Origin of the sequence: Hyphomonas oceanitis SCH89, assembly GCF_000685295.1 — a bacterium.
GTDB classification, from domain to species: Bacteria; Pseudomonadota; Alphaproteobacteria; order Caulobacterales; family Hyphomonadaceae; genus Hyphomonas; species Hyphomonas oceanitis.
Genome location: NZ_ARYL01000007.1, coordinates 1 through 57289 on the forward strand (window position 1 = coordinate 1; position 57289 = coordinate 57289).

General features: G+C 61.4%; 51 protein-coding genes (1 of these 51 cut by a window edge). 28 read left to right on the forward strand and 23 right to left on the reverse strand.

From position 1 onward, the window contains the following. Positions 1–74: 74 nt before the first annotated feature. On the reverse strand, positions 75–620 hold the full coding sequence (locus HOC_RS06085) for a hypothetical protein (protein ID WP_156950399.1): 546 nt from the start codon (positions 618–620) through the stop codon (positions 75–77). A 709-nt stretch (positions 621–1329) separates the two neighbouring features. On the opposite strand from HOC_RS06085, the gene HOC_RS06090 reads away from it, so the two are divergent. Next, positions 1330–2415 carry an alpha/beta fold hydrolase gene (locus HOC_RS06090; protein WP_035536759.1) on the forward strand — a complete coding sequence of 362 codons (1086 nt, stop codon included), beginning with the start codon at positions 1330–1332 and terminating at the stop codon, positions 2413–2415. A 95-nt stretch (positions 2416–2510) separates the two neighbouring features. After that, complete coding sequence (locus HOC_RS06095) at positions 2511–4385, forward strand: winged helix-turn-helix domain-containing tetratricopeptide repeat protein (RefSeq protein WP_035536761.1); 1875 nt, start codon at positions 2511–2513, stop codon at positions 4383–4385. On the opposite strand, the gene HOC_RS06100 is transcribed toward HOC_RS06095, so the two are convergent. Beyond that, positions 4364–5332, reverse strand: a complete 969-nt coding sequence (locus tag HOC_RS06100; RefSeq protein WP_035536763.1) for a lipase family protein — start codon at positions 5330–5332, stop codon at positions 4364–4366. The two genes, HOC_RS06095 and HOC_RS06100, sit on opposite strands and share 22 nt — an antisense overlap. A gap of 226 nt (positions 5333–5558) precedes the next feature. On the opposite strand from HOC_RS06100, the gene HOC_RS06105 reads away from it, so the two are divergent. Together HOC_RS06105 and HOC_RS06110 are read left to right on the forward strand one after the other, a co-directional pair. Continuing rightward, on the forward strand, positions 5559–5897 hold the full coding sequence (locus tag HOC_RS06105) for a hypothetical protein (protein WP_035536765.1): 339 nt from the start codon (positions 5559–5561) through the stop codon (positions 5895–5897). A 147-nt stretch (positions 5898–6044) separates the two neighbouring features. After that, on the forward strand, positions 6045–6446 hold the full coding sequence (locus HOC_RS06110; RefSeq protein ID WP_035536767.1) for a globin: 402 nt from the start codon (positions 6045–6047) through the stop codon (positions 6444–6446). Positions 6447–6450: 4 nt separating this feature from the next. On the opposite strand, the gene HOC_RS06115 is transcribed toward HOC_RS06110, so the two are convergent. The 8 genes from HOC_RS06115 to HOC_RS06145 all read right to left on the reverse strand — a co-directional run bounded on the left by HOC_RS06115 (position 6451) and on the right by HOC_RS06145 (position 16633). Further along, positions 6451–7230: a Stf0 family sulfotransferase gene (locus HOC_RS06115; protein ID WP_051624573.1), complete on the reverse strand. Its 780-nt coding sequence runs from the start codon at positions 7228–7230 to the stop codon at positions 6451–6453. A 6-nt stretch (positions 7231–7236) separates the two neighbouring features. Then, the gene (locus tag HOC_RS06120) at positions 7237–7824 is read right to left on the reverse strand and encodes a glutathione peroxidase (RefSeq protein WP_035536770.1); all 588 of its coding nucleotides are present in this window, start codon (positions 7822–7824) and stop codon (positions 7237–7239) included. A 106-nt stretch (positions 7825–7930) separates the two neighbouring features. Beyond that, positions 7931–8257 carry a hypothetical protein gene (locus HOC_RS06125; protein WP_035536773.1) on the reverse strand — a complete coding sequence of 109 codons (327 nt, stop codon included), beginning with the start codon at positions 8255–8257 and terminating at the stop codon, positions 7931–7933. A gap of 147 nt (positions 8258–8404) precedes the next feature. Then, entirely contained in the window at positions 8405–10588 is a 2184-nt protein-coding gene (locus tag HOC_RS06130) for a M13 family metallopeptidase (protein WP_035536775.1), read from the reverse strand. A gap of 89 nt (positions 10589–10677) precedes the next feature. After that, on the reverse strand, positions 10678–11874 hold the full coding sequence (locus HOC_RS22650) for an efflux RND transporter permease subunit (RefSeq protein WP_241766920.1): 1197 nt from the start codon (positions 11872–11874) through the stop codon (positions 10678–10680). After that, positions 11814–13892, reverse strand: a complete 2079-nt coding sequence (locus tag HOC_RS22655) for an efflux RND transporter permease subunit (protein ID WP_241766921.1) — start codon at positions 13890–13892, stop codon at positions 11814–11816. The genes HOC_RS22650 and HOC_RS22655 overlap by 61 nt, the downstream gene beginning before the upstream one ends. Further along, positions 13889–15154 (reverse strand): efflux RND transporter periplasmic adaptor subunit, encoded by a 1266-nt coding sequence (locus HOC_RS06140; protein ID WP_035536778.1) that lies wholly within the window; start codon positions 15152–15154, stop codon positions 13889–13891. The genes HOC_RS22655 and HOC_RS06140 overlap by 4 nt, the downstream gene beginning before the upstream one ends. A gap of 6 nt (positions 15155–15160) precedes the next feature. Beyond that, entirely contained in the window at positions 15161–16633 is a 1473-nt protein-coding gene (locus tag HOC_RS06145; RefSeq protein ID WP_035536780.1) for an efflux transporter outer membrane subunit, read from the reverse strand. Positions 16634–16869: 236 nt separating this feature from the next. On the opposite strand from HOC_RS06145, the gene HOC_RS06150 reads away from it, so the two are divergent. The 3 genes from HOC_RS06150 to HOC_RS06160 all read left to right on the forward strand — a co-directional run bounded on the left by HOC_RS06150 (position 16870) and on the right by HOC_RS06160 (position 20817). Continuing rightward, entirely contained in the window at positions 16870–18240 is a 1371-nt protein-coding gene (locus HOC_RS06150) for a sensor histidine kinase (protein WP_084146161.1), read from the forward strand. 90 nt (positions 18241–18330) lie between these two features. Next, a complete protein-coding gene (locus HOC_RS06155; protein ID WP_035536782.1) occupies positions 18331–19347 on the forward strand; it encodes a zinc transporter ZntB in 1017 nt (338 codons plus the stop codon). 9 nt (positions 19348–19356) lie between these two features. Continuing rightward, positions 19357–20817, forward strand: coding sequence for a mechanosensitive ion channel family protein (locus HOC_RS06160; RefSeq protein WP_051624574.1), 1461 nt, complete (start codon positions 19357–19359; stop codon positions 20815–20817). 41 nt (positions 20818–20858) lie between these two features. Here the strand turns inward: HOC_RS06160 and HOC_RS06165 are convergent, their stop codons facing one another. Next, positions 20859–21392: a GcrA family cell cycle regulator gene (locus HOC_RS06165; RefSeq protein WP_035536784.1), complete on the reverse strand. Its 534-nt coding sequence runs from the start codon at positions 21390–21392 to the stop codon at positions 20859–20861. A gap of 276 nt (positions 21393–21668) precedes the next feature. On the opposite strand from HOC_RS06165, the gene HOC_RS06170 reads away from it, so the two are divergent. The 3 genes from HOC_RS06170 (at position 21669) to HOC_RS22525 (ending at position 23811) form a co-directional block, all read left to right on the forward strand. After that, the gene (locus HOC_RS06170; protein ID WP_084146162.1) at positions 21669–22544 is read left to right on the forward strand and encodes an ABC transporter permease; all 876 of its coding nucleotides are present in this window, start codon (positions 21669–21671) and stop codon (positions 22542–22544) included. Positions 22545–22623: 79 nt separating this feature from the next. Continuing rightward, a complete protein-coding gene (locus HOC_RS06175) occupies positions 22624–23220 on the forward strand; it encodes an alanine-zipper protein (RefSeq protein WP_051624575.1) in 597 nt (198 codons plus the stop codon). A gap of 234 nt (positions 23221–23454) precedes the next feature. Then, positions 23455–23811: an EF-hand domain-containing protein gene (locus tag HOC_RS22525; RefSeq protein WP_051624576.1), complete on the forward strand. Its 357-nt coding sequence runs from the start codon at positions 23455–23457 to the stop codon at positions 23809–23811. A gap of 124 nt (positions 23812–23935) precedes the next feature. Here HOC_RS22525 and HOC_RS06185 read toward each other — a convergent pair whose 3' ends face one another. Continuing rightward, positions 23936–24673: a GGDEF domain-containing protein gene (locus HOC_RS06185; protein WP_051624577.1), complete on the reverse strand. Its 738-nt coding sequence runs from the start codon at positions 24671–24673 to the stop codon at positions 23936–23938. 103 nt (positions 24674–24776) lie between these two features. Beyond that, positions 24777–25508 (reverse strand): GGDEF domain-containing protein, encoded by a 732-nt coding sequence (locus HOC_RS06190; protein ID WP_051624578.1) that lies wholly within the window; start codon positions 25506–25508, stop codon positions 24777–24779. Positions 25509–25678: 170 nt separating this feature from the next. Here HOC_RS06190 and HOC_RS06195 point away from each other — a divergent pair, with 170 nt between their 5' ends. Then, complete coding sequence (locus HOC_RS06195; protein ID WP_156950400.1) at positions 25679–27073, forward strand: Na+/H+ antiporter NhaC family protein; 1395 nt, start codon at positions 25679–25681, stop codon at positions 27071–27073. Between the two features lie 29 nt (positions 27074–27102). Here HOC_RS06195 and HOC_RS22385 read toward each other — a convergent pair whose 3' ends face one another. From HOC_RS22385 to HOC_RS06210, 3 genes are all read right to left on the reverse strand, one after another. Then, positions 27103–28773, reverse strand: coding sequence for a hypothetical protein (locus HOC_RS22385; RefSeq protein WP_162174808.1), 1671 nt, complete (start codon positions 28771–28773; stop codon positions 27103–27105). A gap of 154 nt (positions 28774–28927) precedes the next feature. Continuing rightward, positions 28928–29368 carry a PaaI family thioesterase gene (locus HOC_RS06205; RefSeq protein WP_051624579.1) on the reverse strand — a complete coding sequence of 147 codons (441 nt, stop codon included), beginning with the start codon at positions 29366–29368 and terminating at the stop codon, positions 28928–28930. 81 nt (positions 29369–29449) lie between these two features. Then, positions 29450–30424 carry an endonuclease/exonuclease/phosphatase family protein gene (locus HOC_RS06210; RefSeq protein WP_035536789.1) on the reverse strand — a complete coding sequence of 325 codons (975 nt, stop codon included), beginning with the start codon at positions 30422–30424 and terminating at the stop codon, positions 29450–29452. A 284-nt stretch (positions 30425–30708) separates the two neighbouring features. On the opposite strand from HOC_RS06210, the gene HOC_RS06215 reads away from it, so the two are divergent. Beyond that, positions 30709–31566 carry a hypothetical protein gene (locus tag HOC_RS06215; protein WP_035536792.1) on the forward strand — a complete coding sequence of 286 codons (858 nt, stop codon included), beginning with the start codon at positions 30709–30711 and terminating at the stop codon, positions 31564–31566. A gap of 3 nt (positions 31567–31569) precedes the next feature. Here the strand turns inward: HOC_RS06215 and HOC_RS06220 are convergent, their stop codons facing one another. The 4 genes from HOC_RS06220 to uvrB form a co-directional block, all read right to left on the reverse strand. Next, the gene (locus HOC_RS06220) at positions 31570–31791 is read right to left on the reverse strand and encodes a hypothetical protein (protein WP_035536794.1); all 222 of its coding nucleotides are present in this window, start codon (positions 31789–31791) and stop codon (positions 31570–31572) included. 184 nt (positions 31792–31975) lie between these two features. Beyond that, positions 31976–32842 carry an SIR2 family protein gene (locus HOC_RS06225; protein WP_084146166.1) on the reverse strand — a complete coding sequence of 289 codons (867 nt, stop codon included), beginning with the start codon at positions 32840–32842 and terminating at the stop codon, positions 31976–31978. Next, positions 32835–33821, reverse strand: a complete 987-nt coding sequence (locus tag HOC_RS06230) for a ParA family protein (RefSeq protein ID WP_035536911.1) — start codon at positions 33819–33821, stop codon at positions 32835–32837. Before HOC_RS06230 ends, HOC_RS06225 begins: the two co-directional genes overlap by 8 nt. 47 nt (positions 33822–33868) lie before the next feature. Continuing rightward, a complete protein-coding gene (gene uvrB, locus HOC_RS06235; RefSeq protein WP_035536797.1) occupies positions 33869–36079 on the reverse strand; it encodes an excinuclease ABC subunit UvrB in 2211 nt (736 codons plus the stop codon). A gap of 142 nt (positions 36080–36221) precedes the next feature. On the opposite strand from uvrB, the gene HOC_RS06240 reads away from it, so the two are divergent. After that, positions 36222–38585: a tetratricopeptide repeat protein gene (locus tag HOC_RS06240; RefSeq protein ID WP_035536799.1), complete on the forward strand. Its 2364-nt coding sequence runs from the start codon at positions 36222–36224 to the stop codon at positions 38583–38585. A gap of 114 nt (positions 38586–38699) precedes the next feature. Here HOC_RS06240 and HOC_RS06245 read toward each other — a convergent pair whose 3' ends face one another. Further along, complete coding sequence (locus HOC_RS06245) at positions 38700–39155, reverse strand: PEGA domain-containing protein (RefSeq protein ID WP_035536800.1); 456 nt, start codon at positions 39153–39155, stop codon at positions 38700–38702. Between the two features lie 424 nt (positions 39156–39579). Here HOC_RS06245 and HOC_RS06250 point away from each other — a divergent pair, with 424 nt between their 5' ends. Further along, positions 39580–41712 (forward strand): EAL domain-containing protein, encoded by a 2133-nt coding sequence (locus HOC_RS06250; protein WP_035536802.1) that lies wholly within the window; start codon positions 39580–39582, stop codon positions 41710–41712. 62 nt (positions 41713–41774) lie between these two features. Continuing rightward, positions 41775–42686, forward strand: coding sequence for a DMT family transporter (locus tag HOC_RS06255; RefSeq protein WP_051624581.1), 912 nt, complete (start codon positions 41775–41777; stop codon positions 42684–42686). 88 nt (positions 42687–42774) lie between these two features. Here HOC_RS06255 and HOC_RS06260 read toward each other — a convergent pair whose 3' ends face one another. Further along, positions 42775–42984, reverse strand: coding sequence for a cold-shock protein (locus HOC_RS06260; RefSeq protein WP_034741341.1), 210 nt, complete (start codon positions 42982–42984; stop codon positions 42775–42777). Between the two features lie 291 nt (positions 42985–43275). Between HOC_RS06260 and HOC_RS06265 the strand changes: the two genes are divergently transcribed. Together HOC_RS06265 and HOC_RS06270 are read left to right on the forward strand one after the other, a co-directional pair. Then, positions 43276–43647 (forward strand): PilZ domain-containing protein, encoded by a 372-nt coding sequence (locus HOC_RS06265; protein ID WP_034741343.1) that lies wholly within the window; start codon positions 43276–43278, stop codon positions 43645–43647. A 175-nt stretch (positions 43648–43822) separates the two neighbouring features. Beyond that, positions 43823–45301 (forward strand): sigma-54-dependent transcriptional regulator, encoded by a 1479-nt coding sequence (locus HOC_RS06270; RefSeq protein ID WP_035536913.1) that lies wholly within the window; start codon positions 43823–43825, stop codon positions 45299–45301. Between the two features lie 72 nt (positions 45302–45373). Here HOC_RS06270 and HOC_RS06275 read toward each other — a convergent pair whose 3' ends face one another. Continuing rightward, positions 45374–46273, reverse strand: a complete 900-nt coding sequence (locus HOC_RS06275) for a hydrogen peroxide-inducible genes activator (RefSeq protein ID WP_035536803.1) — start codon at positions 46271–46273, stop codon at positions 45374–45376. A 125-nt stretch (positions 46274–46398) separates the two neighbouring features. On the opposite strand from HOC_RS06275, the gene HOC_RS06280 reads away from it, so the two are divergent. From HOC_RS06280 to HOC_RS06330, 11 genes are all read left to right on the forward strand, one after another. Continuing rightward, the gene (locus HOC_RS06280; protein ID WP_035536806.1) at positions 46399–46947 is read left to right on the forward strand and encodes a peroxiredoxin; all 549 of its coding nucleotides are present in this window, start codon (positions 46399–46401) and stop codon (positions 46945–46947) included. 241 nt (positions 46948–47188) lie between these two features. Then, a complete protein-coding gene (ahpD, locus tag HOC_RS06285; RefSeq protein ID WP_035536808.1) occupies positions 47189–47731 on the forward strand; it encodes an alkylhydroperoxidase, AhpD family in 543 nt (180 codons plus the stop codon). 452 nt (positions 47732–48183) lie between these two features. Beyond that, complete coding sequence (locus HOC_RS06290; RefSeq protein ID WP_051624582.1) at positions 48184–48699, forward strand: division/cell wall cluster transcriptional repressor MraZ; 516 nt, start codon at positions 48184–48186, stop codon at positions 48697–48699. Then, entirely contained in the window at positions 48699–49727 is a 1029-nt protein-coding gene (gene rsmH, locus HOC_RS06295; protein WP_035536809.1) for a 16S rRNA (cytosine(1402)-N(4))-methyltransferase RsmH, read from the forward strand. Before HOC_RS06290 ends, rsmH begins: the two co-directional genes overlap by 1 nt. Beyond that, positions 49724–50059 (forward strand): cell division protein FtsL, encoded by a 336-nt coding sequence (gene ftsL, locus HOC_RS06300; protein ID WP_051624583.1) that lies wholly within the window; start codon positions 49724–49726, stop codon positions 50057–50059. The genes rsmH and ftsL overlap by 4 nt, the downstream gene beginning before the upstream one ends. Beyond that, positions 50056–51684, forward strand: coding sequence for a peptidoglycan D,D-transpeptidase FtsI family protein (locus HOC_RS06305; protein WP_035536810.1), 1629 nt, complete (start codon positions 50056–50058; stop codon positions 51682–51684). Before ftsL ends, HOC_RS06305 begins: the two co-directional genes overlap by 4 nt. Next, a complete protein-coding gene (locus HOC_RS06310) occupies positions 51681–53117 on the forward strand; it encodes a UDP-N-acetylmuramoyl-L-alanyl-D-glutamate--2,6-diaminopimelate ligase (RefSeq protein WP_035536811.1) in 1437 nt (478 codons plus the stop codon). The genes HOC_RS06305 and HOC_RS06310 overlap by 4 nt, the downstream gene beginning before the upstream one ends. Further along, positions 53114–54550, forward strand: coding sequence for a UDP-N-acetylmuramoyl-tripeptide--D-alanyl-D-alanine ligase (locus HOC_RS06315; protein WP_035536812.1), 1437 nt, complete (start codon positions 53114–53116; stop codon positions 54548–54550). The genes HOC_RS06310 and HOC_RS06315 overlap by 4 nt, the downstream gene beginning before the upstream one ends. Next, a complete protein-coding gene (gene mraY / locus HOC_RS06320; RefSeq protein WP_035536813.1) occupies positions 54550–55743 on the forward strand; it encodes a phospho-N-acetylmuramoyl-pentapeptide-transferase in 1194 nt (397 codons plus the stop codon). The genes HOC_RS06315 and mraY overlap by 1 nt, the downstream gene beginning before the upstream one ends. 10 nt (positions 55744–55753) lie before the next feature. Further along, complete coding sequence (murD, locus tag HOC_RS06325) at positions 55754–57169, forward strand: UDP-N-acetylmuramoyl-L-alanine--D-glutamate ligase (protein WP_035536815.1); 1416 nt, start codon at positions 55754–55756, stop codon at positions 57167–57169. Next, on the forward strand, positions 57166–57289 hold the 5' end (the start) of the coding sequence (locus tag HOC_RS06330; RefSeq protein WP_241766923.1) for an FtsW/RodA/SpoVE family cell cycle protein. Its footprint extends 1028 nt past the window's final position; 124 of the gene's 1152 nt are visible here — the first part of the coding sequence; the start codon lies at positions 57166–57168; its stop codon lies beyond the right edge, outside the window. Before murD ends, HOC_RS06330 begins: the two co-directional genes overlap by 4 nt.

Genomic DNA, 57289 nt, shown 5'->3' on the forward strand with positions numbered 1-57289 from the left:
TGCAATGACGGGGCGGACCATACATTTTTATGAGGGGCTGACAAGCGTTGCACCACTCAAGACAAATCAGAATTTTATCCTTCCGGGTTGCCTGAATGCTTCTGAGTATTGGATTTCTTGCGACCTTTCGGATGGCCTTGCATCTCACGTCTGGAGGGACCTTGGCGTAATTCTTGGACCTGAAGACCGGTCTCAAAAAATTGAATGTAAGCGTCCATTTGTGAGGCCCACCCCAGTATGCTTGAGATTGGCCAACCTCTTGCGCGAGCCACTACTGCCTCGCCCTCAGTTCGCTCTATTTCCGGAGATTCAAAGTACAGATCACCTCCTTCAGTCACACCAAGGAGCGTTCCGTGAGCCAACGCATTTCTTAAGTCTATGATATCACTGAAAGGTTGTTCAAATACCTTGGTAAAAATTTCCGATACGTCAGGATCGTGCATCTTTGCCAGCATCCGGGCTACGGCAATTTTTCGACTTATCTGCATTCGACCCAAGAGCACTGCGGTCTTGCTTTCCGAAACAGTAATCAATTGCGAAATTGCCAGAGTTAGGATGTCATCGATTTCTGCGACCGCGCGTACGATCTTGCCGATCGCTAAATATAAATCGTCAGTCATCTCATATGACTGCAAAGTGGCTGGTTCCGCATTATAACTTCTAGGCATAATCCCATTTCACCACAGATGAAGAATTGAACCAAACTCAAGGTGCCTCAAATAGAAACCTGAAGCCCTACAAATGGTTGGAAAAAGGGCGCGAGCCAAAGCCCGCGCCCGCTCAGAAAGAAGTGCAAGTTTCGCTACTTGTCTCCGAGTCCAAAACCCGGAAGTGGCAGGCGCTCGACTACTGAGCCCCCTTTGTCCTTGCGTGCCTTATCGACAGGAACGAACTGCCCAGTTCCGGCATCGCGCCCTGCAAGGCGAGATTTACGTGGTGGAGTTTTGGCCATGGTTAGGCCCTTTCACTTTAAAGCGAGGGGCCGTTGACTGCGGAGCGCATTTACGATTCAAAAGAATCGCGTGATTGATAGCGCAGATCGGCACGGCCCCTCAGGTTTTGCCGATTGCTGATTCGGGTTCACCACAAACCCGAATCAGCACAATCACGACGAATACTGAGGATATTCGCTTTCAGAGTCGAGTCCTCAAGCCTGTCTCTTTTTGACACCTATGAACGCCTGCGGGTCTAGGCAGCACATAGCGGCGCATTCATGACAATCTCGCGATTTATGGTGCCATCAAGATGGCCCGCCCGCCCCCTGTTGCCATCCCTCGCGAGCGGGTTACCTTTGGCTGCATATCGCAGCAGATAAAAGGGAAACCCGTCATGCGGATTTTGGGCGCGCTTACGCTGATTGCAGCCTTGTTCGGCGCGGGGCAGGCGGGGGCTGAGGATTGGCAGGCGCGGGCGGAGAAGCATTCGGTGGAGCTGGCCGATTTCAGCTTCGGCGCGGGCGAGACGCTGCCGTCGGTCACCATGAGCTATTATACGCTGGGCACGCCGCAGCGGGACGCGGACGGGCATATCACCAATGCCGTGATGCTGCTGCACGGGACGGGTGGCAGCGGGCTGTCGCTGCTGCGGCCCTCGTTCGGGGATGAATTGTTCGGGCCGGGCCAGCCGCTGGACCTTGCGCGCTATTACGTGATCTCGCCCGACAATCTGGGCCATGGCGACAGTTCCAAGCCGAGCGACGGGCTGCGCGCGGCGTTCCCGCGCTATGACTATGACGACATGGTTGAGGCCGAGTACCGGATGCTGACCGAGGGCATGGATGTGCAGGGGCTGGAGATGATTGTCGGCACGTCGATGGGCTGCATGCAGGGCTTTGTGTGGGGCGAGGAGCACCCCGGCTTTGCACGGCGGCTGGTGCCGCTGGCCTGCAATGTGATCGAGATTGCCGGGCGCAACCGCATGTTCCGCCAGATGATCATTGATGGCTTCGAGCAGGACCCGGCCTATGCGGGCGGGAACTATGCCGAGGCGGGCGACCTGAAGCGGGGCGTAGCCATCTGGGCCAATGCGCTGATCCTTGCCGGATCGAACCCCTACCGGATGCAGGCCGAGGCGCCGACGCGGGAGGCGGCGGTGGACCAGCTGCACGCCGCGCTGGAGCGGTTTACGGCCCACCCGGCAGACCCGAACGATACGATCTACCAGTTCGACGCGTCGCGGAATTACAATCCGGCGCCGCGCCTTTCCGAGATCACTGTGCCGGTGCTGTGGATCAATTCGGCGGATGATTTCATCAACCCGCCGGGCCTTGGCGACCCGGAAGCGAAGGCGGCGGAGATGCCCAATGCGCGCTTCGTGCTGGTGCCGGCGAGCGAGGAGACACGCGGCCACGGCACGCATACCTGGCCGATGTTCTGGAAGGATGAGCTGGAGACATTCCTGGCCGATAATCCGTAAGGGTGATCAGGCGGGGCGGTCGGGGGGCTATCGCTGCGCAGGGAGTGGCCGCATAAAGGACGGGAGCGACCGGAATAGGGGGGAGGCGAAGCGAAATGGCAGGCGTGTTCGACTCTTTCCTTACGCTCAATGATTTCCAGTTGCATGACGCGAAGGTCGAGCCGCGCGCGTTGCGGCTGACGTCCCCGCGCGGGCAGACGGTGCTTGAGCCCAAGGTGATGGCCGTGCTGTTGGCGCTGGCCGAGCGGCCGGGCGGGCTGTGGCGGCGCGATGAACTGTTCGAGCGAGTCTGGCCGGGCAGCCCAAGCGGCGAGGAAGTGCTGACGCGTGCTGTGTCGCTGCTGCGCAAGGCCCTGCTGGCTGTCTGCGAAAAGGACGTCGCTGTGGTGACTGTTCCAACGCTGGGCTACCGCCTTGAAGGGCGTGTCGTGCCCGACGGGCCTGCACCCGGAAAGGATGCGCCAGCGGCGGCGCCGTCGGTTGCGGTCCTGGCCTTTGCCGATCTGAGCGATACGGGCGACCAGGCCTATTTCGCCGACGGGGTCGGCGAGGAAATCATCAATGCGCTGGTGCATGTCGAGGGCCTGAAAGTGGCCGGGCGAACGTCCTCGTTCGCTTTCAGGGAACAGACGCGGGACATACGCGCCATCGGGGCGGCGCTGAATGTCGAATTCGTGCTTGAAGGCTCTGTGCGCAAACACGGCACGCGGGTTCGGGTAACGACGCAGCTGATACGTTCAGCAGACGGGTTTCATCAATGGTCGGAAACCTTTGACGCGCAGCTGACGGATATTTTCGATCTTCAGGACCGGATTGCCCAAGTCGTGGCGCGCGAGTTCAACATGCTGCTGCATCCGTCTGATCAGGGCCGTCTGGCGCCGCGCCTGACAATCAGTTTCGAGGCTTATGACCTGCTGTTGCGGGCCCGGGCGAGCTATCGCCTCAATCAGGATGAAGCGACATTCGCTCGCGCCGAAGCGATGCTGAGAGAGGCGGTCGAGATTGACCCTGACTTCGTGGGGGCCTGGATCGAGATTGCCACCCTGAACAATTTTGCCTCGGCCTATCACCGGGACCGAACGCTGAAATCCATGTTTGAAGCCTCCAGGGCGGCGGTTGAGCGGGCGATGGACATTGCCCCCTCCGCGCCCGAAACAATCATCTGGTCAGCAAATATCCGCTATTTCGAGGGCGAAGCGCTGACGGCGTTCCGGATGGCCAAGACGGCCCTGCAGCTTGCGCCGCAGAATTCCGGCATCATGTTCAGCGTCGGCCATTATGCCGCCTGCTTCGGCTATCATGAAGAGGCGGCACGGCTGCTCGAGGGCGCGCTTGAGCTTGATCCTCTGGACGCGTTCGCGTGGCATACGCTGGCGCTGGTGCGCCAGAACATGCGGCAATACGAGGTGGCGGAACGCCATGCCCGGCATGCCATCAAGCTGGGTGATCGACTGGCGCGGGAAGTGCTTGCCTGGAACGCCTTTGCGCAAGGTGACCGCGACGAGGCCGAGCGCCAGCACCTGACGCTGTTCGACGAGATCGGCGCGCAAATGGAGGGCGGTACGCAGGGCCGTCCGATCTGGGAAATGTTCGCCCGCGCCGTTTTTCATGACAGCCGGCCTGATGGCGACATGATGCGGCAGGTGCTGTCGATGCAGATGGGCGCAAAGGATTATGAGCCCTCGGCCTCGACTTTCACCGCGGTTGCCAATCTCGGCATGGTGGAGGAACTGATGGCCCAGTGGGGCGATGCCTATGCCATCAAGAGCGTCGCGTCTGTTGCCATGTGGGGGGATTACAGCTGGGCGCGCGCGTTCCGCAGCCATACAGGCTTTCCGGCCTTTGCAGAATCGCGCGGGCTGGCAGCGGTGTGGCGCGAGTTCGGCTGGCCGGCGGGCTGCGCACCATTGCCTGGCACTGACGGAACCGACGGGCGGTTTACATGCGGTCAGCCGGTCGGCGAGCCGTAGGCCGGCAGCAAAGAGGCAGGACCGATATCGGTTTGCGGCGCACCCATGAGATAAAGATATGAATTGTGTGTGTGCTGATTTTTGGCCTGATCGACAAAGCCAATGGTTGGCGGAAGCTGGACTGATCCAAGGCGCACGAGCGTTTCGGCCTGTTGCCACGCGCCGGCGGCCCGGGCCTGGTCAGCCCAGAGCCGTGTCCCATCGCGGATAAGAGCGCCTTCGATCGTGTCGGGCAGCGCCTCGGGGACCTTGTCGGGGATCAACTGGTCTATCCGGCCATACCAATAGGGAATGGTATCGAGCGGATTGATGATCTGGAATGACGCGCCGGTTGCTGCGATCCAGGCGGCAAAGGCAGGGTCACCTGGCGAGGGCGGCGCTGACGCATAGGCGATTATGCTGGTCCCGCCGGAATTGGACCATGTCGGCGCCTGCTGCAGGGCCCAGGCATAGAGAATCTGAACGAGGGCCGCGCCCTGGCTGTGCCCGGTGACGAACAGGTTGAAGCCGTGTGCCGCGCTGGCTGCAGCGCTCAGAAAGGCTGGCAGGGTGAGGCCGGAAATATCGTCGGCAACGCCCAGCATTCCGTTGACCGCTTCGAGGAAGTCGGACGACACGGCCGTCTCGGCTCCTTGGGTGTAGGGGCAGGGCGACTGGCTCTTGGGAACATCCTCCCAGAAACTGTCGACCGTATAGATCGTGCCGCGCAGGACGACAGACAGAAAACCGGTAGCCTTTTGGCGCGCCACGTAGAGCATGTTCTGGTCGACGGTGCCGACCACCGGCCCCCAGACAAGCGACCATTCGCCCCGCGTGGCATAGGCTGTCTTGGCAAGCTCGGCCTCGATGGCGGGTTTCACCACGCTCATCTTTTGTCCGACAGCGGCATTCGCAATCGCTGCGAGGGTCAACTGGGTCTGTGCCGTTTCCAGATTATAGACGGCCATGGCCTGCCTCCGCTGCGTTCTGTGACGGGATCATCGGCGTCGCCCGTCCGGATGGCAAGTCAAACCTGATCAGCGGACGGATACATCCTGCTCGAAACAGGCTCCCTCAGAAATTCCTCAGATCGAAATCGGGCGTCCATCGGGATCACGCGGCCCATGCCGTGATGAATGATGAGGCAGCCGGAGCGCTGCATCAGAGACATGCAGATCCCGAAGGAGAAACCCAATGTCCACCACGTTCAAAGCAATCCTCGCCGCAGCTGCGCTTGGCTTCGTCACGGCTGGCGCCGCCAGCGCCGACCCAAGTTTCGAAGCCGCATTCACCTACAATCCGGACCTCTCTCCGGAAGCGACCTACACTTCTTTTGAGCGCCAGGCCCGCAAGGCCTGCCGGGTGGGCAAGCGCAGTGTGGTCGACCTGGGTGTAAAGGCGAAATATGAGCGCGCCTGCCAGGCTGAACTCCTGTCCAATGCGGTGGCCGCCACGAAGAATCCGCGCCTGATAAGCCTGCACAGCGTCCGCACCGACCCGCAGGCCGGGAGCGTCATGGCAAGCCTGAAATAGGCGTCAGGCCTATATGCCTGCCCTCATATTAGAGGTGGGGCGTCCGCATGGACGCCCTCGTTTCTGCTTGTTCTGTTGTGAAGACACAGGCACGCGCCTAGTTTAAGCTGCCTGTGGCTGCGGCGACGACCGCGCAGGAGATGCTGCATGATCAACGCCGCCATTATCACGTCCACGCTTGAGACGGTTTCGGAGCGGTGCGCGGATCCGAAAGGGCGGATTTTTGCGCGGCTCTATGCGCTGGACGCGAGATTCGAGCCGCTGTTCGTGATGGATACGGATGGGGGCGTGCGCGGCAGCATGCTGGAGACGAGCCTCAATTGCATGATCGGTGTGGCCGAGGGGCAGAGCGAGACGCCGCGCCTGCTGATCGAGGCGGCGCGGATGATCCATGACGGGTACGGATTGACGCCCGCCGAGGTGGACCTGATGTTCGTGGCAATGCGCGACGTTTTCCGCGAGATCATGGCGGATGACTGGACGGGGCAAGTGGATGCGGAATGGACCGCGCTGCTGGCTGAGCTGGCGGCGATTGGCGCGGAGGCCTGAGGGCCTAGCCGGTGCGCGCGGCGGCGTCGGAATGGAAGCGGGCGACCCATTCGCGGTTGAGCGCATCGGCCTGACGGAGTGTGGGGGACTCGAGGCTCTGGCCGGGCGGCAGGGTTATGCCGAGGGCGGCGAGGAGATCGGCCGCTGTGCCCGCCGGATCTTCGTCGAGCGTTTCGTAGATGACACGGAGCGGTGTGATGCCAGCCTTGGCGAACCAGGCGTCCCACGCGGCATTGTGGGCATCAATGGTGCGGACGAAATCCTTCAGCTTGCCGAAATGATAGCGCGGCGTGGCACGCAGCGGCACGGGTTCGCCGCGCCGGTAATGCCAGAGCTGCGTCTGTTCGGCGCGCATCCAGGAGACGGCCTGGGCCACGACATCCTCGCGCTGGAGATGGATGAAACGGACCGGGCCGAAGCTGCGGTCGAGCAAGGCGGCGGTATGGTCGGCGTATTCGGGATAGACCTCGGCGAGATTCGCCGTGAGTTCGTCCATCGTGCCCCACATGATGCGGGCGGCGAAGACGCGATTGGCAGTGCGCCCTGCACGGTTGGCCGCTTCGAGATAGGCGGCGAAGGGCACTTGCGCGTCAGGAGACGGCGTGACGCCCCATTCATGTGCCATGCGGCCCATGTCTTGCCTGCGGAACCAGGATTGCGGATGGCCGGCGACGCCCGTGGACTCGAGCAGGCTGCACAGGAGCGTGCTGCCTGTACGGGGCGTGGCGCAGAGGATCCAGGAAGGCGGGGATGCGGACGGAGTCGGGGAGGGCGTATCCGTCATACCTCGCTACCCCTTGAGGGCGGCTTCAATATCGGCGACGAGTTCGGCGTCGGCGGGCTTGGTGGCGGAGGGGTAGGCCTTGATCGGCGTGCCGGAGGCATTGGTCAGCACTTTGTGGAAGTTCCACTTGGGCTGAGCCGCGTCACCGAGCGTTTCGACCGCGTGGACATAGAAGGGGTGTTCCTCGGCGCCGGTGACCTTGTATTTCCTGGTCAGCGGGAAGGTGACGCCGTAATTGATCTGGCAGAAGGTTTTCACCTCGGCTTCGGTGCCGGGCTCCTGGCCGCCGAAATCGTTCGAGGGCACGCCGACGATGACGAGGCCCTTGTCCTTGTAGGCCTCATAAAGCTCTTCGAGACCGGCATATTGGGGTGTGTAGCCACACTTCGAGGCCGTGTTGACGACGAGGACGGCCTTGGCGCCGAGGGTGGCGAGGTCGAGCGGCTTGCCGTCGATGGAGGTGAATTCGGTGGCGGTCATGGCGGGCTCCATCTGGTGGGTGGAATGGTCTTGTGCGGCCATGGGCTCGGCCGAGGCGGCTGAGACGAGCAGGGCGGCAAGGGCGAGCGGTAGGGCAGGGCGCAGGACGGACATGGGCGGCTCCTTGAATCTGTTCGCATACAAGTAGACGGACTGGGGGCGGCGTCACCCCCGCGAGCGAACATTTTTTCGTGTGAGGGCGGAAATGGCGCCGATCAGGTCAGATCAGTTCGAGGCCGACTTCGGAATTGTGCTGCCAGATGACACGCGCCGGGCCGGAGACACCCACGGCGGCCGCTTTGACGATGAGGCGCGGCGGCAGGACTTCGTTCGTGGGGAAGCGGAGGCGCACGCCGGTCTTGCTGTAGTCCAGCACGATGCAGCGGAGCGAATAGCCCGATTCGAAGACGACTGAGGCTTCCCGGTAGGCCGTGCCGCGCAAGGGGCGCGGGGTGGCGTGCTGGGTCGACACCGCCTGCGCAATCCGGCTGCTGGGGGCAGCGGCTGCGGATTTCTTTTGACCGAATTTGCGGGTCATCAGGGCCATGGCGTATACTCACTCGTCTATTTCTGGGTCAAACGGACCCGTAGGTCTGTTTCATCAGCAATTATCGCGCCAAGCTCTTAACAGAGCGCAAAGAAAGCGGCGCCCTAGGGCACCGCTTTCTGTAGTTTGGACTGCAGGAGACGAAGGTTACCAGATGTGGATGCGCTGTTCAGGCGGCAAATAGAGCGCGTCACCTGGCTGAACATCAAACGCATCGTACCATGCGTCGAAATTGCGGACGATACCGTTGACCCGGTATTCCGGCGGGGAGTGCGGATCGGTCAGCATCTGGCGGCGCAGGGCCTCTTCGCGGTTCTTGGAACGCCAGACCTGGGCATAGGCCATGAAGAAGCGCTGGTCGCCGGTGAGACCGTCGATCACCTTGTCTTCCTTGCCATTCAGGCTGAGATGATAGGCCTTGTAGGCCATTGAGAGGCCGCCAAGGTCGCCGATGTTCTCGCCGAGCGTCAGGGCACCGTTGACGCAGGTCTCGCCGTCATCATAAGGGCAGAACGCATTGTACTGGGCGACGAGGGCCTGGGTCTTGGCCTTGAAATTGGCTTCGTCCTCGGCCGTCCACCAGTCGCGCAGCAGGCCGGTACCGTCCGACTTGGCACCCTGGTCGTCAAAGCCGTGACCCATTTCGTGGCCGATCACGGCGCCGATGGCACCATAGTTTACGGCCGGGTCAGCGGCGAGATTAAAGAAAGGCGGCTGCAGGATGGCGGCCGGAAAGACGATCTCGTTGCGGTTCGGCGAATAATAGGCGTTCACCGTCTGGGGCAGCATGCCCCATTCCGTCTTGTCGATCGGCTTGCCGAGATCGGAGATCATGTCGTGGTACTGCCATGCTCCGACGGCCATGTGGTTGGCGAAAGCGTCGTCGCTGACGACAAGGCTGTCATAGGTCTCGAATTTTTCCGGATAGCCGATCTTGGGCGTGAACTGGGTCAGCTTGGTTTCGGCCTCGGCCTTTGTCTCGGCGCCCATCCAGTCGATGCCTTCGAGATTCTGGGAGAGGGCAGCGCGCAGGTTGGAGACGAGCTTGTCCATCGCGGCCTTGTTCTCGGCCGGGAAGTAGCGCTCGGCATAGACCTTGCCGACGGCTTCACCGACAGAGTTCTCGACCGTATCGACGGCGCGCTTCCAGCGCTCGCGCTGTTCTTCGAGACCGTTCAGCGTCTTGCCGTAGAAATCGAACACGGTGTTGTCGATATCGGCTGGCAGGACATCCGATGTGTCGATCAGGAGGTGGGCGGCGAGATAGGCCTTCCACTGATCAAGCGGCGCATCTTCCATGACCTTGAACAGGCCGGCAATGCCGCCGCCGGAAACCTTGGCAAGCTCGTCGCCCTCAAGGCCGTTGTCCTTGATCTCTTCGGCTGTCGGCGTGACCTGGCGGACGACGAACTCTGTCTGGTCGCCAAGGCCGAGCCCATCAATCATCGTGGCGGCGGGGAACTTGCCGGCCAGCTTGATGAGGTCTTCTTTCGACATCTTGTTGTAGGTGAGGTTGCGGTTGCGGCCCGCAGCGCGGTCCCAATGGGCTTTTGCCAGCTCGGTTTCGAGCGCGATCACCTTGTCGGCGGCCGCATCCGGATCGTCATAGCCTGCGCGCGCCAGAAGGGTGGAGAGCATGGTCTTGTAGGCGGTGAGCAGTTCCTTGTTGCGATCATTATCGACGAGGTAATAGTCGCGGTCGCCCATGCCGAGACCGGCCTGCGTGACATAGAAGATGTACTGGTCGGTCTGTTTGGAATCGACATCGACCCAGCCTGCGACCGGTGTGGTGAAGCCATTGGCGGCAAAGGTCCTGGCCAGGTCTTCACGGGTTGTGATGGCCTTGATGCGTTCGAGGTAGGGCTCTGCGGTGACGAGGCCTTTTGCTTCGATGGCGTCGGTGTCCATGTAGGCGTTATAGATGGTCGCGACCTTGCCTTCGAGCGTCGACGGGTCCGGCTGCGCAGCGGCGAGTTCCTCAATGATCTTGCGCACGCGCTGTTCGGATTTCTCGCCGAGCAGGGTGAAGGAGCCGTAGCGCGTCTTGTCGGCGGGGATGACGAAACTGTCGAGCCACTTGCCGTTGACGTAGGCGAAGAAGTCATTGCCCGGCTTCACGTCGGATTTCACATTGTCGAGATTGACGCCCCATTTGCCCCACGTGTCGGGCACGGTCAGCTCAAGGCCTTCGGCGGTTTCATACTTGCCGTCGGCATTGGCGACGGGGGCAGGCGTTTCGGCGGCGACGGGGTCGGCGGGCGCGGTGTCCTTGGCCTGGCCACAGGCGGTAAGGAGCGCGATCGCGGCGGCGCCCAGCATCAGATGTTTCATGAAGGTCTCTCCAGATTGATCGGATGCGTCCACAGCCCGTGCCAAAAAAAAGCGGGAGGGGAGGGGCGCATCCGGGTTAAATCACGCCATTATTCGGCGGGGGCAAGGGGGCCGACTGCATCATCCCTGCTGGTGCCGATGAGTTCGTCTTCGTCGATGGTTACTTCGCCGGAATAGGTTTCGCCGATCTGGCGGAAGGGTTTGCCGCCCCATGTCCAGCGGAAGATGCGGCCGATTTCGACACCCACGGCATACATGGCGGGCACCATCAGCAGCGAGACAAAGAGGGCGAAGGCCACAGCGCAGGCGAGCGATACGATCATCGGCTTGAGGAATTGGGCCTGTGTCGAGCGCACCGCCAGCAGCGGCAGGATGCCGACAAAGGTGGTGACGGATGTGAGCAGGATCGGACGGAAGCGGGAGACGCCTGCGTCGACGAGCGACTGGATGGCGCCCGCGCCTTCGTCGCGCCGCCGGTTCACGTAATCAATCAGCACAAGGTTGTCGTTGATGACGACCCCCGCGGCCGCCGCAATGCCGAAGAAAGCGAACATGGCCATGGGCGTATTGAAGATCGCGAGGCCGAAAATGGCGCCGCAATAGGCAAAGGGCAGGGCCATCATCAGGAGGATGGGCTGGGAATAGGACCGGAAGGCCACCGCGAGCAGGATATACATGGCGCCGATGGCCATGACGACGAGACGACCAATCTCGCTGAAGAATTTCTGCTCTTCCTCGAAGCCGCCAGCCTCGCCGCGCTGGACTTCGGGGAAGCGTTGCTGGAATTCAGGCCAGAAATTCTTTTCCATGTCGGCCATGATGCGGCTGCGTTCGCCTTCGCCTTTGACCTCGGCATAGACGGCGACCGAGCGGGTGCGGTTGCGCCGCACGATGCGGTTGATGCCGGGGGCATATTCGAAATCGGCGACCTGGGTGACAGGGATCTCCCGGCCATCGGCTGTGCGCACCTTGAGATTGTTGAGGCTGTCGAGATCAGAGCGCGCGCTTATCGGCAGGCGGACCATGACACGCACGTCTTCCCCGTCACGCGGGAGGCGCTGGACCTCTTCGCCGAAATAGGCCTGGCGCAATTGCTGGGATACGCTGGCGAGGGTGACACCGAGTGTTTCGGCGCCGGGCTTCATCGTGATGCGGATCTCCTCGGCGGAGGAGGAGAGGTTGTCACCGATATCATAGGCGCTGGAATAGGTGGCGAGGTGGGCCTTCACGTCAGCAGACGCGGCGCGCAGGCGGGCAAGATCCGGATGGTTGAGGGCGAAACGCACCCCGCTGTCATCATCGTTGAAGGTAAATTCGAAACCGACTTCCTGGGCATCCTGGACCGGGCCGACAGCGTCACGCAAGCGCTATCGCGCGAGCGAAGGGTGACCGGACGGTTCTCGGGCGCGGCGAGGCCGACCCATGCTCGCACGAAAGCGCCGGAGGCGACGACGGAGGCCTGCGTGATCAGACCGCCTTCGATCTCGGGATATTCCTTGCCGGTTTCTTCGGTGAGGGTGTCAATGCCGACCTGGAGCTGGTCGCGCACCTGGAGCAGGCGCTCATACGGCGTGCCTTCCGGCATCTCGATATTGACCTGGATGAGGTCGGCTTCGATTTCCGGCATGAACTGGAAGGGCACGATGCCGGTCATCTGCATCTGGAAGGCGAGGCCAAAGAGACAGAAGAAGAAGGCGACGGTGGCATAGCGGAAGCGCAGGGCCAGTTCGAGCACCGGCTTGTAGAGATGGTTGGCAAACCAGAGCAGGCTGTCGGCGATGCGACGCTGGAGCTTGAGGAAGCCGCCGGCCGGGCCATCGAATTCCTGCTTCTTCATGTGCGACAGGTGGGCTGGCAGGATCAGCATGCACTCGATGATCGAGAAGATCAGGGCCGCGACCACGACGAAGGTGATCTGCTGTGTGAACATGCGCGTTGGGCCGGAGATGAAAGCCCAGGGCAGGAAAGCAATTATCGTGGTCAGGACGCCGAAGATGATCGGTTTGAGCACCAGCTGGGTGCCGACAATGGCTGCGTTGAGGCCCTCCTGCCGACCGCTCTCGACTTCCCTGTGTATGTTCTCACCGACCACGATCGCATCATCCACGATGACCCCGATTACGAGGAGCACCGCGAAGGTGGAGAGGATGTTCCACGAGACGCCAAAGTAGGGGAGGAGCATGATGCCGCCGGCAAAGGCGGTGAAGATGCCCATGGTCACCCAGAGCGCGACGACGGGGCGCAGGAAGAGGATGAGTACGAGCATGACCAGCACGGCGCCGGACAGGGCCGACTGGGTGATCAGGTCCATACGCGCCTTGAACTCGACCGAGTTGTCCCAGAGCGTGTCGATGCGCACGGCCTGGGGCAGGATGCCGTTGGAATGGTCGTTGGCTTCCTCGACGAACTTCTTGAAGCCGTCAGTGTATTTGACGATGTCCATCTTGTCGGGGGAGGGGATCATGACGAAGGCGGTCGGTTCATTATCGAACGTTGCCTTCAGCTTGTCGCTGACGAAGCCGTCGATGACGGTGGCAATGTCGGAGACATAGACCGTGCCCTCGGACGTTGTCTGGCGGACAATGATCTTGTTGAACTGGTCAGCCGTGTCGGCCAGCTGACGCGCAGTGATGTTGACGTCGCCGATAGAGGATTCGATGCGCCCGCCGGACGAGTTCAGCGAAGACTGACGGATGGCATTGGCGACATCGGAGAAGCTGAGGCCGAAGCGGCGGAGGGCCTGTTCGGAGACTTCGATACTGACCTGCTCATCCAGTGTGCCGTTGAGTTCGGCCAGTTCGCCGCCAGGCAGCTTGGCAAGTTCGTCGCGCACCTTGTCGGCAACGCGTTTCAGCGTGCGGCTGTCAACATTTCCGTGGATGGCAAAGCCCATGTACTGGTCGCGCTGTTCCCAGCGCTGGATCTGTGGCTGGAAGGCGGCCTGGGGCAGGTTGTTGATCTGGTTGACCCGGCGCTCGACGTCCTTGAGGAAGATGTCCATGTCGACATCGTCGCGGCCCTTGATGTTGACCACACCGGAGCCTTCGCTGGCAATCGAGGTGATACGGTCAAGGCCGTTGAGGTCGGCAACAGCCTCCTCGATACGGGTGACGATCTGGTCTTCGATGTCCTGCGGCGAGGCGCCGTTCCAGGCGACGATGACCGACGCGCCGGTAACGTTCACGACCGGGAACATTTCCTGTTCCATCCGGGTGTAACCAAAAATGCCGCCGACAAAGGCTACAATCATCAGGAGGTTCGCGGCAACCGCGTTGCGGGCGAACCAGGAGACAATACCGTTCATTGCGGAGTTCCCTCTGCTCCCTGCGTGGCCGTCGTGGCAGCCGCCGTTGCGGCTTTGCCATCTTCTTCAGGCTCGTAAACCTTGACCGTGCCGTCCTCGAGACGCTCCATCACGGTGATGCTCATGCCGTCAAACGCCGCCTGGACGGGGCTGACAATGGCCAGTTCGCCCGCGTTGACACCGGAGCGGATGTAGGCGCCATCGGTATCTGAAAAGACGAGGTCGACCGTGCGGATCGAAAGCTTGCCATGCTTGGCATCGCCGATGAAAAGCTGGTCTTCGCCGCGCAGGGCGCCGCGCGGGGCGATCAGCACGTCGGGAATTGTTGCGCCTTCGATCGTGGCATTGACGAAGAGGCCCGGCGCCATTGGCGCGTCACCGTCGGCGCCAGCGCCATAGGGATCCTTCAGCTCGGCGATCACGTTGATCTGGCGGGTCATCGAGTTGACGGCGGCGGCGGTGCGGACAACTTCGCCGATCCATGTGCGCGGCTTGCCGGCAACATTGGCGGTGAAGGTGACTTTCGGGCCGGGCTGATCTTTCGTGGCGGCAAAGGCGAGGGGTAGGCCAAGCCGGCCCATCTCGCCATCATCGAGCGGGAGGGACACTTCGACCACGTCATTGGCGAAGATGCGGCCGAGCGTCGAGCCGGCGGCGGCCACCTGGCCGATATCGACATTGCGCTCACGCACGCGGCCATCGAAGGGCGCGTAGACTGCGGTCCGGTCGAGGGCGAGTTCAGCATCCTTCAGCTGGGCCTTGGCCCCATCGAGGGCGGCGCGGGCCTGCGCCAGCTGCGGTTCGCGGCGGGCAAGCGGGGAAGCATTGTCGAGGCCGAGATCCTTGATGTCCTGCTGGGCAAGTTCGGCTTCCGCGATCTCGCGGGCGAGCGCCTGTTCAGCGCTGGCGACACCGGAGCGCGCACTGACGACGCCGAGTTCATAATCGGCCGCCTCGACGCGAACGAGGAGCTGGCCCTTCTTGATGAAGCCGCCATCGATGAAGTCCGGCGAGACATAGGCGACGCGGCCCGTGATCTGCGGCGAAACAACGATCTCGCGGCGCGGACGCACTTCGCCCTGGGCCTCGACGGTCAGGTGCAGATCACCGCGGCGCACGGGCTCGGCGAACACGTTCAGCCCGGCACGCGCCTCGTCGGCCTTTTCAGGCTCAGGCTTGATGGCGTGCAGGACGAAGCTGCCGCCGATGCCGACGACAAGAATGATGCCCAGGGGGGCGAGAATGGATACAAGGCGGCCCATGAAAGATTAGCTCCTGCCGCTTCTTGCGGCGTCCGTGTCAGAATTGCTTTTAGCAGATTGTGCAGAGGCGGTCCCGGTCGGGAGGCCGCCGCCAAGGGCGAGATGATAGGAAATGCGGTTGGTCGCACGGCTGGCGCGGGCCGTCACGAGCTGGCTTTCAGCTGTCAGGCGGCGCGTTTGCGCGTCGATCAGGTTGAAGATGGTGATCGTGCCGCTGGTGTACTGGCGCTCTGCAAGGTCCTCGGCGAGGCGGGCCTCTTCGAGGGCACGGGCCTGCGCGTCTTCCTGTTCCGCGAGATAAGTGTCGGCGGCGAGGGCGTTTTCGACCTCGCGCCAGGCGTCGAGGGCGGTGGACGCATAATTGGCGACGGCGGCTTCGGCCTGCGCAACGGCAGCGTCGCGCTGGGCATCGAGCTGGCCACCCGTGAAGAGCGGCTGGACCAGGCTGGCGATCAGATTGGCGGCGATGCGTTCAGGATCGAAGGCATCGGCGAAGTCAGTCGTATTTGTGCCGACCGATGCGGTGAGGCGCAGCGAGGGCAGCATGGCGAGGCGGGCCTGCTCTGCGCGCAGGCCAGCGCCGACGACGCGCGCTTCGGCGCCGGCAATGTCCGGACGGCGCGACAGGAGCAGGGCAGGGTTGCCTTCAGGCACGATCGAGCCGAGCGTCGGGATTTCAGCGGGCGCCTGCAATTCGGCATTTGGATAGCGACCGACAAGGGTTTCGAGGCGGCGGGCCGCTTCGCCGGTGAACTGGCGCTGGGCGGCCATGGAGGCTTCGGCCTGAGCGAGCGTGCTGCGCGCGGTGCGCACGTCCAGCGCGTCGGCAAGGCCGCGCTGGAAGCGGCGTTCGGTCAACGTGCGGACGCGGTCGCGTGCCTCAACGGTCTTGGCGGCGACGCGTTCCTGCGCGAGGGCAGCGTTCAGGTTGATCCACGCAATTGAGGTCTGCGCGGCGAGAGACAGTTCGGCGGCGTCATAGTCGGCCTGGCTGGCGGCAAGGTCTGCCTCGGCGGCGCCTATGCCGGAGCCGAGCCGGTTCCAGAGGTCGAGTTCCCAGCTGGCATCGAGGCCGACGCCATAGACGCCGTCAGTGTTCCGGTCGGTCGTGCCGCCAAACGTGGTCGAGGTGGAGTTGACGCCGGCGGAGACAGAGCCGCTGACGCTCGGGCGGCGCTGTGAGCGCGCAATGCGGGTGGCGGCTTCGGAAGCGCGCACGAGGGCAGCGCGGGATTCCAGTGTCGGGCTGTTGGTGAGGGCTTCATTGACGAGGCCAACCATCAATGGGTCGTTGAACTGGCTGAGCCAGTCACCCTGCGGTGCAACGCCTGCCACGCCGCGCGCAGCCCATTCGGACGGCGCGTCGACCGTTTCGGCAAAAAATTCCACAGGTTGCCCCGCCAGGCGACCAACTGACGCCGGAGAAGAGGTGCAGGCTGCAACAATTGCCGTGCTGATAAGAAGAATAGACCGTTTCATGCCGCTTGTGAGGCTCCCGACTCTTTGGGCTACCGGATAGTCCGGGCCTAGTCGACTGTCAACGATAAATTATCGAAATTCAATAATTGTTGCAGAGGTGTCATAAAGGCGTGTCGCTGCTATCATGCGCTGTCGGGGGCTTGGCATCTTTGCAGGGCCGCTGTAGCGGCAAGTGACGGCGGCGCGATGGGGACGGACACGGGGTCCAGGCCATTCAAACCCGCGCGGGAGACAGGGTGAGCAAGTCCGATCCATCTCTTGGCCAACCAGAGTCACGTGCGGGACTGAGCCGCCGGGCACGGGATTTTTTCATCCTGGGTTTCTGCTTTTGCGGCGTCCTGTTCCTGCTGGCTGCGACGGGGGAGCTGGACTTCATCGTCGCCTTTGCGGCGATGGCCGTGCTTGCCTCGATGGCCTTTGCCTATTTTGTCGGGTCGGCGGCCTTCCTGCCTGTTCGCGCAAGCTCGCGCACGCAGGCGCCGACGACTGTTACGCGCCGGCTGGATTCCGTTCAGTTGCTCCGCGCCCTGCCGCTGCCGGCTTTTGAAGTGGACGGCGAGAAGCGGATCGTGGCGTTCAATGAAGAGGCCGACCTGATCCTGCGGCTCGACGGGCGGATCAATCCGCGCGCGAGCACCGTGATCCGTTCGCCTGCGCTTCTGTCGGCGATTGACAGGATAGGCCGCGGGGAGGGCGACGAGTCCGTTTCGGTGGAAGTCGACAGCGGACCCGACGAGACATGGCGCGCCCATGTTTCGCGGCCCACGGGCGCCGAACAAACGCTGGTCGTGCTGGAAGACCTGACGCCGGTGCAGCGGGCGGCGCGCGCGCGATCCGACTTCCTCGCCAATGCGAGCCATGAATTGCGTACGCCCCTGACGGCCCTCTCGGGCTTTATCGAGACCATGCGCGGACCCGCCAAGGATGATACGGCCTCATGGCCGCGTTTCCTCGATATCATGGCCGGCGAGTCCGAGCGGATGAGCCGCCTGATTGCCGACCTTCTGTCGCTGTCGCGGATCGAGTTTTCCGAACATATCTCGCCCAGCGAGCAGGAGGATTTCACCCGGATCGTGATTGATGCGACCGAGGCGCTGCAACCCATTGCGAACGAACGGTCGATTACGCTGGAACTGATTGGCGAGGAGCGCGCACTGCCCGTGATCGCGCACCGCGACGAGATCATGCAGGTGGTGGAAAACCTGCTGACGAATGCGCTGAAATACACGCCGGCGGACGGCAAGGTGACCGTGTTCTATGGCAATACGCCGAGCATGGTCGAAGCGCGGTCCAAGGCCGGGCATGGCTGGCGCGAAGGCGAGCGAATGACGCTGCTGCAGGCGGCGGGGCGTCCGGGCAAGCCGGATGCGTCGGTGTGGCTGCGTGTCGAGGACCAGGGACCGGGCATTGAACGCGAACACCTGCCGCGCCTTGGCGAGCGCTTCTATCGCGCCGATCAGAGCCGGGGCGGCAAGATTACCGGCACAGGGCTAGGCCTTGCCATCGTAAAGCATATCATGGCGCACCATCGCGGCGGCCTCGCCGTGGAAACCCGCCTCGGAAAAGGCAGCGCCTTCGGTATCTGGCTGCCGGCTGCGCGGCTTTGATCTTTTTGCGGGCCGGACGATGGCGCCCGTTTGCGCGCGGGCGTGCGATGAGGTTTAATCTGGCAGATCAAACAGGACATCGCAGGCATAATGGCAAAACGGACCGAAAAGGGCACGACGCAGACTGAGGCGCGTCCCTTGATGGTGTTCGGGTGCGTGCTGGACGGGGCCGGGGGATGCCGGGCGATAGGCTGGGACGCGGTGCAGGATTGGCACCCTGCGAGTGAGAAGGAAGTGCTGTGGCTGCATCTCGACCGGACGGCGGATGGCGCGGCCGAGTGGATGCACAAGGCGCTACCGGCCTCTGAAGCAACCATTGAAGTGCTGCTGTCGAACGAGACACGCCCGCGCGTGTTCCGGGAAGGGGAGGGCCTGGTCTGCGTGCTGCGCGGGGTGAACTTCAATCCGGGCGACGAGCCGGAAGACATGATTGCCATGCAGGTCTGGGCGGATCGCTCGCGCGTTGTGACGCTGCGACGGCGGCGGCTGCAGACACCCCGTGATGTGCTGGCCCACCTTGAAGAGCGCGGGGACGGGCCGAAGACGGCCGGCGACCTTGTCATGGCGCTTTCGAAGGAGCTGATCGGCAAGATCAATCTGGCGATTACCGGCATGAACGAGCGGATCGACGAGCTGGAAGCGGACGCGGCCGATACAAAAACCGATGAGATGCTGGACGAGATTGGCGGCATCCGGCGCACCTGTCTGGCGTTTAAGCGCTATATCTCGCCGCAGTTCGATGCGTTGATGGAACTGAAGCAAGACCCGCCGGACTGGATGTCGCCGGAAAACCGGCTGACGACCCGTGAGATGCTGGACCGGCTGCACCGCTACCTCGAAGACCTCGACGTCTCCAAGGAGAGCGCGCTGGTGCTGCAGGACGATCTCAACAACCGCGCGGCAGCCGAGATGAACCGGACCATGTTCGTGTTCTCGATCATTGCGGCGATCTTCCTGCCGCTCGGATTTGTGACGGGCCTGCTCGGCATCAATGTCGGCGGCATGCCGGGGGTGAACTCGAGCGGGGCATTCTGGATTACGGTCGTGGTCCTTGCGATCATTGTCGGTATCGAGTTCATGCTATTCAAGCTGATGAAATGGTTATGAGGCGGCCCCATGAATCCTGACGATCTAGAGATCGATACTGAGGCAGTTGCCGAACAGGTGGGAACGCTGTGGGGGCAGCTGCAGGTCTGGTTTGAAAATTTCCTTGAGCAGGCGCTCTCTGAAGCGACCCTGTGGCAGGCGGGCGTCGTGGTTCTGGCCGTCGTGGTGGCGTGGCTGATTGCGCGCATTCCCTACAGGCGACTGGTGGAATTCGTCGAGGAACGCGGCAAGCCGGATGCGATCGGGCGGCTGTTCCGGTCGATTGCCAGCGTGATGTGGCCCCTGTTCACCGTTATTCTTGTGTGGGCTGCGATTGTCGGATTCATGGTGGCCGACCTCAACCGCGACGGGTTGCGCATTGTGGCGAGCCTGCTGATGGCCTGGATCATCATCCGGTTGCTTACGGCCAATATGAAGAAGAGTTTCCTGTCGCGCACGATTGCGATTGTCGCCTGGACCGTCGCTGCCCTTTATATCCTGCGCTGGCTCGGACCGACGATTTCGGCGCTGAATGACTTCCAGATACCGATCGGCAAGGGCTCGATCTCGGCCTGGCGGATCCTGACCAGTGTGGCGATCGCCATTATCGCCTTGTGGGTGGGGCGTGTGGCTGGCGCCACGGCGCAGACGCGGCTGCGGTCCACCAGCAAGCTGAACCCATCCATGGCGGGATTGCTGGGGCAGGTGGCGAACATCCTGCTGATGGTCGTCGCCATTGCGATCGCGCTGCAGACCGTGGGCGTGAACCTGAGCGCGCTGACCATCTTCTCCGGTGCCCTTGGCGTCGGCATCGGTTTTGGTCTTCAGTCGATCTTTTCGAACTTCATATCCGGCGTGATCATCCTGATCGAGAAATCGGTCAAAGTGGGTGACTTCATCGAGCTGCAGTCCGGGGTGACCGGCCTCGTCAACGAGATCAATATCCGTTCCACCGTCGTCACCACGAATGATAATGTCGACATCCTTGTGCCGAACGAGGAGTTCATCAAGGCGCAGGTGATCAACTGGACGCTGCGCGAGGCGCGCCGCCGCACGCATATCAAGTTCGGCGTGGCCTATGGCAGCGACAAGAACCTTGTACGCAAGGCGGGCATGGAAGCGGCCGCCGAAGTGCAGTGGACGCTGGAGAACATGGGTCCGCGCATGCCGCAGGTCTGGTTGACCGGGTTTGGCGACAGCAGCCTCGATTTCGAACTGGTCGTGTGGCTGACCGAGGAAGCGGTGAAGAAGCCGGCCAAGGTGACAGCCGATTATAACTGGGCGATCCATTCGGCGCTCGAGCGGCACGGTATCGAGATTCCCTTCCCGCAACAGGACCTGCACTTCCGGGGCAGCGACGTGTTGCGCGTGCAGATTACGCCGGAAGGCACTGCAGAGGCGGAAGCGGCAGCGGCTGCCAAAGCAGCCGAGGACGAAGCCGCCGAAGCGGAGGCCGCAAAAGCGGACACAAAAAAAGCCCCCAACGAATAACGCCGGGGGCTTTCCTGTTTGTCGCGTTTTGCTGACCCGTGTCAGCCAGCTATGCGACGCACATAATCATACTGGCTTTTCTTGGTGTCGCGCTTGCGGGCGGGCTGGAAGGCCACTTTCGCATGCTCGGTGCAATACGGGCCGCAGTCTGACTTGCGTCCACAGAAGGCGAATTTCGGATCGGCAGGATCGCCAATCGGCCATTTGCACATGGAATCCCGCAACGTGAGGATGGTGGCAGCGCCGCCATCGGCCAGACGCATCGGGGGCAGGGGAGCGGTCATCGCCGTGCGCTCGACAGCTGGTTTTGCCTCTTCGACCGGTGGTGCGGTGACGGCGGGTGTTGGCGTCGTGACCGTTCCGTCCGGCATGAGCCTTGGCTTCGGCCGGGCCAGGCGCGGCGGACGCTTCACCGGGCGCGAAGGTGTCGCGCGGCCGGACAGGCCAAGGCGGTGCACCTTGCCGATAACGGCATTGCGCGTGACGCCGCCCAGCTGTTTCGCGATCTGGGAGGCCGAATGGCCCTCTGCCCAGAGTTTCTTGAGCACGTTTACGCGTTCATCGGTCCAAGACATGGATTTAGGTCTCCCAGCTCCAGGTTGCGGTCCCGATACGCGGTTCCGTCAGCCCCTATATGTTGTGATGGCAGTTACGCGCCATCTCTCTCAGCACCTAGATATCGTATCAGGACCGAAATGAAACACAACATGCAGACTCCGCTTTCCACAGGCTTTCCATATCTTGTGTCATGTGAGTCGCAGTTTCGGCAGGCTTGCCCGATTTGTGATCAGGGCAAAAAAAGCGGGCCTGCCCCCTCGTGCCGGGGCGTCTGGCATACTAGATAACGGGGCATGACAGATATTGCACCAGATGCCACCACCGCACGGCCGGTTTCCACAAGTTCTTCGCGTACAGAATCCAGTCTCAGGGTGATCCGCCAGTATGGCGCGTTCAACGGGCTGGGTCTGTGGACGCTTTACAAGCGCGAAGTGGGCCGGTTCCTCAAAGTGTGGATGCAGACCGTGTTTGCCCCGGTGGTGACAACGCTTCTGTTCATGACGGTGTTCAAGCTGGCTTTCGGCGACCGCGGGCGCCTGACGGGCGACTTTGACGGGCTGAACTATAATGACTTCCTGGCGCCGGGCCTTGTCGTCATGGCCATCCTGCAGAACGCCTTCCAGAATACGAGCTCCAGCCTCGTGCAGGCCAAGTTCAATTCCACGCATGTCGATTTCCTGATGCCGCCGCTGTCGCCGCTCGAGCTGACAGCCGGTTTCCTCGGTGGTGCAATCACGCGGGGCATCATGGTGGCGGTTATCTCCGCGATCGGCATTGAGATCAGCGGACTGGCTGACATGTCCGTCGTCCATATCTGGCCGATCCTCTGGTTCGGCACGACCTCTGCCATTGTCCTCGGTGCACTGGGCGCAATGGGCGGGATCTGGGCCGACAAGTTCGATCACCTCTCGGCGGTGACCAATTTCATCATCGTGCCGCTGACCTTCCTGTCGGGCACATTCTACGACATCAAGGTGATGCAGGAGCCCTTCCTGACGATGGCGCATCTCGATCCGTTCTTCTACATGATTGACGGGTTCCGGTATGGGTTCCTGGGCGTGGCAAACAGCTCGATCGTGACGGGCATGTGGGTGACGGGCGGCTTGTCAGTGGTGCTGACGGCGGGCGTCTGGTGGATGTTCAGGGCCGGCTACAAGCTGAAAGCCTGATTTCCCCGATCACGGGAGTTGCGTTGACCCAAAAGTTAACGGCCGCCTTAATGCCCTCCGAACACACCGGAGGGATGCCATGCGTATCGCAAAACTCGCCGCCGGCACGTTGCTGGCGCTATCGCTGGCTGGATGCCAGAGCCTGATCCCGCAGGAGATGAGCGTTGCTGACTATTGCGCCAATCCCGACAAGGCGAAGGAAAATGTCTGCCGCCTGAAAGTGGAGATTGACGGCCAATCGACAGCCCTTTCCGATACCGACATGCGCCTCTCTGAAGCGCGCAGCGTCGCAGACAGCGCCAGCAGCGCCGCTGCCCAGGCGCAGGCCACGGCGGACGAGGCCAAGGCCGCTGCCGAGGCGGCCCTCGCCCAAACGGACGAAATGGTGTGCGAGACGCGTACCGTACAGAAGAGCGACACGGGAACGTGCCGCCCGGGCTATACGCTGACCAGCTGTACGCAGACGCGCTACACGACGCGGGCAGGGGGCCTCTCCTTCCTGCGGGAGATCAATGACGAGAAGTGCCGCTTCAATGACCGCGTGCTGGAGATGCAGGTGCGCTGCTGCAACACGGCCTCGGCCGCGCCGGCACCTGAAGATGCAACCGTCGATGAGAACATGCCAGAGCCTGAGGCCACGCCCGAGGCACCAGCTGAATCGCCGCTGGCCTACTGATGTAGGCAGTGGCCAGCCCGGGGGATAACCGGGGGGGAAGGAAGCCGTCTGCAGGGATTTGCAGGCGGCTTTTCCTTGCGCGCAATGCGAATGGGGCAAGCGCCACTTTCGCCACATTTTGGCCCGGAGTCTTAGAAATCGGACAGGTTGGGAACGGGTTTGACGGGCCGGGCTTGTTCTCTCACCAGCGCCGGGCACGGCCCGAAACGCCGGGATGTCAAAAGGAGAGACACCATGAAGAAGACATTCGCATTCGCCGCCCTTGCCACACTGATGGGCGCCCCTGCCTTTGCTGCCGCTGAACCAGCACTGGCCGAAGTCGACACCAATGCCGACGGGTTCGTCACCATTGAAGAGCTTCAGGCCAATGAAATGGACGTCACGGCGGAATCCTTCGCTGACTGGGACGTCAACGGCGACGCCAAACTGTCGGAAGCCGAATTCACGGCCTGGCAGAAGGCCAGCTCCGAAGACTGGGGCAAGCCCACTGTCAGCGAGAAGCTGGATGATGCCGGCGACGCTGTCGAAGACGCCATGGACGATGCGGGCGACGCGCTCGACGAGGCCGGTGATGAAATGGAAGAACGCTAATACGCCTGGAGCGTAATCCCCCCCTTCCGCTCCAGGATAAAGAAAGGCCCCGGCTGATTGTCGGGGCCTTTTTGTTTGCGTGATTTACATCGTGGGTAGGCGGGGGGTCTTTGACCCACCGTTTTCAGGCTGCCAGCGCGGACCTGTTTCTGCCGCCATGCTTTGCGTCGTAGAGCGCCTTGTCGGCGCGGCTGAGCACGGTCGAAAGCGTGTCGCCGGGCATGGCCAGCGCGAGGCCGATGCTGACCGTGATCTTGATGCGCTCACCGCGATAATAGAAGCTGGCGGCCTCGGCACTCTTGCACAGGGCGCCTGCCAGCTGTTTGAGATGTTCCGTATTGGTCACGTCTGTGAGGATGGTGAACTCCTCGCCGCCGATGCGGGAGACGAACGCATCAGCCGGTGCTGTATGCAGCAGGGTCTGCGAGACATGGATCAGTGTTTCATCACCGGCCTCGTGTCCGTGCATGTCATTGACGCGTTTGAACCAGTCAATATCGACGAGAAGGAGGGCCGCCTGGGCGCCCGGCTGCCGCGGCTGCGCGAGGCGGAGTTCGCCCTCGGTAAGGAAGGCCCGGCGATTGGCGAGGCCCGTCAGCGTGTCGCTGTAGGCGGCAAGCTGAGTCTGCAGGTGCAGGCGCAGGTAGCGGACGTTCTGCCAGACACTATAGCCGAGCAGGCAGGCAGCCACTGTGCACGTCAGCACCACTGACACGACCAGCGTATGTACGCGGCCATGCAGCGTGAGGTCAGCCGTGGTGAACCAGGCAGCCAAGGTCGATGCGACCAGCGCGCCGAGCATTCCAAGCACGACGAAGCGGATCTGCTGGGCCCAGAAAATCTGCCTTATGCTGTCTATCATGCGTCTATCCTCACAGGGCGGATGGCTCAATGATAGACCTTATACGTTAATATAATTTATGAGACTTCAGCCGGATCGGTGAAATTTGCGGCAAACCGGGGGCTCAGGCGGCGACAGAGAACTGGTTGCGGCCATGGTCCTTGGCGCCATAGAGCGCCTTGTCGGCGCGGCTGAGCAGGGCGGACAGCGTATCGCCCGGGCGGGCAATCGCGAGGCCCAGGCTGATCGTCACGCGGATGGGCTCCCCATGATAGATGATGTGCGTGGCCTCGGTCGCGCGGCGCAGCTTTTCGGCAAGGAGGGTCAGCTCCGCGTGGCTGGAGATCTCGCACATCACGGTGAATTCCTCGCCGCCCAAGCGGGCGATCAGGGCACCATCAGGGGAGGCATGGATGAGGGTTTGGGCGACGTGGCAGAGGACGTCGTCTCCGGCCTCGTGTCCGTGCATGTCATTGACGCGTTTGAACCAGTCAATGTCGACGAGGAGGAGGGCGATCTGCTTGCGGCCTGCCCCGGCGAGGCGGGCGGCGCCCCGGCGGTTGAAGCAGCGCCGGTTGGCGAGGCCCGTCAGGTCGTCGCTATTGGCGAGACGCTCGTACTGCATGTGCAGCGCGAGGTGGCGCGAGTTCTGGCGGATCGCATAGGCCGAGCCGAGCGGCGCGAGCACGCCGGAGATGAGGCCAGCCAGTATGAGGCCCCGGATGCGGATGGACATGTCGAGGTCAAAAGTGCCGATCCAGATCATGACCAGCGCAGCGATGACGACGCCGACGCAGACGATCGCGCTGGTCTGTATCTGCTGTTTCCAGAACTGGTGTCTGAAATCGTTCGTCATGCCGGGCTCCTGCCGAGGGTTAATATCGGTGCGCTTTACCGCCCAAGCCCCAATATTTGCTGGCAGAAAACGATCAAATTTCATGCATCCGCCGACGCGCGCGCAGCGGGGAAGGGCAGGACGCGGCGCGGCGCAGAAGCCGGGCTGGGCTTTTGGGGAGGAATGGGTTTATGTGCCCCCTTCAATTCACAGGAGGCTGGGCCCTGGATATCCTGACTGTACTGCCGCCGGTTCTGGCGATCATCGTCGCCATGCTGACGCGTAATGTCTATGCGGCGCTGGGACTGGCGCTGCTGGCATCGGAAACGCTGATTGCGCATTTCAATCCCGGCATGGGGGCGCTCGGCGCCATCGACCGGGGCGTCGGCGTGTTCGACTCCACCGGCAATACGCGCGTCCTGTTGTTCTGCCTGCTCATCGGCGCGCTGATTGCGTGGATGCGCGACTCTGGCGGCGTGGAAGCGCTGGTGAGCAGCCTGATGAAACGCGGCCTTGTCTCGACGCCCCGGCGCGCCGCGCTGGCGCCTGCGCTGGCCGGCACGGCCATTTTCGTGGAAACAAATGTCAGCCTGCTCAGCAGCGGCGTGCTCGGCCAGCGCCTGTTCGATGCGCACGGCCTCAGCCGCGAACGGCTCGCCTATATCATCGACTCCACCTCGGCGCCGATCAGCGCGCTGATCCTGCTGAACGGCTGGGGCGCCTATGCGCTCGGCCTGGTGGAGCCCTATGGATTCGAGAGCCCGATTGGCGTCGTTGCCGGCACGATCCCGTGGAATTTCTATGCGTTGATAACGCTGGCCGGCGTCTATTTCACCGTGTTTTCGGGCCGCGTGTTCGGGCCGATGAAGACGGCGGGCCTGAACCGCGACGTGCTGGTGGAAGATGAAGAGCCGGTCGCCCCGACGCGGGCGATCTACATGTGGCTGCCGCTGCTGGTGATGATTGGCGGCGCGCTGGGCTTCATGGCGTGGACGGGCGGCGGCAACATCCTGGCGGGCAATGGCAGCCAGTCGATCCTCTGGGCCATCTGCCTTGCCATGCTGGTGGCGGCGCTGCTGCTGATCAGCGGCAAGGCCTTTCCGAAAGGCGGGCTGCAGGAGCGCGGCTTTGCGGGCATTTCGGAAATGGTGCCGGTTGTGGCCATCCTCTTCCTGTCGATTGCGCTGGGCGACAGTTTGCGCGTGCTGGGCACGGGGGCGTTCCTGTCCAGCGTGGCGGCGCAGTTCGTGTCGCCGATTGTTATCCCGGCGGTCCTGTTCGTGGTGGCGGGCGTGACGGCCTTCATGACGGGCACCAGCTGGGGCACCTATGGCATCATGATCCCGATTGCGATGCCGCTCGCCCTGGCGCTTGGCATTCCGCCCTCGCTGGTGCTGGCGGCAGTGCTCGGCGGCGGCGTGTTTGGCGACCATTGCTCGCCGATCTCCGACACCACGATCATCGCCTCACTGGCCGCCGGCTGTGACCATATCGACCACGTGCGCACGCAGATGCCCTACGCGCTGGTCGGCGGCGGGATCGCGGTGGTGATGTACCTCGTGGCGGGGCTTGTGGTGAGTTTGTAGGGGAGCTTTTGCGCTCCGGGCTTATGGATTTATTCAGTCGGCCCTTTCGGCTGAACACCCCAATTCGCTAACATTAGAGCCTTTATTTTGCTCTCCGCAGCTATAATTGATAGCGCTTCACTTAGTCGAACCCGTAGGTCATTATCCTCGGGAGAGTGTGTGTTCAATTCAAAGTGTGTTGCACCGCGCAGTACATTCCGATGATTAGTGGGATTAGTATTTTTCAGCAACGAGACGAACTCTTCCGTGCTAACATGAGAAAGGCGTCGGACTGCTTCGTTTGGTGAGATTTCATGTTTTCCAAGCAATTCGAGTGTTTCTATAATATCGTAATTTTCGATAAGAGATGAATACCGCCTTTGAAGTTCCTCTGTTACGGCAGGGTGCCATTTCGTATGAAAATCCGAGTACTCAGCAGGGTCCCAGAATTTTCTTGGTTTCTTGCTGTGAGCAGTGATAAAAGCTTGGACGATTTCCTTTACATCATCGCTCCGATCAAGGTCGGACAAGAAGAGAACCAAAGAATTGAGCCTTTGGACGCCGAGATGCTCGACGCCGTCTAAAAAGGCTTCTTTCAGTTCGGAAACGATCTCCTCTTCATCATCACTAAAGGCGTCGTGGAACTTACCCCATGCTGCTTGATAAGCTCCATGAGCCTCATCAACCAATGCCTGCTCATGCCGCTCATGAGCCGCGCGTAAGAAATTTTCACTATCGACGTAACCGTCAACAACGTACTTGGCGATGGCGCTATCCAGATTGTCTGTCATTCTGTATCCGTAGCTTTCAATAAGTCTTGACCAGTTCCGCTGTGTCGGCGTCCATTTATCGCGATCAGAAATGCCCTTGTAAGAACCCGTCTCAAGCGCGAAGCTAAGGTCGGGTGCATTCTCGCCTTGGAGGTGGCACCACGCTAAAAGGGGTAGGGTGCCTGCAATTTGCTGCTTAACTTCCGGCCTTAAGCCTCCAACGATCTTTTCCAATTGAACATACCCCCGCCGAATTTTCTTCAGTATTCGAATGTTGTTTACTGGAAGTCGAGCGGCATATTCTTTTAATATCTGCAGGCTTGGATCATCATTAAACGCGATTTCCACGCAATCGGATGTAGTTGGTTCCAACCTAACTGAGCTATCGAAAGTCTTCTCAAAATAGCTTTCATAAGTGCTTCGGTCCTCTTCGGTTAGCTCATGATTATTGAGGAGAAAAAAGACGCGGCAATTTCGGTTATCTTTTAAATACTGAGCCAAACCAAAAACTGATGTCAGAGAAAGACCTAGACTCCTTCGCTCCAGATCATCAAAGCAGATGACGGCTTTGTTCACAGCGGAGAAGTACATCGGAGTTAGGGCAGTTGCGAATTGGCCTACAACTGGCAGCCCTTCGGCGTGTTTAAAGTGCTTTCGCCAAACAGGACTGATCCAGTCTACCGGATTAACTCCTGCTCTCTTTGGAGCTTTGGAAAATGGGTGCAGCTCTTCGAAAATTCGCAATTTCAGCGCATCTAGGCTGTCTATCCCAAAAAGAGATACGTATGCATATCTTTCGCGAGGCCTTTTCAATGTATCATTGGCATTCGTGAAATTCGAAACTGTCGTATGCCACACGTGGGTTTTTCCGGTTCCCCACGCACCTGTCACATTCGAAACATCATCGGTTTCTTGTTCAAGAAACGTCCTGATAAATTCGGCCGTTTCCATGTAATTCGCTATGGGTCCGACTCCTTATTCCGCCAAATATTGCACTTTTAATTGGGAGAAGCGTCCCCACGATTGGGAAGTGTGGCTGAATTCAGGAAAAAGTGGAAGGCCCCCGTATTTGGTCGAGGCGCAAGTCCATCTGCGTAGCGTATACTCACCCCTTCTTCCTCAACACCATCTGCGTACACCGGAAGAGCGCCATGCGTTTGCCCGTGTCGGCGTGTGTGACTTCGCAGTCCCAGGCCTGGGTGGCGCCGCCTAGGTGGACCGGGGTGGCGCGGGCGTGGACGCGGCCGGTGAGCGCGGTGGCGAAGAAGTTTGATTTCAGCTCGATCGTGGTGAAGCCGCTGGCCGTGTCTGACACATTTGCGAGCGTGCCATAGCCGCAGAGCGAGTCCGCGAGCGTCACCACGCTGCCGGCATGGAGGAAGCCATTGGGGGCGTGGTGCGTGGGCACGATGTCGAAATGGCCCTCGACGCGGCCGCGCTCCATCACCGTGACGACAAGGCCGAGATGGCCGGGCAGGGTGCCCTCGCCACGCTGGGTGAAGGCGGCGGCGCTGACCTGGTCGTCAGGCAGGAGATAGGACGTCATGCGGGGCTCCATGGAAGGGCATGTGATGCCCCCTATGAAAGCCGCCGCAGGGCCGCGCGCAAGCCGTGACGTCGGGCGAGCCTATGCGGGGCGCAGGAGGAGGCGGTAGAGCATGGGATAATGGTCCGAGCCGCAGGGTTTCAGGCGGCGGATCTGCTTGATGTCGAAATCATCGGTGGCGAAGATGTGGTCGAGCGGCCAGGCGAGGAGCGGGTTTTGCGCGCCGAAGGAATTGTAGAGGCCGCGCCCGCGCTTGGGGTCGCAGAGATGGGCGTGGTCCTTGAACTGGCGCACCATCCATGACCAGCCGACTTCGTTGAAATCTCCCATCACGAGGGCGGGGCGATCCTGCTGGCGCAGCTCCTCGGCGACGATCATCAGCTCGTCATCGAGATGCTCGGTGGCGTCGCGCGGGCGGGGCGGGCGCGGGTGGATGCAGTAGAGGAGCACTTCGCGGCCGCCGGCCTCAATGTCGATGGTGAGCGAGGGAACGTGGCTCTGGCAGAGATAGCGCTCCTGCACACGCGCGATGGGGAAGCGCGAATAGACGAGCAGGCCGTTATGCTCTTCCTTGGGTAGGAGGGACGTGTACGGATAATCAGTTTCAAAACGTCCGAGGGCGGAGCGCCAGCGGGCGTTGGTTTCTGAGAGGAATACGACGTCGGCATCGGCCTCCTGGATGCGGTCGCGGACGGCTTGCTCGTCGGTGTTTTCCTGCAGGACATTGAGGAGAAGCACGGAGAGGCCGGTGCCCTCGGCGCCGGGGAGGGCGGTGTCCATCTCCAGCGGGCGGCCGCTTGTATAGGGCCAGAGGTCTGCCGCGCAGGCGATGAAGGCGGCGGCATAGGCGAGCATCAGGAGCGTGGCGGGGAGGCTGTCGACGCCATAGAGGAAGAGAAAAAGCCCAGCAATTACAGCGAGCGCAATGCAGGTCTGCTGGCGGCCATAGACCCAGACGCGGAGCCACCAGATCTCGGTTTTGAACTTGGGGACGAAGGCGGCGAAGAGGCCCAGCGCGCCGAGCAGGTAGAAGGCGGGCTTGAGAATGGCGAGCATGGGCGGGCTTTCGGAACGGGGGAGACGCGGGCGTGCTGTCAGACTACGCGCAGATCGCCGCAGGGTTGCGCGCGGTGCCCGAACAGATGCCCGAAGGATGCCCGAAAACAGCCCGGATACTGCCCGAAGAGGGCCGGAGCGGGGAGAGGCGGAGGCGGTTTCGCGGGAGAGGGCGGGGCGTTTCGTACGCCGATGGCCTGAGGCCCCGGCCTTCGCCGGGGGCACGGGGGTGGGAGAGGCGCGACTTGTCCGACCGGAGGCGCGGCGGGCGTAGACTGCGCCCCATGACAGGCACATCCCGCTCCCCCCGCTATCGCCGCCGCGCGCAGACGCTGCGCTCGCAGAGACAACTCGCCCGCGAGGCCGCCGAGGCAGGCGAGCCGCTGGCCGCGATTGGCGCGCGGCTGAAGGTGCCGCCCTCGACGCTGTCAGACTGGGCGCGGGCCGATGGCTTTCGCGCCTGCGACCTGAAGGCGAAGGCCGAAGCGGCGGCTGCGGCGGAAACGGAAGCGAACCGGGTGCGCCGGGAGGCGGAGGCGGCGCTGATAGCGCTCGGCGATGACGGCACGCTGACGGAGCTGGAGCGCGAGGTGGACCTAGGCCGCGCCCGCGTCGGCGCGCTGCTGGAGGCGCGATTGCTTGCGGAGGCGGAAGCGGACATGCGCAAGGCGCGCCGCCTGCTCAGCCTGATCCGGTTCGCTGCGCCGGTGAAGGGGCGCGAAAGGGTTTGGACGGACGAGGATTGTGCCGATCCTCCGGAATATGCGGGCTGGGACGGCCATACGCGGATGGCCTGGATCGCGGGGGACTATACGTTCGCCAGATTTGAACCGATCCGGGCCTATGTGCGGGAGATGGAGGATAGCGGGCAGGGCGAGGCTTTCCATGCCTTGCGCCGGAAGCTGGACGCCGAACACCGCCCGCATGGCCAGCGGCCCTTCAACAGCCCCTATGGCGTGGCGGACTTTGACCGGAAGGTCTGGTGGATGTCCTGCACGGGCGGCTTGCCCGAAGAAGACAAGCGGCGGCCTGACGCGCCTGAGGGGGAAGCGGACGAGGGCGCAATGTCAGCGCAGGGCGGTTACACCCCGGATTTCCCGGTCGAGGGCTGGGCCGGGCGCCGGATGAGGGGGGAGGTCTAGGGGTCACACATCGAGGAAGGAGGCGAGGCTGAGGATGCGGTCGGCGGCGAGCAGCTCGATGCGCTGGCGCAGGGCGGCGGGCGAGCCCTTCATCTGCTTCTCGGTGACCCGGAAGCTCACGATGATCTCCGTGCCGTCGATGCGGTGGATTGCCCGCACCTTCGCATCACGGTCCTCAAGGTCGATGGTGACCCCATCGATTTGCCACAGTTCCAGCCGCACCATATTCTCCAACCACGCGAGTGCCCCTGCCCTAGATACAGCTATTTGGAGAATTGTCGCACCGGGGCGTGGAAGAAGGTGTGCGTAGAGGTTGCGGCGGTTGGTGGAGTGGGGTTGGGCAGCGCCGATGTCCAGTGGACGGCGCGTGGGAGGGTGGGTATCGCTACACTCACCCCCGCTACGCTTGCTACCAATTGGTAGTTTCGAGTAGTTTTCGTCGAGCGTTTTCGACAAGTTCCAAAAGGTCAGATAAACAGGCTGGAAGGCCCGAGTATTGAGAATCAATTTTATCGTACTTAATCGTTTTCAGATTTCTGTTCTTTCGAAGTGATTTTATGAGGTCGGCGTTGATGTCGCTACTGGTTAGGTAATAATGAGGCTGTCCGCCGTCAAAGAGAAAGGATTGGTTTTCCAAAAGCAACGATAGGTCAGGGTCATTGTAACCCACGCCTACGAAGAAAAAAGAATGTGTAAGTAAACTGGCTTCAAAACATGAGTAGAAAGCAGCATTCTTTGTTCTGGATCTAGCGTACTCTTCTTGCGTGAATATCATTTTCGTGGGTGTGTTCAAACTTCCGTGAACCTTCACGATGAATCTGCCGTCTTTTCTCAAAAACTCGGGAATATCACTATCGTGATAGCTCTTGACTATGTGAGACCCGGGTTGAGCTTCATTCGCGGTGCGCTCGTAGATATCATCAAAATTTAATGTAAATATAATTCGACTGTCGAGCTGCAGGATAGCCTTATGTGCATCGGATGGAATGAAGCCGGGGGTCAAGAAGACTTCCCTCAGGTATTCAGCCCACGTCTCATCCATTCTGCTCTTGATCCACTCGCAAGCGTGAAGGTATTCACCTTTATCAATTGCCTCCCTGATATGAGTTTCTGGGGGACCTGGAAGTTGCGCGAGCGCATCATTTAAAAACTGCTTCCAAGTTGGAGGTCTTTGATCGCTCTCGCATACAGATTGAGCAGACACGCCCGAACCCAAAACGATTACACAGCGACGCCGAGCGAGATCCTTGACTAATGGTTCCGGCCAATCAGTCATTATCAACCAGTTTCACAAGTTGTTTGGCTACTCGGCCAAAAGTTTTTTTAGAATCTTGGACCTTCGCAAAATGAGCGCCGACAACACCGTCTTTTCCGAGAAGTTCGAATACAGGCTTATGGCTACTTTGCGACATTGGAATTAGGCTAAACAAGTTAGGCACTGTTCCAATCTTATATGGTGGTTCGACCAACTCTTGGTCTGTAAAGCATTCGTCAATCACACTATCAATTCGAGATTGTATTTTTTCATATGCATTAACTGCTCGACGGTGTCCTGATGAATCGGTTTTCGCCAAGTATTGTTGGGTGACATATCCCAAAAATTTCGCATTCCCATGATCTAGTTCGGGAATCTTATTTCTTTCGCCCGCCTTTACGTTGCTTAGGGCCGCGTCCCAGTCATCTCTCCAATCTTTCAGCCATTCGGTTATGTTCTCGAAGGCCCGCAATGAAAAAATGTCAATTGACATGGGGCTGACGAAATATTTTGAGCTCAGAAGGATTGCGCGATTGATTGCGCCGAGTGAGGGACTGACATCGATGAGCACAAAGTCATAAGATTGAAGCTTGGAAAGAATTTCCGCGAAAGCAAGACTGCTTTTGATCCCTCTTATATCGCCCGATTTGGATGAGGCCCATTCTCGCGCGAAGAAATCCTCGATCAAAGCCAGTCTGGGATCTCCGAGTATGACATCCAAACCAAAACTCTCAGATCTTCGAATCGGCATTTTTTTTGAGTAACCTTCTCCCAGAGAAAGTGGCTCAATAATCGAGTATATTGTTGACCTTGAAGATGAATCATAAATTCGATCAACCACGTCATCATCGAAGAAATATTGTGTGGCATTACATTGTGGGTCTGCATCAATGACGCAGACTTTTTTCTTCATATAAATAGACATGTAGGCGGCGATATTGCAAAGCAGAGTGGTTTTTCCGACACCGCCTTTATTATTAAAAAATGTAATTGACTTCACTAGGAAGATCCTTATCAAAAAAATCTGTATACTGCGAATATATACGGCTATTCGATCCCCAGCCCCAAATCCTGCTCCCGCAACCGTTTCAGCTCGTCGCGGAGCTGAGCGGCTTGTTCGAATTCCAGGTTGGCGGCGGCTTCGCGCATCCGCTTTTCTGTATCCGCAATCACTGACTTCAGGTTGTGCCCCGGTGCGCCGGCAAGTGGCAAGGCTTTTTCTTCGGCCATGCCTTTGTCGCGGTCGCGGCGGGCGCGGGATTTGGTGCCGGGTTTCTCGCCCAGCTCGCCGAGGATGTCCTGCACGCCGCGGATGATCGTGGTCGGCGTGATGCCGTGCTCCAGGTTGTGGGCGATCTGTTTCTCGCGGCGGCGGCTGGTCTCTTCCATGGCGCGTTCCATGGAGCCGGTGATGCGGTCGGCATAGAGCACGACGCGGGCCTCGGAGTTGCGCGCGGCGCGGCCGATGGTCTGCACGAGGCTTGTCTCCGAGCGCAGGAAGCCCTCCTTGTCCGCATCGAGGATGCCGACAAAGGCGCACTCGGGAATGTCGAGGCCCTCGCGCAGGAGGTTGATGCCGACGAGCACGTCGAACACGCCGAGGCGGAGATCGCGGATGATCTCGATGCGCTCGATCGTGTCGATGTCGGAGTGCATGTAGCGCACGCGCACGCCGTTCTCGTGGAGGAATTCGGTGAGGTCTTCCGACATCTTCTTGGTCAGCGTCGTGATCAGCGAGCGGAAGCCGCGCGCCGCGACGGCCTTGACCTCGGCCATGACATCATCGACCTGGTTGGCGCCGTCGGTGGAGACGGGGCGGACCTCGACGGGCGGGTCGATCAGGCCGGTGGGGCGGATGACCTGTTCGGTGAAGACGCCGCCGGTGCGCTCCAGTTCCCACTTGCCGGGCGTGGCCGAGACGTGGACCGTCTGCGGGCGCATGGCGTCCCATTCCTCGAACTTGAGGGGGCGGTTGTCCATGCAGGAGGGGAGGCGGAAGCCGTATTCGGCCAGCGTCGACTTGCGGCTGAAGTCGCCCTTGAACATGGCGCCGATCTGCGGGACGGTCTGGTGGCTCTCGTCGGCGAAGACGAGGGCATTGTCGGGCAGGTATTCGAACATGGTGGGCGGCGGCTCGCCGGGCTTGCGGCCGGTGAGGTAGCGGGAATAGTTCTCGATGCCATTGCAGCTGCCGGTGGCCTGCAGCATTTCGATGTCATACTGGCAGCGCTGCTGGATGCGCTGGGCCTCGAGCAGTTTGCCGTGTTTCTCGAAATGCGCGATCGTGGCCTTCAGCTCGGCCTTGATCTTCTCGGTGGCCTGCTGGAGCGTCGGGCGGGGCGTGACGTAGTGGCTGTTGGCGTAGACCTTGATCGCGGGGAGGGACTGGATCTTCGCGCCGGTGAGGGGGTCGAACTCGGTGATGGCTTCCAGCTCGTCGCCGAAGAAGGAGAGCTTCCAGGCGCGGTCCTCATAGTGGGCGGGGAAGATGTCGATGACGTCGCCCTTGACGCGGAACGTGCCGCGCGTGAAGGCGATGTCGTTGCGGGTGTACTGGTTGGCGACGAGGCGCTCGGCGACGGCGCGCGGGTCGATGCGCTGGCCGGGCTCGAGCTTGAAGGTCATGCTCGTGTAGGTCTCGACCGAGCCGATGCCGTAGATGCACGAGACGGAGGCGACGATGATCACGTCGTCGCGCTCGAGGATGGCGCGGGTGGCCGAGTGGCGCATCCGGTCGATGGCCTCGTTGATGGAGGATTCCTTCTCGATGTAGAGGTCGGCGCGGGGCACGTAGGCCTCCGGCTGGTAGTAGTCGTAGTAGGAGACGAAATACTCGACGCTGTTCTCGGGGAAGAAGGATTTGAACTCGCCATAGAGCTGGGCGGCGAGGGTCTTGTTGGGGGCGAGGATCAGGGCGGGGCGCTGGGTCGCCTCGATGATCTTGGCCATGGTGAAGGTCTTGCCGGTGCCGGTCGCGCCGAGGAGGACCTGGTCGCGCTCGCCGGCCTGGATGCCCTCGACGAGTTCGGGGATGGCGGTGGCTTGGTCGCCAGCCGGCTCGTAGGGCGCGTGGACCTTGAAGCGCTTGCCGCCTTCCAGCTTGTCCCACTCGCGCTCGGGCCTGTGGGGCGTCCACAGCATCGGGGCCACGGACTCGATGGCACCCTGCGCCGGGCCATCCAGCGTGAACACGGACGGGGCTTCAGAGACGCCTTTGGCGGGGGATTTGGAGGAGGACTTGCTGGGTCGTTGGGCCATGCGTCCAGATATGGAGCGGGGGAGGGGGAGTGTCTAGGGTGTTCTTGGTTTGTTTGCTGTTGGTGGGTTGATTTTGATGCTGATGTATTATCACATACTTTTACACTCTTAGGTGGAGCAGAGGTAGGAATTGGAAAAGGACTTGCTGCAGTCAATTGCTGAGCTTTTTCCGTCGCTCAAGCTGGGTGGGCTCGCGATCCCTTGGCCCGTCTGGAGCGGACTTAGTATTTTTGCGCTTGTCGCTTTTATCTGGAAGGTCGTTTTTGCCCGTGCGAATGACCTCGCCACATACAAAACTCTGACTGCTCCGAAGGCAGCTACATCAAGCCAAGTTGAAGGCCTTGAGCTCCTTGTGAAGCAGCTGCTTGCACAAACTGCCCCGAAAGATGGACAAGCCGAGCCACAACGCGAGGCGATGCGGGAGGCGGCAGCTGAGCGCACGGTCCGTGCAGAGCCGAACGCCGCGCGAGATATTGCTCAAGGTCAACTGAAATTGGGTTTCGACGAGCTCGAACAGCGTGCGCAGGCAAAAGCGGCTGCGGCGGCACAGGAATGGCGAGATCTCGCTACACTTGCTAGCGACCGGGAGCCACAGCGTGCTCTGCGGGCCTGGCGAGAAGCGGTTAAACTGGACACGGCTGATTTCTGGTCATGGATTGAACTTGCGCGACTGGAGTTGAGACATGATGGTAGCATCCCTGCGGCGAGGGTAGCAATTGAATGTGCACTTCGGAGGGCGACCACTGAACGCGACAGAGGCGTCTGCCTTGACGAATTGGGCGATGTCGAGATTGCGAGCGGTAACCTTGTTGTGGCGCGGGGCCATTTCGAGGAGGGCCTTGAGGTTGCCCGTGCGCTGTCTGCGGCGAGCCCTGAGAGCGCGCAAGCAAAGCGAGATGTCAGCGTGTCCCTGAACAAGCTGGGTGATGTCGAGGTTGCGAGCGGTAACCTTGTTGTGGCGCGGGGCCATTTCGAGGAGGGCCTTGAGGTTGCCCGTGCGCTGTCTGCGGCGAGCCCTGAGAGCGCGCAAGCAAAGCGAGATGTCAGCGTGTCCCTGAACAAGCTGGGTGATGTCGAGGTTGCGAGCGGTAACCTTGTTGTGGCGCGGGGCCATTTCGAGGAGGGCCTTGAGGTTGCCCGTGCGCTGTCTGCGGCGAGCCCTGAGAGCGCGCAAGCAAAGCGAGATGTCAGCGTGTCCCTGAACAAGCTGGGTGATGTCGAGGTTGCGAGCGGTAACCTTGTTGTGGCGCGGGGCCATTTCGAGGAGGGCCTTGAGGTTGCCCGTGCGCTGTCTGCGGCGAGCCCTGAGAGCGCGCAAGCAAAGCGAGATGTCAGCGTGTCCCTGAACAAGCTGGGTGATGTCGAGGTTGCGAGCGGTAACCTTGTTGTGGCGCGGGGCCATTTCGAGGAGGGCCTTGAGGTTGCCCGTGCGCTGTCTGCGGCGAGCCCTGAGAGCGCGCAAGCAAAGCGAGATGTCAGCGTGTCCCTGAACAAGCTGGGTGATGTCGAGGTTGCGAGCGGTAACCTTGTTGTGGCGCGGGGCCATTTCGAGGAGGGCCTTGAGGTTGCCCGTGCGCTGTCTGCGGCGAGCCCTGAGAGCGCGCAAGCAAAGCGAGATGTCAGCGTGTCCCTGAACAAGCTGGGTGATGTCGAGGTTGCGAGCGGTAACCTTGTTGTGGCGCGGGGCCATTTCGAGGAGGGCCTTGAGGTTGCCCGTGCGCTGTCTGCGGCGAGCCCTGAGAGCGCGTCAGCGAAGCGAGATGTCAGCGTGTTTCTGGACAAGCTGGGCAATGTCGAGGTTGTGACCGGTAACCTTGTTGTGGCGCGGGGCCATTTCGAGCAGGGGCTGGAGATTGACCGTGCGCTGTCTGCGGCGAGCCCTGAGAGCGCGCAATCAAAGCGAGATGTCAGCGTGTCCCTGAACAAGCTGGGTGATGTCGAGGTTGCGAGCGGTAACCTTGTTGTGGCGCGGGGCCATTTCGAGGAGGGCCTTGAGGTTGCCCGTGCGCTGTCTGCGGCGAGCCCTGAGAGCGCGTCAGCGAAGCGAGATGTCAGCGTGTTTCTGGACAAGCTGGGCAATGTCGAGGTTGTGACCGGTAACCTTGTTGTGGCGCGGGGCCATTTCGAGGAGGGCCTTGAGGTTGCCCGTGCGCTGTCTGCGGCGAGCCCTGAGAGCGCGTCAGCGAAGCGAGATGTCAGCCTGTCTCTGGAACGGCTGGGTGATGTCGAGGTTGCGAGCGGTAACCTTGTTGTGGCGCGGGGCCATTTCGAGCAGGGGCTGGAGGTTCGCCGTGCGCTGTCTGCGGCAAGTCCTGAGAGCGCGGAAGCGAAGCGAGATTTGATTGTAAGCCTGGACAAGCTGGGAAGCTTGACGCATGAACTGGCCTATTGGGAAGAGGCGCTTGACATTGCACAGGATATGGAGGCGAAGGCTCAACTGAGGTCAGCTGATGCGTTCATAACTGATTATCTGCAAAAGAAGATCGACGCGGCGCGGGCTCTTTAACTTGATAGGCCTTGCTCCCTGATTTGGACGGTAGCTTCCCGCTACCGACATAATAAAGGGTGCGGCGCATAGGCTCCGCACCCTCTGTCTCAGGCCCTGGAGCCGCTTGCGTGATCAGCTGCCGGGCTGGTCGTTGGTGAGCTCTTCGAGCTTGGTGGCGACTTCAGCTGTTGCGCTTGTGTCTTCCGGCAGTTTTTCCAGGGTGACCTTGAGCGGGTTCGGCACGAGTTCCTGCGTCGCGCCATTATTGGCGTCGAGGATGGCGCCGATGCCGCCGCCGAGGATGACGTTGCCGGCCATGCCCGCGCCGCCGCCACCGGACATCTGGTGCGTGATGTTATGAGTCGTGGTCTTGTAGCCCTCTTTCTCGATCGTGACCGAGAATTCGGCTTCGCGCTTCACCTTCGGGATGGCGCAGGGCGTCGGCGTGCAGCTGAGGCCGAGGCTGGTCGAGACGTTTGCACCCGATGGTTCCGTCTCGATGAGGAATGCTTCGGTTGTGCCGCGTGTGACTGTCGCGCAGCCGGTGATGGCTATTGCCAATGGCAACAGCAGGAAGAGTGGTTTCATTGTGTGGGAGCCCCCCGGGTTAATGTAATTCTAGGTTGCCGTTGCAACGGTAGGTTCAGTTACGAGGCGGGAAAGGGTCTGGCAAGGCGTTTTTTGGGTAAAGGAGCGCGACAAATCTGCATATTCATATCCGTGAGCAGATTATTGGAATCCGGCGGATATCCGGGCCGAGGAGGCGTTTGTCAAAATAGCTCCTGAAAAGACACTTTGGCGCTTCTGGTCCTCAACGGCACTTCCCACGCATCGCTGTCTTGCCAGGCTTTTCGGCGGTCTTCCGGCGTGTGCGGATGTTCGGCTATGGCGGCGTTAATCGGGGCGGGATTCGCGCAGTGGTGGCAGCCAAATTGAGGACTTACACTTTACTGTTATTTAAATACGATACGATACGCATTGTGGTTGAACAATCAGGATGTGAGTTCACGCAATGCTGTTCGATGACAGCCACATGTTGGCTTACAAGCTCACGCTTGATGAGTTCGCGATCGTTGCCAGGACCGACAGGGCTGGTCGGATTCTTGAAGTGAATGACCGCTTCTGCGAGATCAGCAAATATGAGCGTGCCGAGCTTATCGGGCAGACGCACCGCCTGTTGAATTCGGGGTTTCACCCCAAATCCTTCTTCATCGACATGTGGAAGACGATCTCTGCCGGGACGACCTGGAGAGGCGTCATCAGGAACCGGGCCAAGGACGGCTCTTTCTATTGGGTTCTGACGACCATTGTGCCCGAGACGGATGCAGCTGGCCGCGTCAGCGGATATACGGCAATCCGTGTGGATATTACTGCCCAGCGGAATGCTGAGGATTCCCTTGTTCTGGAGACCCGCAACCGCAGGAATGCGGAAGAGTTGCTGCTCGATATTATCGAAGCCATGCCAATTGGCGTTGGCGCGTATGATCAGGGTGACCGGCTGCTCCTGTGCAATGCCGCCTATCGCGACATGGTTCCGGGCGCGCGGGACAACTGGGGCGACGGGCGCACGTTCAATGATGTCATCCGGAAGTCTGTCGCCAGCGGTGCGCTCGCCCTTCCGTCCAAGATTCCCCCCGATGACCTGGAAAAGGCCGTGCGGGCGACACTGAAGCGCTACAAGACAGGTGGGCAGGCCTCAACACATGAACTGACCGACGGGCGCTGGTTTCAGGCCCAGGGCCGGAAGACAGCCAAGGGCGTCAGTGTTGAAGTCGTGACCGATATCAGCGCCATAAAGCAGGCCGAGAGCACGATACGCGAGCAGATAAAATACGATCCGGTGACGGAGATATACAACCGGATCGGCTTTGATTCGGAAATCGAAACAGCCATATCCGACTATGCCAAGACCGGCACGGCGTTCGCGCTGGGTCTGATCGACATTGATCATTTCAAGCGGGTCAATGATCGGATGGGGCATGCCGCGGGCGATGCTGTCCTTCGGGGCGTTGCCAGACGGTTAAAAGGCTTACCGGGAATTCGCTGCGCGGCTCGTGTGGGGGGCGACGAATTTGCCGTCCTGATCGACATGTCGGGAAAGGATATCGGCGGGCTTTGCAAGTCTGCCGAGCGTGGCGCGGCTGCGTGCTTCCGGCCCCTGTCCATCAATGGCAGCATGATCGACCTGTCCGGCTCTATCGGCATTGCCGTTTTTCCAGATGACGGAAGCGATGGCGAGACGCTAACGCGCGCAGCGGACATGGCGCTGCTTGCTGCCAAGCGCCTTGGCCGATCACGTGTGCAATTGGTCAATGAAGAGATCAAGACGCAGCACACGCGGTACGGCATAATCCTGGATACGCTTCCTGCTGCCATCGAGAACCGTCAGATTACGCCCGCCTTTCAGCCGGTCGTTACAGCCCACACGCACATGCTGAAGGGGATGGAAGTGCTTGCGCGGTGGGAGCATCCCGAAATAGGCGCGGTGTCTCCCACAGAATTTATTCCGATTGCCCAGGAAGCGGGACTGTTGAGCGCGCTGGACCAGATGATGATGGAGTCAGCCTGCGAGTTGGCAGGTGACTGGCTGACCTCCGGGATGATTAAATTCCTGTCGCTGAACGCTTCGCCGACCGAACTGGCCACGCGCGGGTATGCAACAAACTTGCTCGCGACTTTGAGGCGCGTGGGTATTCGACCCGAGCAGATCTCCATGGAAATTCTGGAGTCAGCCTTCATTGATGACGTCCCCGCCGTGGTGCGCAACCTGGACCGGCTGCACGAGGCCGGGGTCATGATCGTGCTCGATGATTTCGGGACAGGCTTCTCCAATTTGCAGGCGGTGATGGGCCTGCCGCTGTCCGGCATCAAGTTTGATCGATCGATCATCCAGCGGCTTGATGAGGAGGGCATGCTGTCCGCCACAATCAATTCGATGGTCCAACTCTTTCAGTCATTCGGCATGTATACAGTGGCAGAGGGCATCGAGACCGATGCGCACCTGGAAATGGCCGAGAAGATGAATGTGAGCTGCCTGCAGGGCTACATGTTCGGTGAAGCCCTTTCTTTTGCCTATGCCGATCTCTTTGTGCGCAGCAACCACGCCTTCCGCATGTCAGTCAGCGCCCCGGCCCAGGTGGCATAAAGGGCGGGGTCTTGTCTCGGAAAGGTCTGGACAGCGTGCGGGGCTGGCCCTAGCGAGCGCGGATGATCGCGCGTCTTCTCTCTGCTCCCTTGTTGCTTGCCGTGCTGGCCGTAGCCATGGGCTCGGGCATTGATGCGCTTGTGAAGGCGACGGCGCCGGGAGCAGGGGTGATGGTGCTGGTTGCGTGGCGCTTCCTGTTCGGGGCGATGATTGCGACGACAGTGTTCCTGGTGCAGCGGCGTGCCTGGCCAAAGCGGGAAGCCGTGCTGTTCCATATCATGCGCAGCCTGATGCAGGTGGCGAGTGCCATCCTGCTTTTCTACGCGCTGACGCAGCTCGCGCTGGCCGAGACGGTGCTGATCGGATTCACGGCCGCGCTGATGGTGCCTTTTGCGGCGTGGCTCATTCTGGGTGAGGCTGTCTCGCCGCGCGCGTTCGGGCTGACGTTGCTGGGCTTTGCCGGGGCGGCCTTTGCCGTGAGCGCGACGCCGGAAGGGGCGGTAGGTGCGCACCGGATGATGGGCATCGCGTCGATCCTGGCGTCTGCCATGCTCTATGCCGTCGTGCTGGTGCTGCTGCGCCTGCGCGCGGTGAAGGAGGACGCGACGACGATTGCCTTGTTCACCAATGGCGTGCCGGCGCTCTGCCTGTCGCCCTTCCTGTTTGGCATTGCCGGGCCGGTGAACGTGAATGACCTGCCCGTTTTTGCGCTATTGGGGGCGATTGGCTATGCGGTCTGGTACCTGCTGACGCTGGCCTATGCGCGGGCGCGGGCGCAATTGCTGGCGCCGCTGGAATATACGGCGCTGATCTGGGCGGCGCTGATCGGCTTTGTCGTCTTTGACGAAGTGCCGGGCTGGCGCGTGGCCGTCGGCGCGGTGCTGATTGTCGCCGCATGCCTCGGTGTGGCGTTCGAGAGCCATTTCGCGACGCGCCGTGAAACGGGCCAGCCGGTCAGCGACCTGCCAGATTAAGGCCCCATAACGAAAAGCCCCCGCATCTTGCGATGCGGGGGCTTCAGGATCGTGTGGCTCTCGCGGCGTACGCGGGGCCTAAAGGCTTTTAGGCGGAGGCCAGTTGGCCAGCCGACATCTTGCCGCTGCGAGCGTCTTTTTCGAGCTCGTAGCTGACTTTCTGGCCGTCGTTGAGCGTGGCCATGCCAGCGCGCTCGACTGCAGAGATGTGAACGAACACATCAGCGCCGCCGGCGTCGGGTTGAATGAAGCCAAAGCCTTTTTGGCTGTTGAACCACTTAACAGTTCCTGTGGACATAGATCTTACCTGGTCTAAAAAATTCACGGACACGCGGAGTTGCGCGTACATGATCAATCTCGGTTATTGCGGGGGAGTAAGTCGGTCTTGCAGCGGCGCTTAAGCACGGCCTTAGTTGCGAGTTATCCGACACAAGTTCGAAGTCGATGGAAACCTTATCGCACAGATCGGGGGCTTCCACAATGCACCTTTACATGGCGGCGCCCGCACGCCCCCGTATCTTGCTGATTATAACTGAATTGGTGGAATATATTTGCAAATGGTTTACCCGGCGTGCGCATATTCGTCAGCATGGACAGATTCACCTCAAGACTGCAGGCAGGCCTCAAGCGGGTTCAGATGGAGTTCCGGCGCGCTGAACCACGTGTCGAAGCTTACCGGCCGGGCCGCATGGTCTGGCCTGATCTCTGCGCATCGCGGGATATTTCCATCCTCGACATGTCCCCGTCCGGCGCGAAACTGACCTTTGGGGAAGGGGCCATCCTTCCCGAGCTTCCACGCGAATTCTACCTGTTCATCCATGGCCTCGGCGGCCATGTGTCGGTGCGCCTTGTCTGCGAAAAACGCTGGCAGCGTGCTGAACTGGTGGGCGTGAAGTTCATCAAGAAACTGGAAGACGCTGATTTCGAGCGTCTGGTCGCTGCGGCGCCGTCCGAGCACTAGCGCAGCCAATCCGGCGAATTCGCCAGAAATTTCATCGATTCATTGAACGTGATCCACACACCCCTGTGTCAGAACGGGGCGTCGCGATGTGGCACGCCTGTTGTTCCATTTCGCTCCACTAACTGATGGCTTGGGGGGCAGTTCAGACCCTCCGGCTACGAACAAGGGTATGATGATGGCGAAGACCGTACTGGTAATTGATGATGATCCGACACAGCGTCGCCTGCTTCAGGCTGCGGTGGAGAAGGCGGGCTTTGCCTGCCGCACGGCGCCTGATGGCGAAGCGGGCATTGCAGTTGCAGCTGATCCGAAAGATGGCGTTGATGTTGTCCTGCTGGACCTCACCATGCCGGGCCTCTCGGGGCTCGACACACTTGAGCGTCTCGCCACCAAGCGCCCGGACCTGCCTGTCATCATGCTGACCGCCACCAGCGGCATTGATACGATTGTCCAGTCGATGCGCCGCGGCGCGGTCGATTTCATCGTCAAGCCGGCCAATCCGGAACGCGTTGTTGTCTCGATACGGAACGCCTTGAAGATGCAATCGCTGTCAGGCGAAGTGAAGCGTCTTTCGCGCAAAGCCGAAGGCGGCATGAGCTTTGACGACATGATTGCGTCGGCGGCGCCCATGCGCCAGGTCATCCGCCTGGCGGAGCGTGCGGCCGTGTCTGACATCCCTGTCCTGATCCTCGGTGAAAGCGGTGTCGGTAAGGAAGTGATTGCGCGCTGCATCCAGGGCGCGTCCGGCCGCTCCGGCAAACCGTTCGTCACCGTCAACTGCGGCGCCATCCCGGAAAATCTTGTTGAATCGATCCTGTTCGGTCACGAGAAGGGCGCCTTTACCGGCGCCGTCTCCAAGTCGCCGGGCAAGTTCCTTGAAGCTGATGGTGGCACGCTGTTCCTCGACGAAGTGGGCGAACTGCCGCTCGACGCGCAGGTCAAACTGCTCCGCGCCTTGCAGGAAGGTGAGGTCGACGCTGTCGGATCGCGCCGTCCGACCAAGGTGGACGTGCGCATCATCTCCGCCACAAACCGCGATCTTGCCCAGCAGGTTGCTGAAGGCACGTTCCGCGAAGACCTGTTCTATCGTCTCAACGTGTTCCCGGTCGACATGCCGAGCTTGCGTGAGCGTCGCGATGACATTCCGGCCCTGGTCGATCATTTCGTCACGCGCTTCAATGCCAGCGAAGGCACGAAAGTGGGCGGCGTGGCCGATGACACGCTGAAGATGCTTTATGCCTTCGACTGGCCGGGCAACGTCCGCCAGCTGGAGAATGCTGTGTTCCGCGCGGTCGTGCTGTGCGAAAGCGATCAGCTTCAGCCGCAGGACTTCCCGCAGATTTCCGGGCAGATGCCGGACATTTCCAGCCTGCCGGCAGCGCCTGTTGCGGCCAATGCCGTTCCGACCGCGCCCATGGCGGCCAATGATGTCGGTGCAGGCGAAGTGGCCTCCAGCCCTGTCAGCATAACGGATGTGCATGGCGAGCTGCGCTCACTGACCGATATCGAACACGATATCCTGCAGTATGCGATCGACTTCTATGAGGGCCACATGAGCGAAGTCTCACGTCGGCTCGGCATCGGCCGTTCGACGCTTTACCGCAAGGTGCGCGAATATGATCTCGACGTGCGCAACGAGCGCGAAGCGGGCTAAGATATAAAAGGCAGGAAACGTCGGGAGACGGTCCTTCGGGGCCGTCTCCCTTTTTTTGTCCGGCATCCGGGCTCAGGGAAGTAGCGCGGCCTTCACCACTTCGCCGATCTTGCGGGCGTCGGCTTCGCGGGGGCTGCCGGATTTCCAGGCGATGCCAACCTGCCGACCGATGACCGGCGTCGTGAACTCGCGCACGGCCACGTCATGGCTGACAGCGAGGCCGTGATCCATGGCAAGGCGGGGGAGGAGGGAGACGCCGAGGCCGCCCGCCACCATGTTGACCAGCGTGCCGAGCGAGGTTGCCGCGACCTGTCCGGCATGGTCGCCGGTTTTCAGGCGGCAGATCGACAGGGCATGCTCGCGCAGGCAGTGGCCATCTTCGAGCAGCAGGATGTCCTCGCCGTTCAGGTCTTCCGGCGAGAGGCCGTTCTTCTTGGCCAGCGGATGGTTGGTGGATGAGGCGAACAGGAATTCATCATCGAACAGGGGCACGGTCTCGATGCCCGGCGCATCCCAGGGCAGGCCGATCAGGGCCGCGTCCAGTGTGCGGGTCCGCAGCTGGTCGATCAGGCGGGTCGTCTTGTCTTCATGCAGGTAGAGTTTGAGGTCCGGATAGACTTCCGACAGCGCGCGCACCGTCTGCGGCAGCACGAAGGGCGCGATGGTCGGGATGGCGCCGAGATGGAAGGGGCCAGTCAGCATGGCGCCTGCGCTCTGCACGACCTGGACGAGCGCATGGGCATCGGCAAGCAGGGCGCTGGCGCGGGCGACGGCGAGTTCCCCGGCGTGCGTCAGGCGGGCGCCGCGTGCTTCGCGATCGGCGAGGCGCACGCCGAGAAGATCTTCCAGTTCCTTGATCCCGGCAGAGAGGGTTGGCTGGGTGACGTGGCATGCCTCGGCCGCCCGGGAGAAGGAACCGGTATCGCCCAGGGCGGTGAGGAATTGAAGCTGACGTAGGGTCGGTATAGCCATAGAATTCCTCTATACGAAATACTGGAAATATCAATTTTTCTTTTGGGAAAAACAACCCCAAGTGCAGCACTTGCGGGCTTCACCGGGCCCGCTAACTGCAGCATTCCCAACAGGAGACCTCCCATATGCTCGGCATTGGCCAGAAACTTCCCGATTTTAAAGTCACCGGCGTGAAGCCAAAATTCATGCAACACGAAGAAGGCGGCGTCAGCGCTTTTGAAGAGCTCACGCAGGACAGCTTCGAAGGTAAGTGGAAGGTCATCTTCTTCTACCCGAAAGACTTCACCTTCGTTTGCCCGACCGAGATTGCCGAATTTGCCCGCCTCGGCGAAGAATTCGCTGATCGCGATGCCGTGGTTCTCGGCGGCTCGACCGACAACGAATTCGTCAAGCTCGCCTGGCGCCGCGACCATGCGGACCTCGCAGAGCTGCCAATCTGGCAGTTTGGCGACACCAATGGCTCGCTCGTCGACGGTCTCGGCATCCGCGATCCTGAAGCGGGCGTTGCCTATCGCGCCACGTTCGTCGTCGACCCGTTCAACGTCATTCAGCACGTCTATGTGAACAACCTGAATGTCGGCCGGAACCCTTCGGATACGCTGCGCGTGCTCGACGCCCTGCAGACCGACGAGCTGTGCCCATGTAACCGCCCAGTGGGTGGAGATACATTGTAATTTTGTAATTTGCCGCCGCGGCGGCGAATACCCAAATGAGTCCTGCAGGCAAGGAATGACGGCCTTTTCCTCCCCCCTTGAGGGCCGTTATTTCCCTGCAGGATACGATGTCCGGCGAGCTGCCTAATGCGCCTTTACCCCTTGGCGCTCGGCCAGTTTGTCCCCGCAAGCCCCATGGTGCTCGCCGGATTTCGTCACTCCCGCCCATTCCCTGCATCTCTTCCCCCGAAAGGACACCTTGATGTCGCTCGACACCCTGAAATCCCGCATGCCGGACTATGCCAAGGACCTGAAGCTGAACCTGGGCTCGCTGGTCAATGAAACCGTGCTGACCGATCAGCAGAAATATGGCTGCATGCTCGCATCTGCCCATGCTGTGGGTGAGCCTCTAACGCTGCGTGCCCTCGAGGCTGAAGCGCAGGGCAAGATGACCCCTGAGGCCATCAAGGCGGCCAAGGCGGCCAGCGCCATCATGGGCATGAACAATGTCTATTACCGCGCCACGCACCTCATCTCGAACACGACCTATACGACTGTGCCGGCCAAGCTGCGCATGAACGTGATCGGTTCGCCCGGTATCGAGAAGGCGGACTTCGAACTCTTCTCGCTGGCCGTATCGGCTGTGAACGGCTGCGGCATGTGCCTTGATGCGCACGAGGCCGAGCTGCGCAAGCATGGCCTGACGACTGACCAGATCCAGGCCGGCCTGCGCATCGGCGCGGTGGTCAACGCTGCCGCCCGTGTCATGGCAGCTGAAACGGCGCTGGAATCCGAAACGGCCTGACGCCTGAATAATCCCTGATCCTGACGCCGCCGGAGTTCGCACTCCGGCGGCGTTTGCTTGTGCCTCAGCATGTATTCGCCAAGGGCAGGGAAGGGGTGCGCAAAGGATTCAGAAAGGCATCTGATGTTTTCAGGCGGCTGCCGACATTGATTTGATGTAATGTCAGGCAGATAGGCAGGAATTAGCAGCCAGTTTTTTCCCGCGATGCAAACTGACAACACGGCTCTTCAGTCAATTGATTAACAAGGAATAAATAAGCCCGCCCCACGCCTTCCCAAGGGGGTGTTCCTTTATGTTCCCGGTGTGTGCTTTCTATGTTCCATCGTGGTGGGGGTGTGGATATTTCGATTCACCGTGTTCGCCCATTGAGGCCCATAGCTGCCCATGATATTCCAAATTTACACATGGGTAACCATGCTGGGGTTTAGGCATAACTATTACAGGGTTGGCGGGTGTTCGTTTCCACCTATGAGAGCGCTATTGATGCAAAAGGCCGGGTTTCCATCCCCGCGCCCTTTCGCGCAGAGCTTGGGGGAAGCAGCCGGATCTTCCTCTGGCAGGCACTCGACGGCTCCGGCTGCCTCGAAGGCGGCGGTGAGGCCCTAATGGCCATGTACCGCGCCACGCTGACACGCCTCGCGCCGCAATCTGACGTTCGCAAGGTTCTCGTCAACCGCATCATCGCCGGTTCTGCCGACCTTAAGATGGACGAGACCGGCCGCATCAAGCTGCCGGAAGACCTCTGCAAGGCCGCAGAGCTGGAAGGCCGCATCAAGTTCGCCGGCAATATGGACAGTTTCCAGATCTGGAACCCTGACAAGCACGCCGCCTACAACGCTTCCATGGAAGCCGCTGCGGCCTCGCCAGACGTGATGGCCGCCTTTGGCCGGGCCTATTCAGAAGTGCTGCACCAGCAAGGCGCAGGCCACTATAATGGCCCTAAACTGGTCGAAGGAGGCGAAAGCTGATGAGCGCACGCCACACATCCCCGCGTCCTGAAGCATCCGGCCACCGGCCCGTCATGCTGGACGAAGTGCTCGCATGGCTTGGCCCTCAGGACGGCGACCGCATCGTTGACGGCACGTTCGGCGGCGGCGGCTATACCCGCGCGATCCTGCTCGCCGCGAAATGCAGCGTTCTGGCCATCGACCGCGACCTTGATGCCATCCTGCGCGCCGAAAAAATGGCCAGTGAAACGCCGCGCCTGACGCCCCTTCTGGGCCGGTTCGGCGAGATGGACACACTGGTCAAGACGGCCGGGTTCGAGACGGTTGACGGCGTCGTGCTGGATATCGGGGTCTCCAGCTTCCAGATCGATGAAGGTGAGCGCGGCTTCTCCTTCATGAAGGATGGCCCGCTCGACATGCGCATGGGCGCCGCCGGGCCAACGGCGGCCGACGTGGTCAACACCATGTCCGAACGCGACCTTGCCAATATCATCTTCCGTCTCGGCGAAGAGAAGCAGGCGCGCCGCATTGCCCGCCATATCGTGCAGCGCCGGGCGCAGCGGCCGTTTGAAACAACAGCAGACCTTGCAGACGCCGTCGAAGTGGCCGTCGGTGGCCGTCGCGGGGCGCGTACGCACCCGGCCACGCTGACCTTCCAGGCCATTCGGATGTACGTGAATGACGAGCTGGGCGAGCTGGCGCGCGCCCTGCAGGCGGCTGAACGGCTGCTCAGGCCGGGCGGACGGCTGGTGATCGTGGCGTTCCATTCGCTGGAAGACCGGATGGTCAAGCAATGGCTGCGCGAACGGGGCGGAAAGACGGGAGGTGGCTCACGCCATATGCCGCTGGCCGCCAAAGGGCCTGACCCGACATTCGAACTCTCTGTTTCTAAAGCAATTGTCCCTTCTGATAAGGAAGTGGAAGGCAATCCGCGTGCACGCTCGGCCAAGTTGCGGGCCGCGATCCGTACAGGCGCACCCGCGATCGAGGAAGAGACCAGCGACGGCATGAACCTGCCGCCGCTCTCGGACCTGGAGGATGCCCTATGAGTCGTCGCGCTTTTTTCTTTGGAATCCTGGTGGTGGGCCTGCTGATTGTCAGCCTCTACCGGGCAAAATACGGCGCCAAGGATACGGCTGCCGAGATCATGGCTGTTGAGGCCCAGATCGAGGATGCACGCCACGAGAAGGCCCTGCTCGAGACCGAGCTGTCGCACATGAGCCGGCGCGAGTGGATCGAGGAATACGCCCGCGGCGAACTCGGCATGGCCCCGCCGCGGTCCGACCAGGTTGCCGCTGAAGGCGATCTTGATGCGCTTGTCGGCCCACCCGTGAAAGCGGGCGCCGCGCCCCAGCCGCAGCAGACGGGGGGCGAAAAGTGACCCAGGACGCCCGCGACCGTACACGGCTGGCAGGATTGGGCCTCAGTGCCCTCTTCGTCGTGCTTGCGGGTAAGGGCGGCTACCTCGCGATCTCAGGGTCAACGCCCGGCCATACGAATAGCGTGGCGCAGGCTGAAGCGCCTGTCCGGGCCGACATTGTCGACCGCAATGGCGAGCTGCTGGCAACATCCGTTACCGCCTATTCACTGGTCGCCAATCCGAAACTGATCTGGGATGCGGGCGAGGTTGCCCGGTCGCTCAAGAGCGTCTTTCCGGACATCAATGTCGATACGCTGACGGGCCACCTGTCGAACGAAGCGCGCGAATTCGTCTATGTGAAGCGCGGTCTGACACCGCGCCAGCGCAAGGCCGTGTTCGACCTCGGCCTTGAAGGCCTGCGCTTTGAGGAAGAAAGCCGCCGGGCCTATCCGCGCGGCACGCTGGCAGGCCATATCCTCGGCTTCACCAATGTCGACGGCAAGGGCATTGGCGGCATCGAATATGCGATGGATGAGCGCCTCAAGGCAGGCGGCGAACCGCTGCGCCTGACCATCGACAATGGCGTCCAGTCGGCCGTGGAATCCGAGCTTTCGGCCGCTGCCGCCGAGCACGACATTCAGGGCGGCGCGGTGATCCTGATGGACGCGCATACCGGCGAAGTGCGCGCCATGGCCAGTTGGCCGCCGCTTGATGCCAACCGCGCGCTTGAGCTGCCGCTGGACGACACCGCCCGCCTCAACCGGGCGACCGGCGCAGTCTATGAGCTCGGGTCCGTCTTCAAGCCCTTCACCGTGGCGGCTGCGCTGGAATCCGGGGCCATCAAGCCGACCGACATTTTCGACGTACGCACGCCGATGGAAATTCGCGGCTACACGATCCACGACATCCACCCGATCTCAGGCGCGGGCACCGTCTCGCGTATTATCTCCGAAAGCTCGAACCTCGGCACCGTGCATATCAATGCCGCGCTGGGCCCGCGCCGTCAGAAAGCCTTCCTCGGCGCGCTTGGTCTGCTGGAACGTGCACCCATCGAACTCGCAGGCAGTGCCAGCCCGATCCTGCCGGAGCGTTTCGACGATCTCGCCTCGGCCACCATCTCCTATGGCCACGGCATCGCGGTGACGCCCATGGCCTTCCTTGAGGGCTTCTCGGCCTTTGCGAATGGCGGCGAGCGGGTCGCGCCAACGCTGGTCGAGGCCGATGCCCGCAAGGTGACGCCTGTGCGCGTCATGTCGGCCCTGACGACCGACATGGTCAACGCGATGATGCGCGAAGCTGTGCTGACCGGCACCGGCAAGCGCGCCGAAGTGGCAGGCTATCGCGTCGCCGGCAAGACGGGCACGGCGGAGAAACCCATTCCCGGCGGCTATGACGATCGGCGCAACGTAACGAGCTTTGCGGCCATTTTTCCCTATGACCGCCCCCAATATGCCCTGATCGTGACATTGGATGACCCCCAGGTAGGGGCGGAACGCGGCGATACTGCTGCGCTGAATGCGGCGCCGACGGCCGGACGCATCATTGAACGTGTCGCGCCTCTGCTCGGGCTCGCCCCGCGCTTTGAAGGCGTCCGTCCTGCTGGCGCTGAACTCCGCTCTGCATCTGATGAGAGGAGTTCCCTGTGAAGCTGAAAGACCTGTTCCCCCTCGCCGAAGACGGCGACACCGAAATCACCGGCATGACGGCCGACAGCCGGAAGGTGCAGCCGGGCTTCCTGTTTGCCGCCCTGCAGGGCACGGCAACGGACGGCCGCAAATACGTGCCGCAGGCCATTGAGGCAGGCGCCGCTGCGATCCTATCGGATGGCGGCATCGAGAATGTGCCAGTCGCCCATGTGATTGCTGATGAGCCGCGTCTGGCGCTCGCCCTCGCGGCCAAGCGCTTCCACAATTCCCAGCCTGAAACCGTCGTCGCCATCACCGGCACGAACGGCAAGTCATCCACTGTCGACTTTCTGCGCCAGATCTGGTCGCGCGCGGGCTATGGCGCCGCTTCTATGGGGACGCTTGGTGCCATCGGTCCGGGCGGCAAGATTGATGTCGGCCACACAACGCCGGACCCGGTGACGATCCACGAGACACTTCGTGAACTGGTGCGCCAAGGCGTGACCCATTGCGCGATGGAAGCGTCCAGCCACGGGCTTGAGCAGTTCCGCCTTGATGGCGTTGACCTTTCCGCCGTCGCTTTCCTGAACTTCACGCAGGACCATCTCGACTATCACGCGACAATGGAGGCCTATCTCGATGCCAAGCTACGCCTCTTCCGCAAGCTCGGCCATACGGGCATGCCTGCCATCGTCAACGCCGACAGCGACCATCGCGAGGCCTTTGAAGGCGCGGCGACGGAAGCGGGCCTAAAGGTCGTCTCCTTCGGCTGGCGCGGCGAGGATCTCTGGATCGACGAGATCATGCCGCGCGCGACCGGGCAGGTGCTGACGCTGTTCTGGCGCGATGTTGAACACAAGCCGCTGGAGCTGCCGCTGATCGGTGAGTTCCAGGCGCTGAACGCGCTGGGCGCGGCGGCGATTGCCCTGTCGCTCGGCATGGATTTCGAAGCCGTCGCTGATGGCCTGACGCATCTGCAGCCCGTCAAAGGCCGCCTAGAGCTGGTCGGCAAGACGCCAGCCGGGGCAGGGGTGTTCGTCGACTATGCGCACACACCTGATGGTCTGGACGTTCTGCTCCGCGCGGTCCGCCCGCATACGGCCGGCCGCCTGAAAGTGATCTTCGGCTGCGGCGGTGACCGCGATGCCAAGAAGCGTCCGATCATGGGCGAGATTGCCACGCGCCAGGCCGACGATGTGATCGTGACCGATGATAATCCCCGCACGGAAGATGCGGCTGCCATCCGCAAGGCCGTGCTGGCCGGTGCGCCTGGCGCGCGCGAGATCGGCGACCGCGAGGAGGCGATCCGTACAATCATCGCGGAACTGAAAAAAGGCGACACGCTGGTCATCGCTGGCAAGGGCCACGAGACTGGCCAGATTGTCGGCAAGACGGTCATCCCGTTCTCCGACCAGGACACGGCGCTATCGGCGCTGGCAGGGGAGGACGCATGAGCCAGCTGCTCTGGACCTCAGAAGAGATTGCCCTCGCAACCGGCGGCACGGCCTCGGACCCTTTCTGGGTGTCGGGTTCGATCTCGATCGATACGCGCACGCTGATGCCGGGCGACCTGTTCGTGGCGCTGCAGGATGCCCGCGACGGGCACGACTTTGCCGAGGCCGCCTTCAAGGCAGGCGCAGCAGGTGCGTTGGTGTCGAAACCGGTCAGCGGCGGACCGACCATGATGGTCGACGATGTGCAGATCGCGCTGGAAATGATGGGCATTGCGGCGCGCCTGCGTTCCGGCGCCATCCGCACGGCTGTGACCGGCAGTGTCGGCAAAACCAGCGTCAAGGAAATGCTGGCGCGCATCTATCGCGCAGCGGGCCCGGCGCACTGGAACGTCAAGAGTTTCAACAATCACTGGGGCGTGCCGCTGACACTGGCGCGCATGCCGGAGAATACCGAACGCGCCGTCTTCGAGATCGGCATGTCGACTCCCGGCGAGATTGCGCCGCGCAGCCACATGGTGCGTCCGCATATCGGCATCATCACCTGCATTGCCGGCGCGCACCTCGAAGGCCTTGGCAGTCTTGAGGGCGTGGCCAACGAGAAGGCCGACATTTTTGCAGGCATGGAAGCGGGCGGCACGTTCATACTGCCGGCAGATGATGCGTTTCTGGACCATCTATCAGCGCGCGCCCGTGAGCTGTGCCCGACGGGCAACCGCGAGACATTCGGCTTTGCCGAGGACGCGACAGCGCGGGTGACGGGATATGAATCAAACGGCGTGACGAGCCGCATCACTGTGGAAGTGATCGGTCAGAGCGTCAGTGTGGAGATCGAGGCAGTCGGGAAGCATTGGGCCCTTAACGTGGCCGCAGCACTTCTCGCGGCAAGCCAGACGGGGCGCTCATTGGCGGACTGTGCCGAGGCCCTGTCTGGCTATTCGCCGCCACCCGGTCGCGGCACGTCCGAGCAGCTTCCGCTGCCGCAGGGCGGACATTTCACGCTGGTCGATGATGCCTACAATGCAAACCCCGCCAGCATGCGCGCAGCGCTCGCGGCACTGGCCCAGCGGCCCGGTGGCCGACGCCTCGTTGCGCTCGGCGAGATGCTGGAAATCGGCGCGCAATCCGACAGCGAACATGCCGGTCTTGCAGCAGATGTCGTGGCCAGCGGCGCCGAGGGCGTCTTCCTCGCCGGTGACAAAATGACTCACCTTGCAGAGGCCCTCCCGCCGGGTCTTCAGCAGGTATGGGCCCCCAAGGCAGATGAGCTGTGGAATGCGGTGCTAAATGCAGTCCGCGATGGCGACGTGCTCTTGATCAAAGGGTCGAATGCCTCCGGGATGGGACGTATTGCAGACCGCTTGCGCCAACGAAGTGCAGCGGCTGGTTTGGGCAAGATGGATAGCAGCGCAGAAGACGCTGCAGAGGTCAGGTGATGCTGTACGAATGGTTGGCTGCGGATAGCGGTTTCTTCAATCTGCTGAACTATATCACTTTCCGCGCAGGCGCGGCGGTGGTGACGGCCTTCCTCGTGACGGTCGTGTTCGGGGATATGATCATCAACATGCTCCGGGCCCGCCAGGGCAAGGGCCAGCCGATCCGTGATCTGTCGCTGGAACAACAGCTGTCGAAGCAGGGTACGCCCACGATGGGCGGCGTGCTCATCTGGATCGGCCTGCTGGTCGGCGTGCTGCTCTGGGGCAATTTGCGCAACCCTTACGTCTGGGTCGTTCTGTTCGTCACGCTCTCCTATGCGCTGCTCGGCTTCCTCGATGATTATGCCAAGGTGACGAAGCAGAGCGCCGATGGCGTGTCGGCCCGTGCCCGCCTGCTGATCGGCTTCGGCATTGCGGCGGTTGCGTGCGCATTCATCATGGGCCTGCATGGCGCCCACACGCCGGTCGGTCATGCCCAGTGGGGGCCGCTCAATGGCCTCGCCGAGATGATCGCCGGCATGGCGCCCAAGACATCCGTCCAACCTGCTGACCCGGCCTTCTCCGGCGGCGTCGCGGTGCCCTTCGTGAACAATTACTTCCTGCCGCTCGGCGGCTTCTTCATCCTCTTCGGCATGATCGTTGTCGTCGGCAGCGCCAATGCGGTGAACTTCACCGACGGGCTCGACGGCCTCGCCATCGTGCCGATGACCTTCGCCGCCGCTGCCTATGCGATGATCGCCTATCTCACCGGTAACTTCGTCTTCGCCGAATACCTGGGCATCCAGTTCGCGCCCGGCGCGGGCGAGATTTCCGTCCTGCTCGGCGCCATGATCGGCGCAGGGATGGGCTTCCTCTGGTTCAATGCCTATCCGGCCAAGGTCTTCATGGGCGACACCGGCTCGCTCGGCCTCGGCGGCATGCTGGGCGTCGTGGCCGTGGCGACCAAGCACGAGTTCGCTCTGGTCATCATTGGCGGCCTGTTCGTGATGGAAGCGCTGTCCGTGATGATGCAGGTTGGCTGGTTCAAGATCACCAAGCGCCTCACCGGCACCGGCAAGCGCATTTTCCTGATGGCGCCGCTTCACCATCACTTCCAGAAAAAGAACTGGCCGGAAACGCGTGTCGTCGCGCGCTTCTGGATCCTGTCGGTCCTCTTCGCCCTCGCGGGCCTCGCAACATTGAAGCTGAGGTGACCGCAAACTCATGATCCCCATTACGGAATACGCAGGACGGGATGTCGCCGTGTTTGGCCTTGGCCGAACAGGCCTCAGCGCAGCAAAAGCGCTGAAGGCGGGCGGCGCACGCGTGCATGCGTGGGACGATAATGAGGAAACTCGCAACAAGGCCGAAGCGGCGGGCCTGACCCTCTCGGACATCAACAAGCGCGATTGGCAGACCTTTGCCGCGCTCGTCCTGTCGCCCGGCATTCCCTACAAGTTTCCGGCGCCGCACCGCATCGTGCGCATGGCCGAGATGACGGGCGTGCCGGTTGTTGGCGACATGGAACTCTTTGCCCGCGCCGTGCAGTCGCTGCCGGAACGCGGCCGCCCGAAAATCATCGGCATCACCGGCACCAATGGCAAGTCGACCACGACCTCGCTGATCGGGCATATCCTGAAACAGGCTGGCCGCGACGCGCGGATCGGCGGCAATATCGGCACGGGCGTGCTGGACCTTGCCGCCCTGCATGCCAACGCCGTCTATGTGCTGGAGCTTTCGTCCTACCAGCTGGACCTCGTGAAGAGCCTGCACTGCGATGTGGCTGTCCTGCTTAACATGAGCCCGGACCATCTCGACCGTCATGGCGGCATGGAAGGCTACCAGGCCGCCAAGATGCGTATCTTCCAGAACCAGCAACCGGGCGATGTGGCCATTGTCGGCTTTGACGATGTCATCACGCAGTCTATCGCCATTGGCCTGTCCGGACAGGGAAAGGGCCGCGTTGTCCATGCCTCGTCCACTTACGCGCTTGGCCGGGGCGTCAGTGCAATCGATGGTAAGCTCTACGACAACCAGTCGGGCAAGGCCGAGTTCATCGGCAACCTCGCCGACTGCCCGGCGCTGCCCGGCAAGCACAATCACCAGAACGCCGCTGCCGCCTATGCCGCCTGCCGGGCGCTGGGCGTCGAACATGCGGTCATCATGGCCGGTCTCAAATCCTTCCCCGGCCTCGCCCACCGCCTCGAAACCGTGGGCAGCATTGACGGCGTGCGCTTCGTCAATGATTCCAAGGCCACCAATGCGCAGGCTGCCGAACAGGCGCTGAAGGCCTTCAAGAATGTCTACTGGATCGCTGGCGGCGTTCCCAAGGCTGAGGGCATCGAGCCGCTTGCGCCACTCTTTCCGAAAATTACCAAGGCCTACCTGATCGGCGCGGCCGAAGACGCCTTCGCGGCCACGCTGAAAGGCAAGGTCGCGCTCCAGAAATGCGGCACGCTGGAAAATGCTGTCGCGGCTGCCCTGCGTGATGCCAAGGCTGCAGGCGAAGAAGACGCCATCGTGCTCCTGTCACCGGCCTGCGCCAGTTTCGACCAGTTCCGCGACTTCGAGCATCGGGGCGATGTCTTCCGCTCGATTGTCCAGTCGATGATGCCCGCCGAGCTCAAGGTGATGGCTTGAGCCCAGCGCCGACCGCCTTGCAGTTTGCCCGGTCGGACACGTCCTGGCTCACCGAATGGCGCCGCACGATTGACTGGGGATTGATGGGCGGGGCCTTCTTCCTCATCGGGATCGGGCTGC

Bases quoted from the DNA above. Each gene is read 5' to 3' on its own strand.
- HOC_RS06085 (WP_156950399.1), bottom strand. From the start codon at position 620: ATGACTGACGATTTATATTTAGCGATCGGCAAGATCGTACGCGCGGTC.
- HOC_RS06090 (WP_035536759.1), top strand. From the start codon at position 1,330: ATGCGGATTTTGGGCGCGCTTACGCTGATTGCAGCCTTGTTCGGCGCG.
- HOC_RS06095 (WP_035536761.1), top strand. From the start codon at position 2,511: ATGGCAGGCGTGTTCGACTCTTTCCTTACGCTCAATGATTTCCAGTTG.
- HOC_RS06100 (WP_035536763.1), bottom strand. From the start codon at position 5,332: ATGGCCGTCTATAATCTGGAAACGGCACAGACCCAGTTGACCCTCGCA.
- HOC_RS06105 (WP_035536765.1), top strand. From the start codon at position 5,559: ATGTCCACCACGTTCAAAGCAATCCTCGCCGCAGCTGCGCTTGGCTTC.
- HOC_RS06110 (WP_035536767.1), top strand. From the start codon at position 6,045: ATGATCAACGCCGCCATTATCACGTCCACGCTTGAGACGGTTTCGGAG.
- HOC_RS06115 (WP_051624573.1), bottom strand. From the start codon at position 7,230: ATGACGGATACGCCCTCCCCGACTCCGTCCGCATCCCCGCCTTCCTGG.
- HOC_RS06120 (WP_035536770.1), bottom strand. From the start codon at position 7,824: ATGTCCGTCCTGCGCCCTGCCCTACCGCTCGCCCTTGCCGCCCTGCTC.
- HOC_RS06125 (WP_035536773.1), bottom strand. From the start codon at position 8,257: ATGGCCCTGATGACCCGCAAATTCGGTCAAAAGAAATCCGCAGCCGCT.
- HOC_RS06130 (WP_035536775.1), bottom strand. From the start codon at position 10,588: ATGAAACATCTGATGCTGGGCGCCGCCGCGATCGCGCTCCTTACCGCC.
- HOC_RS22655 (WP_241766921.1), bottom strand. From the start codon at position 13,892: ATGAACGGTATTGTCTCCTGGTTCGCCCGCAACGCGGTTGCCGCGAAC.
- HOC_RS06140 (WP_035536778.1), bottom strand. From the start codon at position 15,154: ATGGGCCGCCTTGTATCCATTCTCGCCCCCCTGGGCATCATTCTTGTC.
- HOC_RS06145 (WP_035536780.1), bottom strand. From the start codon at position 16,633: ATGAAACGGTCTATTCTTCTTATCAGCACGGCAATTGTTGCAGCCTGC.
- HOC_RS06155 (WP_035536782.1), top strand. From the start codon at position 18,331: ATGGCAAAACGGACCGAAAAGGGCACGACGCAGACTGAGGCGCGTCCC.
- HOC_RS06160 (WP_051624574.1), top strand. From the start codon at position 19,357: ATGAATCCTGACGATCTAGAGATCGATACTGAGGCAGTTGCCGAACAG.
- HOC_RS06165 (WP_035536784.1), bottom strand. From the start codon at position 21,392: ATGTCTTGGACCGATGAACGCGTAAACGTGCTCAAGAAACTCTGGGCA.
- HOC_RS06170 (WP_084146162.1), top strand. From the start codon at position 21,669: ATGACAGATATTGCACCAGATGCCACCACCGCACGGCCGGTTTCCACA.
- HOC_RS06175 (WP_051624575.1), top strand. From the start codon at position 22,624: ATGCGTATCGCAAAACTCGCCGCCGGCACGTTGCTGGCGCTATCGCTG.
- HOC_RS22525 (WP_051624576.1), top strand. From the start codon at position 23,455: ATGAAGAAGACATTCGCATTCGCCGCCCTTGCCACACTGATGGGCGCC.
- HOC_RS06185 (WP_051624577.1), bottom strand. From the start codon at position 24,673: ATGATAGACAGCATAAGGCAGATTTTCTGGGCCCAGCAGATCCGCTTC.
- HOC_RS06190 (WP_051624578.1), bottom strand. From the start codon at position 25,508: ATGACGAACGATTTCAGACACCAGTTCTGGAAACAGCAGATACAGACC.
- HOC_RS06195 (WP_156950400.1), top strand. From the start codon at position 25,679: ATGTGCCCCCTTCAATTCACAGGAGGCTGGGCCCTGGATATCCTGACT.
- HOC_RS22385 (WP_162174808.1), bottom strand. From the start codon at position 28,773: ATGGAAACGGCCGAATTTATCAGGACGTTTCTTGAACAAGAAACCGAT.
- HOC_RS06205 (WP_051624579.1), bottom strand. From the start codon at position 29,368: ATGACGTCCTATCTCCTGCCTGACGACCAGGTCAGCGCCGCCGCCTTC.
- HOC_RS06210 (WP_035536789.1), bottom strand. From the start codon at position 30,424: ATGCTCGCCATTCTCAAGCCCGCCTTCTACCTGCTCGGCGCGCTGGGC.
- HOC_RS06215 (WP_035536792.1), top strand. From the start codon at position 30,709: ATGACAGGCACATCCCGCTCCCCCCGCTATCGCCGCCGCGCGCAGACG.
- HOC_RS06220 (WP_035536794.1), bottom strand. From the start codon at position 31,791: ATGGTGCGGCTGGAACTGTGGCAAATCGATGGGGTCACCATCGACCTT.
- HOC_RS06225 (WP_084146166.1), bottom strand. From the start codon at position 32,842: ATGACTGATTGGCCGGAACCATTAGTCAAGGATCTCGCTCGGCGTCGC.
- uvrB (WP_035536797.1), bottom strand. From the start codon at position 36,079: ATGGCCCAACGACCCAGCAAGTCCTCCTCCAAATCCCCCGCCAAAGGC.
- HOC_RS06245 (WP_035536800.1), bottom strand. From the start codon at position 39,155: ATGAAACCACTCTTCCTGCTGTTGCCATTGGCAATAGCCATCACCGGC.
- HOC_RS06250 (WP_035536802.1), top strand. From the start codon at position 39,580: ATGCTGTTCGATGACAGCCACATGTTGGCTTACAAGCTCACGCTTGAT.
- HOC_RS06255 (WP_051624581.1), top strand. From the start codon at position 41,775: ATGATCGCGCGTCTTCTCTCTGCTCCCTTGTTGCTTGCCGTGCTGGCC.
- HOC_RS06260 (WP_034741341.1), bottom strand. From the start codon at position 42,984: ATGTCCACAGGAACTGTTAAGTGGTTCAACAGCCAAAAAGGCTTTGGC.
- HOC_RS06265 (WP_034741343.1), top strand. From the start codon at position 43,276: ATGGACAGATTCACCTCAAGACTGCAGGCAGGCCTCAAGCGGGTTCAG.
- HOC_RS06270 (WP_035536913.1), top strand. From the start codon at position 43,823: ATGGCGAAGACCGTACTGGTAATTGATGATGATCCGACACAGCGTCGC.
- HOC_RS06275 (WP_035536803.1), bottom strand. From the start codon at position 46,273: ATGGCTATACCGACCCTACGTCAGCTTCAATTCCTCACCGCCCTGGGC.
- HOC_RS06280 (WP_035536806.1), top strand. From the start codon at position 46,399: ATGCTCGGCATTGGCCAGAAACTTCCCGATTTTAAAGTCACCGGCGTG.
- ahpD (WP_035536808.1), top strand. From the start codon at position 47,189: ATGTCGCTCGACACCCTGAAATCCCGCATGCCGGACTATGCCAAGGAC.
- rsmH (WP_035536809.1), top strand. From the start codon at position 48,699: ATGAGCGCACGCCACACATCCCCGCGTCCTGAAGCATCCGGCCACCGG.
- ftsL (WP_051624583.1), top strand. From the start codon at position 49,724: ATGAGTCGTCGCGCTTTTTTCTTTGGAATCCTGGTGGTGGGCCTGCTG.
- HOC_RS06315 (WP_035536812.1), top strand. From the start codon at position 53,114: ATGAGCCAGCTGCTCTGGACCTCAGAAGAGATTGCCCTCGCAACCGGC.
- mraY (WP_035536813.1), top strand. From the start codon at position 54,550: ATGCTGTACGAATGGTTGGCTGCGGATAGCGGTTTCTTCAATCTGCTG.
- murD (WP_035536815.1), top strand. From the start codon at position 55,754: ATGATCCCCATTACGGAATACGCAGGACGGGATGTCGCCGTGTTTGGC.